Here is a 57,671-nt window from a genome sequence, read left to right on the forward strand (position 1 = left end):
TTTATTGTTATTATCTACAACTTTTTTGATAAATTTACAAGTTGGACGGCTTATGTGGACACATTTACAACCGGTTTGTTTTTTGTTGGAATGTGGCTTATGGCCAAACGGAAAATTGAGAATTGGATTTTTTGGATTATGGGTGATATTATTTCGATTCCTTTATATTTTTTCAAAGGCTATACTTTCACCGGAATTCAGTATTTTGTATTTACTATTATTGCCTTTTTTGGGTATTTAGAATGGAAGAAAATCTTAAACAACAGCCATCAAGCATCATAAAAATTGCTTTATACGGCCCGGAATGTACCGGAAAAACTACCTTGGCAAGACAATTGGCAGAACATTTTAATACGGTATGGATTCCTGAATTTGCACGTGATTATCTACAACAAAAATGGGACAATGATAAACAAATTTGTCAAAAAGAGGATTTGTTACCTATCGCCATTGGTCAAACCAAATTAGAAAATGAAGGATTGTCAAAAGCAAATACTTTCTTATTTACAGACACTAATTTGATGGTAACAAAAGTTTTTTCGGATATATATTATGGTGAATGTGATGAAGTTTTAGAAAAAGCGGCAAAAAAACATAAATATGATTTGTTTTTCTTAACGGATGTTGATGTGCCATGGGAAAAAGATGATTTACGAGACAGACCAAATGATAGAGAATTGACGTTAAAACAATTTGAAGAAAATTTAATTCACTACAAAAAGCCCTACATAAAATTATCCGGTTCAAAAGAGAAACGATTACAAAAGGCAATAAATAGTATATATAAATTTGAAAAAGCTAAAAAGCTTGGATTAAATTCTTTTGATTTTTTAGAAATAGAAGAAAGAGAAATCCACATAGAAAAAATTGAACAGCAAATACATTTTTTAACTAATGGAATACAATCTGTTCAATTAGAAAGACCGGCAAAACTAAACGACGGAATTCAGTCATTACCACAAGATGAAGCAAATTATTATGCTGCTTTTTTTGAAGCAAAAAAAAACCAGCTTAAATTGAAAAAATTTGTTCCGGCTTCTGGTGCAGCCAGTAGAATGTTTAAGTTTTTGAGTGAATTTTTACAAGATTACAAGTTAGGCGAAGAGTCCATAAATGCATACATAAACCGAAAAAAAGCCAAAAATTTATCACTTTTTTTAATTGGTTTAGACAAATTTCCCTTTTATGAAGATGTTATCTTTCAATTAAAAAAAACATTTCCTGAATATGATTCTTGGGGTTATGACACTAAAAACTACGCCTTTATTAAATTATTATTATCAAAAAGCGGATTTAATTTTACTAACAAACCTAAAGGAATCCTACCGTTTCATAAGTATAAAACACATGTTGCAACACCAATAGAAGAGCATTTAAATGAAGCAGTTGCTTATGCTTCTTCTAACAAAAAAACAAATTTACATTTTACAGTATCAGAAGAACATCAATTGGGTTTTGAAGAGGTAATTAATGAAATAAAACCAAAAATTGAAGCAACGTCCGAAGTAGAAATTCGGGTTAACTTTTCATATCAAGATAAATCAACGGATAGTATCGCACTTGATGTTAATAACCAATTTTTTAGAGAAGAAAATGAAAATTTAGTTTTCAGACCAGGTGGTCATGGAGCTTTGATTCAAAATCTAAATCAGTTAGATGCAGATATTATATTTATTAAAAATATTGATAATGTTATTCAAAATCATATTGATGAAATTGCATTGTATAAAAAAGCTTTGGCCGGGATTTTATTAGAAAAGCAACAACAAATTTTTAGTTACTTAAGACAACTTGATGAGGATAATGTTGTTAAAGAATTATTAGATGAAATAGTTTTGTTTATTCAATCAAAATTACATTTTGAAGTAACTGATGATTTTTCAAAATATACTAAAGAGAGCAAAATTGAATATTTAAGAAATTATCTAAATCGACCAATTCGCGTATGTGGAATGGTAAAAAATGAAGGTGAACCCGGTGGTGGGCCATTTTGGGTAAGAGATAGAAAAGGATTAGTTTTTTTGCAAATTGTAGAATCTTCACAAATAGATGAGAACGATGTTAATCAAATGAAAATACTTAATAGTTCAACTCATTTTAACCCAGTAGATTTAGTGTGTGGCATTAGAAATTATAGGGGTGCCAATTTTGATTTGAATGAGTTTGTAGATCATTCAAGTGGTTTTATTGTTCATAAAAACAAAGGGGGAAAAGATTTAAAAGCCTATGAATTACCCGGGCTTTGGAACGGTGCAATGGCTAAATGGTTGACTGTTTTTGTTGAAGTTCCGTTAATCACTTTTAATCCGGTAAAAACCGTTAATGACTTATTAAAAGTAGCTCATCAACCTCAATAATGGATACCGAAAAAATCATATCAGAACTATCCTTTAAAGCCGTAAGAAGCAGTGGAGCAGGAGGGCAAAACGTGAATAAAGTTTCGTCTAAAGTAGTTTTGTCTTTTGATTTATTCAATTCGCAAAGCTTAGCAGAAAATGAAAAAAATCTAATTACAGAAAAATTAAAAACAAAATTAACTTCTGAAGGAATCCTGAATTTAAATTGCGACGAAGACCGAAGTCAACTCAAAAACAAAGAAATAATCACCAAACGATTTTTAAAACTCATTCAAAACGCATTAGTCATTCCCAAAAAAAGAAAACCAACTCAAGTTCCACGTGCTGTGATCGAAAAACGAATTAACGAAAAACGAAATACTTCAGAAATTAAACAGAATCGAAAGAAACCGGATGTTTGAAAAATGGTGATTGGTTAACGGTAAAGGGTAAAGGGTAAAGGGTAATTGGTAAATGATATAGCTATCACCCATCACCTATCACCCATCACCTATTGCCCATCTCCTATTACCCATTAACTATTACCTATTACCCATCACCCAATAAATTTCCTTTCCCATTAAAAATCTTTTTCTATCTTTGCCCTGTCTCAAAGGGGTGCTCAAAATAACGAGCTGAGATCATACCCAACGAACCTAGAACAGGTAATGCTGTTTAGGGATTAGACAAAGAAATGAAAGTGCACGTTTATTTCTGCGTCAAGAGTATCAATTTTAATTTTTAACCAAGAATAATTGCCCCTTTTATTCGTAATATTTTACGAATGAAAACTTTATTCAACAATCGCCAGTTTGGCACAAAAACGTTCAGCAGGTATTGCTTTGCGAGTTTTTTTCTATTTTCTTTAAACGGTTTTTCGCAGGAGCAACAAGCCGTTGCAGACTCAACCAAAACCAAAGACATTCCGTTAGACGAAGTCTTGGTTTCTGCTGTTCGCGTAACAGCTCAATCACCGGTTACTTTTTCTAATCTTCGCAAAGAAGAATTTCAAACTCGAAATTTAGGACAAGATATTCCGATTATGATGAATTATCTTCCGTCGGTAGTTACCACAACCGATGCAGGAGCAGGCGTGGGCTACACCGGAATTCGTGTGCGTGGTTCCGATGCAACGCGAGTAAACGTTACCATCAACGGAATCCCGTATAATGATTCCGAAAGCCAAGGAACATTTTGGGTAAACATGCCCGATTTTGCCAGTTCAACCGAAAGTTTGCAATTGCAACGTGGTGTGGGAACGTCCACCAATGGAGCCGGTGCATTTGGAGCGAGTTTGAACATCTTAACTGATTCATATTCTAAAGAAGCTAGTGGCGAAATTTCTAATTCATTTGGAAGTTTTAATACGAGAAAGCACACAGTAAAATTCAGTACGGGCTTAATGAATGATAAATTTGAAATTGCCGGGCGACTATCGAATATTGTTTCCGATGGTTATATTGATAGAGCTTTTTCGGACTTAAAATCGTATTTTTTACAAGGAACGTATGTTGGCGAAAACACCTTGATCAAAGCTCTTGCTTTTGGAGGAACTCAAAAAACATATCAAGCTTGGTATGGTTTAGAAGATCTTGAATTGTTAGAAAATGACAGAACTTTTAATGTGGCCGGAATGTATTTTGATGATGAAGGAAATATGAAATTTTACGACAATGAAACAGATAATTATCAGCAAGATCATTATCAATTGCATTGGAATGAAAGTTGGAGCGACAATTGGAGTACGAACTTGGCCTTTCATTATACAAAAGGGAAAGGGTATTTTGAACAATATAAAGAAGATGAGGATTTTGCCGATTATGGTTTAAATCCAATTACGTTGGGCGGAGGAACGATCGATGTAACCGATTTAATTCGTCGTCGTTGGTTGGATAATGATTTTTATGGAACAACATTTTCATTAAACTTCAAAAAAGATAAAGTCGATTTTATTTTTGGTGGAGGAGCCAATAAATACGAAGGAGCTCATTTTGGCGAAATTATTTGGGCAAGATATGCTTCGCAAAGCGAAATAAGAGATCGCTATTACGATGATTTTTCAACCAAAACCGATGTGAATGTTTTTGCAAAATTGAATTATGATTTAACTAATAATTGGCGACTTTTTGGAGATATTCAATATCGTAATGTGGGTTTTAAAGCCAATGGTGAAGATACCGGAATAGTAAACGACACGTTTAATTTCATCAATCCGAAAGCCGGTATTACTTTTACATTGAATCAAAGAAATCACTTTTATTTTTCGTATGCCAAAGCTCAACGTGAGCCCAACCGAAATGACTACGAAAACGGAAGTCCCAAACCCGAAAAACTGGATGATTTTGAGTTAGGCTGGCGATTGGCAACAGCGAATACAAAACTAAATGTAAATGGGTATTTTATGAAATACAAAGACCAATTGGTGTTAACCGGAGAATTAAATGATGTTGGAGCCCCAATTCGAGCCAATAGTGGAGATAGTTATCGAATTGGTTTAGAGGTTGATGCTACTTTTAAACTTTCAGAAAAATTCTATTTACAACCTAATTTCACCATAAGTCAAAATAAAAACCAAGATTTCGTTTTTCAAAGAGATGGCGTTTTGCAAAATTTAGGTTCAACAAACATTGCTTTTTCACCCAATTTTATTGCAGCAAATCGTTTGACTTACATTCCTATAAAAAATTTACAATTGTCGTTTTTATCTAAATATGTTGGTGAACAATATATGGGAAATATTAATGCAGAAAGTTCAAAATTAGAAGCATATTTTGTGAATGATTTGAATATTTCCTATGAAATTAAGACGAATAAAATTTTCAAATCCATTCAACTTAATGCTTTAATTAATAATATTTTTGATTTGAAATACGAAAGCAATGGTTATTTTTATACGTTTGATGATGATTCTTCCGGCAGCATTACAACTATTGAAGGTGCTGGTTTTTATCCTCAAGCGGGCATTAATTTTTTAACCGGAATAACCCTTTTGTTTTAAATATGAAATCCTGACCAAAAGTCAGGATTTCATTTTAATTATAAACTCTTAAAATGGGTAAACTTACTTCAACTCGGTATCGTTTCAAAGGATACTTCAATGTGCTTAAACCGGTAAATAAACTGTAGCTTTCATCGTCACATGGACAAACAACATTTATACCTCCGTTAGTAATTAAAGTAGAACACGAAGTCACAGGTTGATTAGGACAAGTAGCATCATAGGCAAAATAACCACTTCCTGAGTTAAAAACAATTAAACCAGGCGAACCACCCAATTGCGGCGGTACATAAATTGAATTTCCAACAAAATTTAAAGCACTAAAACTAGGTAGATCAATGTTAATATTGGTAGAAAAACGGTAATTAGGGATATACGGATTGTTGTTGTTGAATCCATCATCACTACATCCATTAAGTGAAAAAGCAAAAAGTAGAAATAGGCAAATCTTTTTCATAAAATTATTTTTTACAAATGTAAAAGTATTGATTTAACTTCATCTGATATAGATTTATTTTTAAAGTAAACTTTATTTTAGTATCTTTGTTGAAAGAAATCCTCTCAAAGGGGATTTTTTCTATTTTTATAAACGTGAGAAAACCAATTTTTGTATAGGTCATTAAGATAGAATACAAAAAATATATTGATTAAAAATGAAGTTATGAGTACAGTATCGTATTACACCGCAGAAGGATTAAAAAAATTAAAAGAAGAGTTAGAGCAATTAAAACATATTGAAAGACCAAAAGCATCACAAGCCATTGCAGAAGCGAGAGATAAAGGAGATTTGTCAGAAAATGCAGAATATGATGCCGCAAAAGAAGCTCAAGGTTTGCTTGAAATGAGAATTTCGAAATTGGAAGAAGTATATGCTAACGCAAGATTAATTGATGAATCACAATTAGATTTGTCAAAAGCATTGGTGCTTTCTAAAGTAAAAATAAAAAACCAAGCCAACGGTATGGAAATGAAATATACCTTGGTTGCAGAAAGTGAAGCCGACTTAAAAGCTGGAAAAATATCAGTAACTTCTCCAATAGGAAAGGGTTTACTCGGAAAATCGGTTGGGGATATTGCTGAAATTACAGTGCCAAACGGTGTTTTGAAGTTTGAAATATTAGAAATCACAAGAGATTAATTCAAAGCTATGGCCAGTGTTTTTTCAAAAATTATTTCTGGAGAAATTCCATGTTATAAAATTGTCGAAGATGATCAATTTATCGCTTTTTTAGATGTGAATCCAAATGCTGTTGGTCATACACTTTGTGTGCCCAAACAAGAAATCAATAAGATTTTTGACATGCAAGAAGACCATTATTTGTCTTTGATGCAGTTTTCCAGAAAAGTTGCTGTTGCTTTGGAAAAAGCAATACCGTGTAAACGAATTGGAATGGCAGTTATCGGGTTAGAGGTTCCTCATGTTCATGTGCATTTGATTCCCTTGCAAGAAATGGAGGACATGCGTTTTCAAAGGAAAGTAGCAATGACAAAAGAAGAGTTTGAAAGCACTGCTCAAAAAATTAAAAATGAACTATAAAATACAATCCTGATGCTTCAGGATTTTTTTATGCCTTTTTGAAGTTAATCATCATCGTGGTTCCTTTATTAATTTCGGATTGAAAAACTTTAATTTTTCCTTTGTGGTATTCTTCAACAATCCGTTTTGTTAGGGAAAGGCCTAATCCCCAACCACGTTTTTTGGTGGTGAATCCGGGTTCAAAAACTTTTCTAAATTGATTTTTCGGAATTCCTTTACCTGAGTCAGAAATAAAAATTTTCACTTCTTTTTCTTCTTCAATAATATTCAAAGCAAGTGTACCTTTTCCTTTCATTGCATCGATAGCATTTTTAACTAAATTTTCAATTGTCCAGCTGTGTAATGTTGGGTTTAAGTTGACATATATAATTTTTTCGGGGGCTAAAAAGCTAAACTCAATTTGTTTTGAAAAACGTGACTTTAAATATTCATATGATTGAAGCGTTTCGCTTACTAAATCAATTTTTTCCATGATGGGTTCTGAACCAATCTTTGAAAATCGATCGGTGATGGTTTGTAAACGAGTAATGTCTTTTTCAATTTCTTTAATAGTGGAATCTGTAACATTTTCCATTTTTAAAATTTCTAACCACCCGATTAATGAAGATAATGGTGTGCCAATTTGATGAGCCGTTTCCTTAGCCATTCCGGCCCAAAGTTTATTTTGAGTGGCAATTTTTGAAGTTTGATAAAAATTGAACACCAGCAAGCCAAATAAAAAGATAATCAATAACAAGGCAAGTGGATAAAATTTCAATTTATTCAACAATGAAGAATTTCCATAATACAAATATTGAAACTTCCCTTTTGCATATTGCATTACAATAGGTTCATTTTCATTTTTGAGTTTTTCTAAGTAGTTTTTTAATTTTATTGTATCGTTGATGTCGATATCATCAATGTTGGTATAATTGATAATACTATCTTTTTCATTGGTTACAATAATTGGGATAGTATTCGTGTTGCTGATGATTTTTAGTGGGAGAGTTACATCTTCATCCAAAGAATTATTCACGGTTATTTGAGCTTGTGCCCACAATTCCATCTTCAATCGTTCGTCTTCTTTGAACCGTTGAAAAAAGGAATAGGTGTTCCAAAGAATGAGCGAAACAATAACAAAAGAAGCGATAATGATTATCCATCGGGTTACATTTCGGCTTTCAGAAAATTGCATAGATTGGTATTTACGATAAAAGTAATAAAAATCTAATTGGAATGGAAAATTTCACTTCAAAATAGTCGCCTATTTTATACATTTGTAAAAATTCAAATATGATGGTAAGCATTTCACCAAAGGAAATTTCTCCGCTAAAATTACAAGGGTTTTTGCAAAGTTCGGTTGGACCGAGACCAATTGCTTTTGCGAGTACAATGGACAAAAATGGCAATCCGAATTTGTCTCCTTTTAGTTTTTTTAATGTGTTTAGTGCGAATCCGCCAATTTTGGTTTTTTCTCCGGCAAGACGAGTTCGTGATAATTCAATTAAACATACGTTGATTAATTGTGAAGCTACAAAAGAAGTGGTGATTAATGTAGTAAATTATGATATAGTACAACAAATGTCACTTTCCAGTACAGAATATCCTGATGGAGTTAATGAATTTTTGAAGTCAGGTTTGACAATGTTGCCTTCTGAAGTTGTCAAACCATTTAGAGTGGCCGAAAGTCCGGTTCAATTTGAATGTAAAATCAATCAAATTATAAGTTTAGGAACAGAAGGCGGAGCTGGTAATTTGATTATATGTGAAGTGGTTAAAATGCACATCAATGAATCAGTTTTAGATGAAAACGGAAACATTGACCAACATAAAATTGATTTGGTTTCTCGAATGGGGGCCAATTGGTATTCGCGAGCCAACCAAGGACTTTTTGAAATACCAAAACCTTTAACCACATTAGGAATTGGGGTTGATAACATTCCTGATTTTATTAAAGAAAGTCCCATTTTTAGCGGAAATGATTTAGGAATGTTAGGAAATGTAGAAAGTTTGCCAACCACCGAAGAAATTAATATATTTGTAAAGGAAAATATCCAAGTAAAAGGTGTGTTGAGTTCTGCCGATGAAGAGAAGGTGCAGTTGAAAGCGAAAGAATTTCTCAACAATCAAGACGCTTTATCCGCTTGGAAAGTATTATTAGCCAAACGAGTGTAGTATAAGCCAATTATTAATATTAAAATTCAAGATTATGGAAGTTACAGGAAAAATCAAAGTGATTAATGCAGAACAACAAGTTAGTGCATCCTTTAGAAAAAGAGAATTAGTGGTAGCCACTGAAGAGCAATATCCTCAGTTTATCAGCATCAATTTTGTGCAAGATAAGTGCGATTTATTAAGTGCCTATAAAGTGGGTGAAGCCGTAAAAGTATCCATCAATTTAAGAGGGAGAGAATGGGTAAGTCCTCAAGGGGAAACTAAATACTTCAACGATATTCAAGGATGGAAAATAGAGAGATTACAAGCAGAAGCTCCTGCAGCTCAAATGCCACCAATGCCGGCTGCTGAAGCATTTGAACCCGCTACTAACTTCAATGAAGAAGAGCACGACGATTTACCATTTTAAGCAATAAAATGTTGAATGAACAAATTCCAAATTCCAAATCGTACTATTTTTGGAGTTTGGAATTTTTTTTAGTTTTTTTTAAATATGTATTTTTTAACAAAAGAATTATATTTTCCACCAGTATCGGAAGCTTCTCCGGAAGGAATTTTAGCTGTTGGGGGTGATTTGAGTGCAGAAAGATTATTACTTGCCTATAAAAACGGTATTTTCCCTTGGTTTGATGATGATGAACCCATTCTTTGGTGGAGTCCGCCGGAGAGGATGGTGGTGAATCCAAGAGAATATAAAGTAGCAAAAAGTCTAAGGAATATTATCAATCGAAATATTTTTAAGGTGACTTTTGATACTGCGTTTGAAGAAGTCATCACCAATTGTCAATCCATCAAACGTCGCGGACAAAAAGGGACTTGGATTACCAATTCAATGTTGGAAGCCTATTTACAGTTGCATCAATTAGGAATTGCTAAATCGGTTGAAGTTTGGCAAAATGATGAATTAGTTGGTGGCTTATATGGAGTTGATTTAGGTAAAATTTTTTGTGGCGAAAGTATGTTTTCGTTGGTCTCAAATGCAAGCAAAGTGGCTTTTGTTACGTTGATTCAAAAGCTGAATGTTGAAAATTATCACCTATTGGATTGTCAAGTGCATAACAGCCATTTAGAAAAACTAGGAGCTTTTGAAATTTCAAGACAAAACTATATCAAAATTTTAAAGTCTTCCCTTTAATTCCTTTTCCAACAATCTAAAAAGTGGTCATTTACCATTCCGGTGGCTTGCATGTGAGCATACATTGTTGTTGGTCCGATGAATTTAAAACCTCTTTTTTTCAAATCTTTACTGATTTTTTCTGCTAAAGGAGTATAAGCCGGCACTTCACTAAAAGAAGTAAAATGATTCACGATTGGTTTTCCATCTACATAATTCCAAATAAATGTAGAAAACGATCCAAATTCTTCTTGTACTTTCATAAACGCTATTGCATTTGCAATGGCAGATTTAATTTTTAAAGTATTTCGAATGATTCCGGCATCTTTCATCAATTCTTGTACTTCATAATCGCCAAATAAAGCAATTTGTTTATAATCAAAACTGAGAAATGCTTTTCTGAAGTTTTCTCTCTTTTTTAGAATTAAATGCCAACTCACTCCGGCTTGAAAGGTTTCTAAAATTAAAAATTCAAACAACTTTTGGTCGTCATAAACCGGATTTCCCCATTCTTCATCATGATAATTGCGGTATAAATCATCTTTTTCGCACCAAGCACATCTTGTTTTAGCTTCCATATTGAGTTTGATTTTAACAAATATAGAAAATCAATTGCTTAAAAATTAAAAAATTTAAAATTAGGGGTGTTTAATTAATAATTACATAAAAATGAATTTAAGGTATTTATTTTTAAGGGGTAAGTTATAAATTTGAATAATAAATAATTAAATTTAATCATGAAAATAGGGGTTCCGAAGGAAATTAAAAATAATGAGAGTCGCGTTGGAATGACTCCGGCAGGTGTTTTTGAGTTAATAAAAAACAACCATACGGTTTACGTACAACAAGATGCTGGATTTGGAAGTGGTTTTTTTGACACGGATTATGCAGTGGTGGGAGCGATTTTAGTTCCCACTGCCGCAGAAGTCTATGCTAATTCAGATATGATTGTGAAAGTAAAGGAACCTATTTCCGAAGAATACGCTTTGATTAAAGAAAACCAAATCATATTTACCTATTTTCATTTTGCTTCAAGCGAAGAATTAACAAAAGCAATGATTGATTCCAAATCAGTTTGCATTGCTTATGAAACAGTTGAAGAAACAGATGGTTCATTGCCATTGCTTACACCAATGTCTGAAGTAGCCGGTAGAATGGCCATTCAACAAGGAGCAAAATATTTAGAAAAACCAATCAAAGGAAGAGGTGTTTTGTTGGGAGGCGTACCTGGAGTTCCACCGGGAAAAGTGTTGGTTTTAGGAGCTGGAATTGTTGGTATTCAAGCCGCAAAAATGGCAGCCGGTTTAGGAGCACATGTTACGATTTTAGATATCAATATGAAACGTCTTCGGTATGTAAATGATGTAATGCCAAGTCATGTTGTGACTGAGTTTTCTAGTGAATATAATATCAGAAAACACATTAAGAATCACGATTTGATAATTGGTGCGGTATTAATTCCCGGTACAAAAGCTCCAAAATTAATAACCAGAGATATGTTAAAAGAAATGCATCCCGGAACAGTAATGGTGGATGTAGCAGTAGACCAAGGCGGTTGTTTTGAAACGACTGTCGCAACCACGCACGAGAATCCAACGTATATTATTGATGATGTTGTGCATTATTGTGTGGCCAATATGCCGGGAGCAGTTCCGTACACGTCAACATTAGCCTTAACTAATGTTACGTTGCCGTATGTTTTGAAATTAGCCAAACTTGGATGGAAAGCGGCGACTGAACGCTATCCGGATTTAGGAAAAGGGCTCAATATTGTTCAGGGAGAAATTGTGTATAAAGAATTAGCCGAAACGTTCAATTTTAGTTAATAGGTTTTATTTGTTTGTTTAAAAATCCCATCGCTGCCATGGTGATGGGATTTTGTATTTATTTCTTTTTCGAAATCGTTTCACAATATAATTCTTCCACTTTTTTTCTTGCCCAATCGGTTTTTCTTAGAAAAGTTAGACTTGATTTGATGGAAGGATTTTCGGTGAAACATCTAATTTTTATTTTTTGACTTAAGGTTTCAAAACCATAAAATTCAACTAAATAGTCTAAAATAGATTGTAATGTTTTTCCGTGAAGTGGATCGTTGTGTTGCATTTTTTGAAAGTAGATTATATGGGTTTATAAAAGAAATATTTAGAAGTTTTACATTTGACAGGTTTCTAAAAACCTGACAGGTGTTAGAATCTAAAAGTAAGTTTTAAAAGTAGCAACTTTTCGTCATTATTAAAAACAAAAAACCTCAATCATTACAATTGAGGTTTTAGCATAATATATTCTATAGAAATTATCCTAAAGTAACTCTTTTGAAACCTGTAATTTCAACGTTGAAACCTTTAACATAATCCCCCACTTTTTTACTATCATCTTTGATAAAGTTTTGATCTAACAAAGCTTTTTCCTGATCTAAAGTAGTGTTGTCAGAGATAAAACGTTGGATTTTTCCAGGAATAATTTTGTCCCAAATTTGCTCTGGTTTACCTTCTGCTTTCAATTCTGCTTTAGCATCTTCTTCTGCTTGTTTTAAAACTTCTTCTGTTAATTGAGAATAAGAAATATATTTAGGAACATTTTTCAATGTTTTTCCTAAACGAGCTGCTTCTTCATTTTCTTTTTCGATAATTGCAATACGAGCAGAAAGTTCAGAAGCAACGAAAGCAGGATCAAAATCTTTGTATGATAAAGTATCTGCTCCCATTGAAGCTACTTGCATAGAAATGTCTTTAGTTAACGTTTCAGCATCAGCAATTGCAGATGAAATAGCAGTTAAAGCAGCGATTTTGTTTACGTGTACATACGACCCAACAAAAGCACCTTCTAAAATTTCAAAACCACCAATTTCAATTTTCTCTCCGATAACTCCGGTTTGCTCAATTAATTTTTCAGCAACGGTCATGTTTCCGTCAAATGAAGAAGCTAAAAATTCGTCTTTTGAAGAAAAATTGATTGCTTTTTCTACCAATGCTTTAGCTAGAGCTACGAACGATTCGTTTTTACCAACGAAATCTGTTTCACAGTTCAAAGTAATTACAGCACCTTTGGTTTTGTCTGCATTTATAAAAGCAACAGCAGCACCTTCAGATGACTCTCGGTCAGAACGGTTAGCGGCTACTTTTTGCCCTTTTTCTCTAAGGATTTGTATAGCTTTATCGAAATCTCCATCAGCTTCAACTAAAGCTTTTTTACAGTCCATCATTCCGGCACCTGTAGTTTGTCTTAATTTATTTACGTCTGCAGCAGTAATTGTTGCCATTTTGTATCTATTTTTAAGTTTAAATTTTTTTTGTAAAAAAACAAATTCCGATAATCAAATTCCAAATTCCAATTTTATTAAATCATCAATTTTAAAAAAGACAATTTTTGGAACTTGGAATTTTCCTATCGGAATTTATACTATTTATTCTTCTGTAGTTGTTTCAGCTTCTGCAACTGGAGCGGCAGCTACTGTTTCTTCTACTGTATCTTCTACAACGTCTGCCTCTTTTTCAGATCCTCTTTCAGAAAGACCTTCAATAATTGCACCGGTTACTAAAGATAAAATTTTATCGATTGATTTAGAAGCATCATCATTTGCTGGAATTACATAATCCACTTCACGAGGATCTGAATTAGTATCAACCATTGCAAAAACTGGAATGTTTAATTTTTGAGCTTCTTTTACTGCGATGTGTTCAGCTTTGATATCTACTACAAATAATGCAGCAGGTAATCTTGACATATCAGCGATAGAACCTAAGTTCTTCTCTAGTTTAGCACGAAGACGATCTACTTGAAGTCTTTCTTTTTTAGAAAGAGTATTAAAAGTGCCATCTTTCTTCATTCTATCGATAGAAGCCATTTTTTTCACAGCTTTACGGATAGTAACGAAGTTAGTCAACATTCCACCAGGCCATCTTTCTGTGATATACGGCATGTTAGCGGCTGTTGCTTTTTCGGCTACGATATCTTTTGCTTGTTTTTTGGTAGCTACAAAAAGTACTTTTCTACCAGAAGCTGCAATTTTTTTCAAAGCTTCATTTGCTTCTTCAATTTTAGCAGCTGTTTTATATAGGTTAATGATATGAATACCATTACGTTCCATATAAATGTAAGGAGCCATGTTTGGGTCCCATTTGCGAGTCATGTGTCCAAAATGAACACCAGCCTCTAGCAAGTCTTTAACTTCAACTTTGTTTGCCATTTTTGTACTAGTTTACGTTCTGTTGATTAGCAATGTGTTTTAAGTTTAAAAGTTTAAGGTTTAAAAGTTTAAGAAGATTTTCCAATTACCTTTTACCAATTACCCTTTACTTTTTTTCAACCCATTTAGATGCTAAACTAATTTTCCGATTATTTCGGAATAATAACAACAATAACTTTTTTAATAATAATTTTGTAAATCGATTAACGTTTAGAGAATTGGAATCTCTTACGAGCTTTCTTCTGTCCAAATTTCTTACGTTCTACCATTCTAGGATCTCTTGTTAGCAATCCTTCTGGTTTCAAGATAGCTCTGTTTTCAGCCTCTACCTCGCACATTGCTCTAGCAATAGCCATTCTCACAGCTTCTGCTTGACCAGTTGTTCCACCTCCATAAACATTTACTTTCACGTCAAAGTTGCTTGCGTTTTCTGTCATCGACATTGGTTGCATCACTTTGTACTGTAAAGTAGCTGTTGGGAAGTAGTTTTCAAATTCTCTTTTGTTTACGGTGATTTTTCCTGTTCCTTCTGAAACATAAACACGTGCCACAGCACATTTTCTTCTACCGATTTTGTGAATAACTCCCATTACTTTAGATCGTTTAAGTTAACGGTTTTTGGTTGTTGAGCAGCGTGTTTGTGCTCAGTACCAACATTTACATTTAAATTGCGGAATAGTTGAGCTCCTAATTTGTTTTTAGGTAACATTCCTTTTACAGCTTTTTCCACTAATAATGCAGGGTTTTTTTGTTGCATTACTTTAGCAGTCAAGCTTCTTTGTCCACCTGGGTAACCTGTGTGACGGATGTACGTTTTGTCATCCAACTTGTTACCAGTCAGGTTGATTTTTTCTGCGTTGATAACGATTACGTTATCCCCACAATCAACGTGCGGAGTATAACTAGGCTTGTATTTACCTCTCAATAGCATCGCTACTTTTGAAGCTAAACGACCTAAGTTATGACCCTCAGCATCTACAACAATCCACTGCTTATCTGCGGTAGCTTTGTTGGCTGAAACTGTCTTGTAGCTTAATGTGTTCACAATAATTTATTTTAATTAAACATTCCATCCCCAATAAAGGGGTTGCAAAAGTACAATTAATTATGATAAAAGCAAATAGCTGTTTGAGTTTATTTTTTTTGATTCGTTTTTTGCTCAAGTTTGTGTTTAATTCTATTGAATTTAGCTACTTAACATAGGCTTTCATCCAATTTGATTTTCATTTATTTTTACTTTCAAATTTATCTTTTCATCAATTTTGGAGCAAGTAAGCAACTTTTGAACGTCAATCTATGCATAATTTTATTATTTTTACATCTTAAATTTAAGATATATGAAGCCAAAAGCCACGTTAAAGCAGATTTCAAAAGATTTAGGAATTTCCGTTTCAACGGTTTCCAAAGCATTGAGCGATAGTCATGAAATTAGTGAGCCCACCAAAATCAGGGTACAAGAGTATGCTAAGCTTCAGAATTACAAGCCAAATACAATGGCTAAGAATTTGAAAAATCAACGTACAAATACAATTGGTGTTATTATTCCGAATATCTTAAATCCTTTTTTTGCTAAAGTGTTTAGTGGAATCGAAAAGAAAGCCAACGAAAAAGGATATAATGTCATCACCTATATTTCCAATGAATCCCATAACAAAGAAAAACAAGCAATGGATTTGTTGAGCAACGGTACCGTTGATGGTTTTATTCTTTCGGTTGCGGAAGAATCACAAACTAAAAATGTTTCCTCACACTTTAAAGAAATCCTTCGTGAAGGTCTGCCAATTGTGATGTTTGACCGTATTATGGAAGATGTAAATTGTGATAAAGTAATTGTAGATGATTTTGAATCATCGGTTGAAGCCGTTAATCATTTGATAAAATTGGGATGCAAAAAAATAGCATTGCTTTCTTGTATTGATAATTTAAGTGTCGGAAAACACAGAGCGTTGGGCTATGAAAGAGCTTTGCAGGATAATAAAATGGAAGTTGACACTCGATACATTATAAAAACCGACAGTCAAACGGATTTTGATGCCCGTTTGGAAAAATTAATTTCCGAAAAAGAAATTGACGGAATTTTAGCCGTTGACGAACACGCTTCCACCATGGCGATGAAAATTGCTATTCAAAAAGGAATTAAAATACCGGATGAATTGTGTGTTATTGGTTTTGCAGACGGCGTTTGGTCACGTAGATTAACCCCAAGTTTATCTACCATCAGCCAACACGGACCTGAAATTGGTGAAGAAGCCGCTAAATTATTAATCGAAAAACTCGAACGAAAACAAGAAACACCAACGTATAAAACTACGGTTGTGAAAACGGAATTAAGACAACGGGATTCGACTAGGAGAGTTTAGGTTTTTATTTGACTGGAATTCGGAAATTTATGCTAAAGCCTTGTTTTACAAGGTTTTTTTATTTGACTGGAATTCGGAAAAGATAATTTACGAACTTAAAAATCCACTTTTAAAAATAAAAAACACAAATGCACAGTATAAAAAAGTAGCCGTTACATATGTATTAGCCACTATACTTTTTTGTTCTGAATGTGATATTTTAATTTTGTACAGATTAAATAATATGGGAGGTAAAACGAGTACTAGATTTCCTATTTTCCCAGATGTAATTGCAATTTGACTTTCTGCACCTGCACCAGATCCAAAATACATAAAAAAAGAGAAAAGCAAAATTATAAACAATAAAGACAAGTAAAGAATTTCTAAACTTAAAATGATTACCAAAAGTTTAAGATTGACTTTCATACATTATTGTTTATTGAAATACTTTGTTCAAAAATTTAACTGCATACTAAAAACTGCTTACTGAACACTAAAATCAATGAGCCTCCAACCAATTTCTTCCCATCCCCAACTCCACATCCAACGGAACATTCAATTTAAAAGCGTTTTCCATTTCGTACTTAATCATCGGTTGAATTTTTTCTAATTCGCTATTATGAACATCAAACACCAACTCATCGTGCACTTGCAATAACATTTTTGATTGCCAGTTTTCTGAAGTCAATTTTTGATGAATATTAATCATCGCAATTTTAATAATATCGGCAGCAGAACCTTGAATGGGTGCGTTCACGGCATTTCGTTCAGCACCGCTTCGCACCATAGCATTCGCAGAATTAATGTCTTTTAAATAACGTCTTCTTCCTAAAACGGTTTGTACATAACCATGTTCTCGGGCAAAATCAACTTGGTTTGCCATATAGGCTTTCAGTTTTGGATACGTGGCATAATAGGCATCAATCAACTCGGCACTTTCTTTTCGGGACAAATTGGTTTGGTTGGAAAGTCCGAACGCCGAAACACCATAAATGATTCCGAAGTTCACCGTTTTAGCATTACTTCGTTGTTCTTTAGTGACTTCTTCCAGCGGAACATTGAACACTTTTGCAGCCGTACTTTTGTGAATGTCTTCGTTGTTTTGAAAGGCTTTAATCATATTTTCTTCGCCTGATAAAGCGGCAATGATTCGAAGCTCTATTTGCGAATAATCGGCAGAAACTAAGGTGTAATTTTCATCTCTGGCAATAAATGCTTTTCGGATTAATCGCCCTCTTTCGGTACGAATCGGAATGTTTTGCAAATTCGGATTATTCGAACTTAATCGTCCGGTTGCCGCAACCGTTTGCATATAATCGGTGTGAACACGCTGCGTTTTTGGATCTACTTGGTTAGGCAACGCATCAATATACGTGCTTTGCAACTTTACCATTTGTCGCCATTCCAAAATGTCTTTCACAATTTGGTGTTCATTTACCAAATAACTCAAGACTTCTTCGCCGGTGGCATATTGACCGGTTTTGGTTTTCTTTTGTTTGGCTCCTCCGATTTTTAATTTGTCAAATAAAATATCGCCCAATTGTTTGGGTGAAGCTAAATTGAACTTTTCGCCAGCCGTTTCATAGATTTTTTGTTCAAATTCAGTAATGTCTTTTTGCATATCCACCGACATTTTTTTCAAAAAATCAACATCCAATCGAATTCCTTCAGATTCCATTGCGGCTAAAACCGGAATTAAGGGAATTTCGATTTCATCAAACAATTTCTTCGTTTCGGCTTTGTCTAAAATCGGGCTGAAAATTTCTTTTAGTTGAAACGTAATATCAGCATCTTCGGCAGCATATTCTTTAATTTCTTCCAAATTGACATCACGCATTGATTTTTGATTTTTACCTTTTTTTCCAATTAAGGTTTCGATGGATTTTGGCGAATATTTCAAATACGTTTCCGATAAAACATCCATGTTGTGACGCATATCGGGATTGATCAAATAATGTGCAATCATCGTGTCAAACAATTTTCCTTTGACAGAAATGCCATAATTCGCTAAAATTTTCAAATCATATTTAAGGTTCTGACCAATTTTTTCAATCGTTTCACTTTCAAAAAACAGACGGAATTTTTCCATTAATTGTTGAGCTTCTTCTTGATTTTCAGGAAAAGGAACGTAAAAAGCTTTTCCTTTTTCCCAAGAAAGTGCTAAACCAACTAACTCCGCATTCAACGCATCAATTCCCGTTGTTTCAGTATCAAAACAAACTGAAGATTGATTCATTAAATTTTGCATCAATAACTTCACAGGTAAATCACCTTGCACGATTTGGTAAAAATGTTCAGTCGTTTCTAACGTGGCATAAAACGAATTTGTTCTCACTTCATCCGAATCATCATCACTAAAACCAAATAAATCAAATTGATCTTCGTTGGATTTTTTTGCGACTGGTTTCTTTAGTCCCGATGCTTCGGGATGATTTTTGTCATTGTTATTGTCATTGCCATTTGTATCGATTTCATCGTATTCTTTTCCGCTTCCAAATAATTTATCGAATTGAGTTTTCATTTGACGAAACTCTAATTCCATAAAAATTTCATCTGTTTTTTGAACATCGGGTTTAGAAAGTTCAAAATCTTCGGCATTAAAAGTAACGGGACAATCGAGTAGAATTCGAGCCAGTTTTTTGGATAAAATTCCGAGTTCTTTGTTTTTTTCAATTTTATCTTTTAAAGCACCTTTTAATTTATCGGTGTTTTCCAATAGATTTTCCATCGAACCAAATTCTTTTAATAATTTTTTGGCGGTGACTTCACCAACACCCGGAAAACCTGGAATGTTATCGGCAGAATCGCCCATCATTCCTAAATAATCAATCACTTGCTCCGGACGTTCAATTTCAAACTTGGCTAATACTTCAGGAATTCCCCAAATTTCAATATCGTTCCCCATTCGAGCGGGTTTGTACATAAAAATATTTTCGGAAACCAACTGAGCAAAATCTTTATCGGGCGTAACCATAAAAACTTGAAAACCTTCTTTTTCGGCTTGTTTGGCTAGAGTTCCAATTAAATCATCGGCTTCAAAACCTGCTTTTTCCATAATCGGAATATGCATGGCTTTTAATAATTCCTGAATATACGGAACCGCAATTTTGATGGCTTCAGGAGTTTCGTCACGATTGGCTTTGTATTCCTGAAACATTTCTAAACGGTAATCGCTTCCTCCTTTGTCAAAAGCAACCGCCAAATGATCAGGCTTTTCGCGACGAATAACATCCATTAAGGAATTCATAAAGCCCATGATGGCTGAGGTATCCATTCCTTTGGAGTTAATTCGCGGATTTTTGATAAAAGCATAATACCCACGAAAAATTAAAGCGTAAGCATCGAGAAGAAAAAGGCGTTTTTGCGTTGACATATTGAAATATTAAAAAGGTAAAAATAGCAAAACTATTCCAAAGAATGAGTGGATTTCAATCCATTAAATTTTAATTATTTATTAACTATTAACCAATTGAAACTTCGTTACTTTGCTTAAAAATTTCTTGTGATATTCCGATTATTAATTTTCTTAGCATTTATATTTCTAATAGAAATTTATGCCTTTCAGGCTTTCAAAACCTTGAGTCGCATCAAATGGGTTCAGTATACCTATATTATATTGAGTGTTGTTATTCTAGCTTACATTATTTACTCCTTTACCCAATTTGATCGAAGTGTTGGACAAACACCTAAAACACTTTTTACACTTGGATTAGTCTTGATTGTATACATTCCAAAAATGATTCTGACCACCATTATGTTTGGAGAAGATTTTTATCGAATCATTTCCGGTACGATTTCACATTTTTTAGGAAATACAAACCAAAATTCTTTCTTGCCCGAAAGAAGAAAATTCGTAAGTCAAATTGCACTTGGTGTGGCAGCTGTTCCGTTTTTATCTCTGTTGTATGGAATGACTAAAGGAAAGTATAATTTCAAGGTCATTAAACAAACTTTGTTTTTTCCGGATTTACCGGATAGTTTTGACGGAACGACCATTACGCACATTTCAGACATTCATTCCGGAAGTTTTGATGATCCTGAAAAAATTCAATATGCTGTTGATTTGATTAATGAACAAAACTCAGATATGATTTTGTTTACTGGTGATATTGTGAATACACATGCTAGTGAAATGCATCCTTGGATTGATACTTTCAAGAAAATCCATGATCCAAAGTTTGGAAAATATTCTGTTTTAGGAAATCATGATTACGGTGAATATATTGATTGGCCAAATCAAAAGGAAAAAGAAGATAATTTTTTAGCGATTAAGGATTTACATCGTCAAATTGACTTTAAGTTGTTGATGAATGAACATATAAAATTAAAAAATGGAACGGATGAAATTGCAGTAGTTGGTGTTGAAAACTGGGGAAAGAGTTTCAAAAAAGCAGGTGATTTGGTGAAAGCATCAAACGGTTTAAGCCAAACTGATTTTAAGATTTTAATGAGCCACGATCCAAGTCATTGGGAATATGAAGTAAAAAACAATGATCAAAACTTTCAATTAACGTTATCCGGTCACACGCATGGTTTGCAATTTGGAATCGAAATACCTGGTTTCTTCAAATGGAGCCCGGTGCAATATGTTTATAAACAATGGGCCGGATTATATGAAAATGTGGGGCGTTACATTTATGTAAATCGAGGTTTTGGCTTTCATGCCTACCCCGGAAGAGTAGGAATTTGGCCTGAAATTACGGTTATTGAACTAAAAAAAGCAGAAAAAGTAGTGTAATTCGTTAAAAATGCTACATTTGTATATTATTTATTAAATAATAGGTTTAATTTCGAATAAAAATTTGTCAATTTATGTCAAAATTTGGTGAACTTATTAATGCTCATGTTCCGGTTTTAATTGATTTTTATACCGAGTGGAACGAATCTTCAGTTGCGATGCATCCTGTAATTAGAGATGTGGCTGCTGCTTTGGGAGATAAAGCAAAAGTGATAAAAATTGATGTTGATAAAAATCAGGAATTAGCTGATGCTTTACGTATTAAAGGATTGCCTACGTTAATGATTTATAAAGACGGTCAAATGGTTTGGAGACAATCCGGTGAGTTGGATGCCAACACCATCATTGGATTAGTGCAAGAGCAAGTCTAGTTTAGCGGATTATATCACATTGATATCCGTTTTCGGATAGATACTGTAAAGTTTTTGGAAGTACATATTCCAAATTCTGAAATGCTTTTATACTATCGTGAAAGACAATTATGCTGCCTGGTTCAAGATTGTCAATTACATTTTCTAAACATTTTTCTTTAGAAATTTCCTTTTTGTAATCGGCACTTAAAACATCCCACATAATTATTTTATATCTTAATCTTCGCAATCTTCTGGATTGTGAGGGTTTTATTTTTCCATAAGGTGGTCTGAATAATCTAGATTTAAGATTGACCATTGGCGATTTTTGAATTTCCACTTCACACATTTCTACTTCTTTGAAATAAGTTTTGTTTGAGGTATTCCATCCCTTTACATGGTTAAAAGTGTGATTGCCTATAGCATGACCGTCTTCAATAATTCTTAAAAAAACTTCAGGATTTTTTTCTACATTATTACCAATACAAAAGAAAGTAGCCTTTGCATCATATGTTTTTAATTGATTCAAAACCCAATCGGTAATTTCCGGTATTGGTCCGTCATCAAAAGTCAGAAATACTTTTTTTTCAGAAGTGGGTATGCTCCAAACATAATTGGAGAATATTTTTTTAATAATCGGATGTGTTTTAATCCAAAGTAAATCCATTTTAAAAAAAGAAGAGCCAAATGAATGGCTCTTAACTATTATTCGTTTTTACGTTTAAATCGTTCAAAGCGTTTGTTGTAGCTATTAAAAATAGCTTTTTGTTTTTCATAAAATTCTATATCATCATTCAGATTCATAGTTATTAAAAGTGAGCGATATCTTTCAATATTAGTAACGATTTCTATCATTCTATCGTTTTGATCGGATGATTTTAAATGAGTAAAATAATTCAATTGATCTTGGTATTTAAGTATCAATTTTTGCAAAAGTTCGCGAGCTTTTTCGGTTTTTCCTATGCTGTAGTAACCTCCGGCAAAAGGTTCTACCATGGTATAATATCCATAATAATCAATAGGCATTTTAGTTAAAGCCAATTCGATTACTTTCTCAGCTTTTTCATTTTTTTCTTCCAAAATAAGTTGTTGCATTAATCTGGACAGATTGGTACGGTAAGTTATACTGTTTCTTCTAGTTTCCACATCATGATAAATGTCGGTTCGTTCACCATTTCCCCAGTCCCATTTCATAACAATATCATACATTTTATCGCTATCAATTTGACCCATATCCATAGGCGACTCTTTATCTATTGGCGTTTTGATTGGAACAAGTTTATAGGTTAAACCATCCAATTGTAAATATTCTTTCATCCAAAGATAATCTTCATCGCTAAAACTTCCACCGGTGAAATAAATTGGTCTCTTCCAATTGTTGTTTTGAATAATATCAAACATCATGATACGAGCTTTGTAAATCGCTCTATCTTTTATTTCAATATCCATAAAAGGAACAATGGAATCATAATATTTTTCATTTACTACTTTGTTTTTGATTACGGCATTTTTATCAACTGGAATTCTAATTTTTGTAGTAGGGAAAAAATGAATACTTTGTCCGCTTTGCGTTTCTAATAATGTATTTGGGTCATCACTTTTAATAAAATCTAAAAAGTTCTTTAATTCCCAACGGTTTTGAGTGATTTCGTTTGAAATAACATAATCTAACTTATCACCTACATACAAGTTTCTGTCAAATGAAATCGGTAAAGGTTCGGAGTCATACGCTTTTGCTTTCATTTGATCAATATGCCAATCCGTCATAAAAAGCTGAGTGTTTACCACTCTAACATCTCTCCTGATTCCTTCAATTTCCTGAGCATACCACAGTGGGAAAGTATCATTATCGCCAATAGTAAATAAGATGGCATTGGGTTCGCATGATTCTAAGTATCCTTTCGCATTAGCCAAAGCAGTATATTTATTTGAACGGTCGTGGTCATCCCAATTTTGATTAGCCAATAAAACAGGGTTTGCCAATAACGTTAATCCCAATACAACAGGAAGTGCTATTTTTGGATTCAACCATTTTCTAATAAAGTCAAAAAAGGCATATACGCCAAGACCAATCCAAATGGCAAAAACATAAAATGAACCCACTAAAGCATAATCTCTTTCTCTTGGCTCAAATGGTCGTTCATTAAGATATACTTTTAAGGCAATACCTGTGAATAAGAATAAGACAAATAGAACATAGAATCCCTTAATATCTTTTTTATAATGAAAAAGCATTCCAATAATTCCAAGAATAAAAGGTAAAAAATAATAGGTGTTTCGCCCTTTGTTATTTAAAACATCTTGTGGCAAGTTTTTTTGTGAACCAAGGAAAATTTCATCAATAAAATTGATACCGCTTAGCCAATTCCCTTCATTATCATATTTTCCTTGAACGTCACTTTGTCTTCCTACAAAATTCCATAATAGGTAGCGAACATACATGTAACCAAATTGGTACTCAAACATGAATTTCAAATTATCGATTGAAGATGGTTTTTCAACAATCAAATAATTACCATATGATTTTAAAAAAGTGATATAATCTTCATCGTCTAATCTACCGGAAGCGTAAGCTTGTTTGAATTGTGCTACAATGTCAACTAATTCTTCTTCATGAGCATACTCAGGATCGATTTTAAAATTTACAAGATTTGTAAACTTCATGTAGTTTTCAGCATTGTCACTGCTCCACATTCTTGGTAAAATAGTTTTATGATCACCATGACTGTTTTGAGTGGCATTGATGTAATTGTTTGTGATGATATATTTCCCGGTTTTATAATCTCTTTCATAGTTTGGTGCTTTGTCAAGATAAGGTTCGTCTGGGTCTAAACCTGCAAACATATCTGTGAATTGTGGACCATAAAACAGAGGATTTTGAGGATATTGCTCTCTGTTGTAATAGGCTAAAACCTCTCTCGCATCAGAAGGTTTATTTTCATTAATCACAACATTTGCATTGGCACGAATCGGAAGCATCATCCAAGTTGAAAATCCGATAAAAATAAAAAGCACACACAATAATAAGGTATTGTACTGCGGTAAGTTTTTAGCTTTAGTGTATTTCAATCCAAAATAAAAGAAAGCAATCAAAATGAGTGTCATAAAGATTGTACCTGAATCAAAAGGAAGACCAATGGAGTTAACCATAAAAACTTCTGTTTTTCCAAAAAGTGACATGGTTAATGGTAAAAGCATTTTGAAAATGAACAATAATATGGCAACAACAACAATATTAGCAATAATAAAACTTTTAATAGTAACGGTTTTGTAATTTTTAAAGAAATAGAGTAATCCTATGGATGGTATGGTCAAAAGAGCCATAAAGTGGACGCCAAAAGAAAGTCCAGTCATTAAAGAAATCAACAGCAACCATTTATTCCCTCTAGGAGTATGCATTTCCTCTTCCCATCGTAATGCTAACCAAAATAATATAGCGATAAACAAAGAAGCCATCGCATACACTTCAGCTTCTACGGCATTAAACCAAAAACTATCCGTAAAAGTAAAGCCAACTGCACCCACAAAAGCGGCACCTAAAATGGCAATACCTTCGTAATTTCCAATATTTTGAAAAGAAGAAACTACTTTTTTCAAAAGAATAGTTAATGACCAAAAAAGAAATAAAACCGTAAATGCACTAGAAAAAACAGACATCATATTGACCATTAATGCAACTTTTGATGCTTCAGGAGCAAACATTGCAAAAAAGGCTCCCATCATCTGAAATAAGGGTGCTCCTGGCGGATGTCCAACTTGTAATTTTGCGGAAGTTGCAATGTATTCGCCACAATCCCAAAAACTTAAGGTGGGTTCAACGGTTAATGTAAACGTGATTAAGGCAATTAAAAAGGTAGTCCATCCAAGGATGTTGTTCCATTTTTTAAAATTAAATGTCATCATGTATGCTAATTATAAATTGGCTGTAAAGTCATACAAAGAAACTATTTTTTTATGGAAACCACTATTGCTTAACAAAATTTTCTCAAACAAGTTTTTTTAACTTGCTAAAAATCAATTGAAGATTTTTTGAAATTGCTTTTCAAACAAAAAATCACATAAAAAAGGAGCTAATAATTTGCAGAGAATAAAAATTGTACTAAATTTGCACCCGCAATCAAGCAATTGATGGTCCATGGTGTAATGGTAACACTACGGTTTTTGGTGCCGTCTTTCTAGGTTCGAGTCCTAGTGGACCAACAAAAAAGCCCGCTCAAATTGAGTGGGCTTTTTTATTTTTCAGGTATTTCAACTCTTATATTTTGAAAGTAAGTACCGGTTTTACGGAGTGATTTACTAAATCTTCACTTATACTTCCGTTAAAAAAATGAGCTAAACCTTTTCTGCCGTGTGTACACATTCCAATCAAGTCTGCGTTTGTGCTGTTTGCAAAGTTTAAAATTCCTTTTTCAACATTTGCATCGTTAAAAATATGAGATGTATAATTGTTGATATTAAATTGAGCAATGAATTTATCCATTATTTCTTGTGCAACTAATGTTGATTTGAAATTATTTGGAGTATTAATCATTACTAAATTCATATTTGCACCAAATTTATTAGCTATTTCAACCGCTTTAGCAAAAGGTTTTTTTACTTCATCAGAAAAATCCGAAGCAAAAACAAAATTATCTACATTAAAATTAGGATTTTCTTGTTTGATGATTAAAACAGGAACTTCAGAATGACGAACTACTTTCTCTGCATTAGAACCGATAAACATATCTTTGAATCCACTCGCTCCATGAGAGCCCATTACAATTAAATCAATATCATTTTTTTGAATGATTTTAAGGATTCCATCAAATGCTAATTCAAACTGAATAACTTCTGAAACTTTTAAACCTTCAAGATAGTCAGCTTCCATCAGGTTCTCTAATTTTGCAATGGCAGCATTTTTAAAAAACATAATCTCAGGTAAAGCATGACCTGCCGAAACAGCATCTCCAGATTGATGTGGTAATTCAAGCATGTGAAGTAAAATGATTTCACCATTGTGTTTTTTTGCAATTTGAGCAGCCACTTTTAAAGCGTATTCGGCATGTTGAGAAAAATCGGTTGGAATTAAAATTTTTTTCATAAAAAAAGTTATAAGAAATTGGTTGGTTTTGTCTTAATTTTAGATTATAAAGGTACAATTTATTTTTGAATTTAAATTGAATTTTCAAATATAAAAAAAAACACTATATTTGCACCATTATTTAAGAAAATGGATAATGAGGGGAGCAAAGCTCCCCTCTTTTTATAAAATCATGACATTTAAACAACAAGTTGAGGCGTTATTAGAGCAGGCTATAGAAGAGAGACCATCGTTGTTTCTTATTGACCTCACAATAACGGATGCAATGAAAATTATTGTAACTTTGGATGGCGATGATGGTGTTCAATTACAAGACTGCATTGATATAAGTCGAGCAATTGAAAACAATTTAGACAGAGAAGTGAATGATTTTTCATTAGAAGTAGCATCTGCAGGATTGTCTTCTCCGCTTAAATTGGTAAGACAATATAAAAAAAATATTGGTAGGACTTTAAAAGTTAAAACCGGAAATGATCAGATAGAAGCTCTTTTAATAGACGCAAATGAAGATTTTATCACTTTATCATGGTCTGCAAGAGAACCCAAAAAAATTGGAAAAGGGAAAGAAACCGTTGAAAAAAAATTGGAATTACCCTATTCAGAAATTAAAGAAGCAATAGTGACAATAACATTTTAAATATAAGTAAGTAGAGTAGCATGGAAAATATAGCATTAATTGAATCATTTTCAGAGTTTAAAGACGATAAATTAATTGATCGTGTGACCCTTATGGCCATTTTGGAAGATGTGTTTAGAAATGCCTTAAAAAAGAAATATGGTTCTGATGATAATTTCGATATCATTATCAATCCTGATAAAGGAGATATGGAAATTTGGAGAAATAGAGTGGTGGTGGCAGATGGTGAAGTAGAAGATGAGAATTCTGAAATTTCTTTATCAGAGGCTAGAAAAATTGAGCCTGATTTTGAAGTAGGAGAAGATGTATCGGAAGAGGTGAAATTAATTGATTTAGGAAGAAGAGCTATTTTAGCTTTGCGTCAAAATTTGATTTCAAAAATTCATGAGCATGACAGTACAAACCTTTATAAACAATTCAAAGATTTAATTGGTGAAATTTATTCTGCAGAAGTGCATCATGTTCGACCAAAAGTTATTATCTTAGTTGATGATGACGGAAATGAAATTGTTTTACCAAAAGAAAAACAAATTCCATCCGATTTTTTCAGAAAAGGAGATAATGTTCGTGGAATTATTGAAAGTGTTGAATTGAAAGGTAATAAACCCCAAATCATTATGTCTAGAACATCTGAAAAGTTCTTGGAAAAACTTTTTGAACAAGAAATTCCTGAGATTTTTGACGGATTGATTATGATCAAAAAAGTGGTTAGAATTCCTGGTGAAAAAGCGAAAGTAGCTGTTGATTCATATGATGATAGAATTGATCCTGTTGGAGCTTGTGTCGGAATGAAAGGGTCAAGAATTCATGGAATTGTTAGAGAATTAGGGAATGAAAATATTGATGTAATTAATTATACGAATAACAATCAATTATTCATTACCAGAGCCTTGAGTCCGGCAAAAGTTTCATCCATCAAAATAGATGAAGATAAAAAAAGAGCCGAAGTATATTTGAAGTTAGAAGAAGTTTCTAAAGCCATCGGTAGAGGAGGTCATAACATCAAATTAGCTGGTTTTTTAACAGGATATGAGTTAGATGTAATTCGTGAAGGAAATGTTGCAGAAGAAGAAGATGACGTTGAATTAACGGAATTCTCTGATGAAATTGATGGATGGGTAATTGATGAATTCGCAAAAATTGGATTAGATACCGCTAGAAGCGTATTGAAACATTCTGTTGAAGATTTAGTTAGAAGAACAGATTTAGAAGAAGAAACTGTTTTGGAAGTGATTAAAATATTAAAATCTGAATTTGAAGCTTAATCTTCAAAGTGAATTGAACACACACTAATAAAAATATATGTCTGAAGAAAAGAACATAAGAATTAATAAAGTTTTAAGGGAATTAAATATTTCTTTGGAGAGGGCTGTCGATTATTTAAAAGACAAAGGTGTTTCAATTGAAGCCAGTCCAAATACAAAAATCTCTGAAAGTGAATATACAATTCTTTGTAATGAGTTTGCTGGCGATAAAGGGAACAAAGCAGCTTCTAAAGAGGTTGGAGAAGAAAAGCGTAAAGAGAAAGAAGCTCTTCGAATAGAAAGAGAAAAAGAAGAGTTTCTTAAAAAGCAACAAGAAGAAGAGTTGTTAAAACAACAACAAGAAGTGATCAAGGCCAAAGCTACAGTAACTGGGCCAAAACAAGTTGGGAAAATTGAATTGGATCCTAAAAAGCAAATTCCACAAGAAGAAGTTAAAAAAGAAGTAGTAACAGTAAAAGAAATAGTTGTTGAAAAAGAAACTCCAGTTGTTGAAGTTGTAAAAGAGGTTAAAGTTGAAAAAGAAGTAAAACAAGAAGTTTCAAAAAAACCTGAAGTTTCGAAAGAAGAAATTACCAAGCAATCCAAAGAAGAAGCTGATGAAGCACCTTTGGTTGAAGAGAAGTTTGAAACACAATATCAAAAGCTATCTGGAGCTACTATTACAGGTCAACGCATTGACTTATCTCAATTTGATAAGCCTAAAAAGAAAAAGGAAGAACCAAAAATTCAACCCAACAAGCCTTCAAATCAAGGTGGAAATGCTAATGATGCGAAAAATAAGAGAAAAAGAATTCCACCAAAACCAGGAACGAATCCAGGACAAGGACAAGGAAATGGTCAAGGGAATAATCGTCCGCAGCAAGGTAAGCCAGGCTTCAATAAGGGTGTTAGACCCGCAATTGTTGCAAAGGTAGAGCCAACCGAAGAAGAAGTTCAAAAACAAATTCGTGAAACGCTTGAAAAACTTCAGGGTAAAGGAAATAAGAGTAAAGCTGCCAAGTATAGAAGAGATAAAAGAGAAACACATCGTCAACGAAATGATGATGAGTTGAAAGCGATTGAAGAAGGAAGTAAAATTTTGAAAGTAACGGAATTCGTTACTGTTGGAGAAATTGCTACAATGATGGATGTGCCTATTACTAAAGTAATTGGAACATGTATGTCATTGGGTATCATGGTAACTATGAACCAACGTTTAGATGCAGAAACACTTTCTATTGTTGCGGATGAATTTGGTTATGAAGTTGAATTTATTACAACCGATCTTGAAGAAGCTATTGAAGTTGTTGAGGACAGAGAAGAAGATCTTGTATTTCGTGCACCTATAGTTACGGTTATGGGTCACGTTGATCACGGTAAAACATCTCTTTTGGATTATATTCGTAAAACGAATGTAATTGCTGGAGAATCCGGAGGAATCACGCAGCACATCGGTGCTTATGGTGTAACCTTAGAAAATGGTCAAAAAATTGCTTTTTTAGATACGCCCGGTCACGAAGCGTTTACGGCTATGCGTGCACGTGGTGCTCAGTTAACCGATATTGCAATTATTGTAATTGCTGCTGACGATGACATCATGCCTCAAACCAAAGAAGCCATTAGTCATGCTCAAGCAGCTGGTGTACCTATGATCTTTGCTATTAATAAAGTTGATAAACCAAATGCTAATCCGGAAAAAATTAAAGAAAGATTAGCCGGAATGAACTTATTGGTAGAGGATTGGGGTGGAAAAATTCAATCACATGATATTTCTGCTAAAATGGGTATGGGTGTAAAAGAATTACTTGAAAAAGTTTTACTTGAAGCAGAATTATTAGATTTAAAAGCAAATCCAGATAAACCAGCGGTCGGTACAGTAATTGAAGCTTTCTTAGATAAAGGAAAAGGATATATATCAACTGTTTTAGTACAAGCGGGTACATTGCGAGTTGGAGATTATGTATTGGCGGGTAAAAATCATGGTAAAGTGAAAGCGATGCATGATGAACGTGGAAAAGTAATCAAAGAAGCTGGACCTTCAACGCCAATATCCATTTTAGGTCTTGATGGAGCTCCTACAGCGGGAGATAAATTCAATGTTTTTGAAGACGAACGCGAAGCAAAACAAATTGCGGCGAAACGTTCTCAATTAATGCGTGAGCAATCGGTTAGAACGCAAAAACACATTACCCTTGCAGAGATTGGAAGACGTATTGCATTAGGTCAGTTTAAAGAGTTGAATATTATCTTAAAAGGTGACGTGGATGGTTCTGTAGAAGCTCTTTCTGATTCCTTCTCTAAATTGTCAACGGAAGAAATTCAAATTAAAATTATTCATAAAGGTGTTGGTGCCATTACAGAATCGGATGTATTGTTAGCTTCTGCTTCTGATGCGATTATTATTGGATTTAATGTTCGCCCTGCCGGAAATGCAAAACAATTGGCTGATAAAGAAGAAATTGATATCAAAACCTACTCAATTATCTATGATGCAATTGATGATTTAAAAGATGCAATGGAAGGAATGTTGTCTCCGGAAATGAAAGAAGAAATTTCAGGAACTGCCGAAATACGTGAAACCTTTAAAATTTCTAAAATTGGAACAATTGCCGGTTGTATGGTAATTGATGGAAAAATCATTAGAAGTTCTAAAATTAGATTAATTCGTGAAGGAGTAGTCATTTATACTGGTGAATTAGTTGCTCTTAAACGTTTTAAAGACGATGTAAAAGAAGTTTCTAAAGGATATGACTGTGGTATGCAAATCAAAGGATATAACGATATTCAGATAAACGATTTGATTGAAAGTTTCAGCCAAGTAGAAGTCAAGAAAAAACTAAAATAATAAGCATAAAAAATCCCGATTTATCGGGATTTTTTTATTTATTGGGTTTTATTAAAAATGCATTTGGATACTTCGTTTTTAGTTCTTTCAAGTTTTTCTCAGCTTCAATCCTTGTTTTAAAATTCCCTACCCAAACTTTGTAAACAGGTGTGTGAAAAACAATTGTTGCATCAAAATTTTTGTTCTCTTTTTTAAATTGTAATAATTCTTTTTTTGCATTTTCACTATTACCGGTAAATAATTGAATTTTCCACCTGTCATTCATTGTTAAAGATGCGTTAACCTTGCGTTTTTCGTTTAACAATTGTTCAAATTTCGCATCTTGTTCAACGGTGGTTGTTTGACTAATTACAGTTTGAAAACCAAATAAAAAGACTAATAAAAATAAGGAACGCAACAGATTTTTTCTTTCTTTGAAAAGCATAATGAATTGATTTTTATGCAAATGTACAGCTTATGAAATAAAACAAAACAATAAATATTATTTAGAATAAATATAAATTACTATTTAAGGTTATTTTAAGGTTTTGAGAATAGTTCATAAGTCGTATTTTTGTCGGAGTTTTTAATAAAAAGCATGTTTTATTAAATACATAGAAAAAATTATACCAAAATTAGTCGACAAATTATAACTACTTATATGAAAAAGGTGGGTAACCATAATTCGATTTCCAGAATACTAAAATTCAGTTTAGCTTTGATGCTAACTTTTTCAATTCAACTTTTTGCTCAAGATGCTGTGACTCCTGCACCTGATGCTGCCGCAACTGCCACACCTGCACCTTCTGCTACTGGTGATGCTGCTGCCGGAAAAGCATTATTCAATGCTCAGTGTGCGGCTTGTCATAAGTTGGACGCTAAAATGACTGGGCCTGCATTACGTGGGGTGGGTGATAAATATGAAAAAGAATGGTTGTATAAATGGATTCGCAATAGTGCTGATTTAATCAAATCAGGAGACGAAAGAGCAAACAAAGTATTCAATGAGTTCAACAAGTCCCCAATGACGGCTTTCCCTCAGTTGTCTAATGCGGATATTGATAATATCATTGCTTATACAATGGAGCCAGTTCCTGCACCGGCGGCAGTAGCTGCTGTTCCTGGAGGAGATCAAGGTTCAGTTCAATCTGGTGGAATTTCAAACGAAGTAATTCTTGGTGCTCTTGCTTTAGTATTAGCGATGTTGGTTGTGATGTTGTTTTTGGTGAACAATGTATTAACCAGAATAGCTAAAGCAAACGGGTTAGAAGTCGCAAAAAGCGAAAAATCATTACCGATTTGGAAGGCTTTCGCTAAAAATCAATTTTTAGTCTTAGTTACAGTTATTTTCTTCTTGTTGTCTAGTGCTTACTTTGTGTATGGATGGTTCATGCAAGTCGGAGTTGATCAGGGTTACGAACCTATTCAACCGATTCATTATTCACATAGAATCCATGCCGGAGAAAACGGTATTGATTGTAAATATTGTCACTCTGCAGCCAGAGAAAGTAAACATTCAAATATTCCTTCATTAAATGTGTGTATGAACTGTCATAAAAATATTTCTGAAGTGGCTGAATCAACTGCCACTCCTGAATATAGCAAAGCTTTTTATGATGGTGAAATCCAAAAATTATATGATGCAGTGGGTTGGGATAAAGCAAACCAAAAATATACCGGAAAAACGCAACCAGTGAAATGGGTTCGTATTCATAATCTTCCTGATTTAGTTTACTTCAACCACGCACAACACGTAACGGTTGGAGGAATTGAATGTCAAACGTGTCACGGTCCTGTTGAAGAGATGGAAATTATGAAACAACATTCTCCTTTAACAATGGGATGGTGTATCAATTGTCACAGAGAAACAGAAGTGAAGTTGAAAGACAACGAATATTACAAAAAAATACATGAAGAACTTTCTAAAAAATATGGTGTAGAGAAATTAACTGCTGCACAAATGGGAGGTTTAGAATGTGGAAAATGTCACTATTAATTAATTAAGAAGCTAATATATATACAGTATGTCATCAAACAAAAAATACTGGAAAAGTGTTGAAGAGCTAAACGATAACAGTTCTATTGTTGAGACGCTAAGAAATAATGAGTTCGTGGAACCAATTCCAACGGATGAGTTTCTGGGAGATAAAGACAGTTTGTCTAATTCTTCAACGTCAAGACGTGATTTCTTAAAATATGTAGGTTTTAGTACAGCTGCTGCTTCATTAGTGGCTTGTGAAGGACCGGTTATTAAATCTATTCCTTATGTTGTTCAACCGGAACAAATTATTCCGGGTATTGCAGATTATTATGCAACTACAATGTTTGACGGATTTGATTTTGCTAACATTTTAGTGAAAACTAGAGAAGGCCGTCCGATTAAAATCGAAAACAATACAATTGAAGGTGCCAATTTTAGTGCCAATGCAAGAGTTCATGCTTCCGTTTTATCGATGTATGACAACATGCGTTTAAAGCAACCAAAAGTGAGTCAAAAAGAGGCGACTTGGTCTGATGTTGATGCTAAAGTAAAGGCTAGTTTGGCTGATGCAAAAGCAACTGGAGCTCAAGTTGTGCTTTTAACAGGAACTTTAGCTAGCCCTTCCACCAATAAATTAGTTGCTGAATTTATGGCTAACAATCCAACTGCAAAGCATGTAATTTATGATGCAGTTTCTTCTTCAGAAGCATTAGATGCTTTTCAAGCAGCTTATGGAGAAAGAGCGTTAGCTGAATATGATTTTTCAAAAGCAAATACTATCGTTTCTGTTGGAGCTGATTTCTTAGGCGATTGGCAAGGTGGTGGTTATGATAAAGGATATGCTCAAGGTAGAGTTCCTAAACAAGGAAAAATGTCAAAGCACGTTCAGTTAGAAGCGAATATGACTTTGTCTGGAGCTGCAGCTGATAGAAGAATTCCGATGTCAACTGCTGAACAAAAATTAGCATTAGTTAAAATTTTCAGTATCGTTACCGGAACTCCTGTAAATGTTGGAAAATTAGCTAATGAAGCTGAAATTGTTAATATTGCTGGACAATTAAATCAATCGGGTACTAAAGGTGTTTTAGTTTCCGGTATTGATGATAAAAATGCACAATTATTAGTATTGGCAATCAATGCTAAATTAAATAGTGAGGCTTTTAATCCAAATCAAACCCGTCAAATCAGAAAAGGTTCTAATCAAGCAGTTGCTGAATTAGTTGCTGATTTGAATGCTGGAAAAGTACACACACTTATTATGAGTGGTGTAAATCCGGTTTATACCTTAGCAGATGGTAAAGCTTTTGCTGACGGATTGAAAAAAGCAAAACTTTCTGTTGCTATTGCATTAAAAGAAGATGAAACGGCTTCTTTAACTTCAATTGCTGCACCAGCTCCTCATTATTTAGAGAGTTGGGGAGATGTTGAAATTATCAAAGGTATTTACGGAGTTACACAACCAACTATTCGTCCGTTGTTTAATTCTCGTCAATTACAAGATAATTTGTTAGTATGGAATGGAAGTGATAAAACCTACTACGATTACTTAAAAGATACTTGGACTAACGGAATTTTATCCGGTAAGTCATGGAGTCAAGCTGTTCACGATGGAATATTTGTTTCCGCTACAGCGTCTCCTAATAGTGCAGCAGGTGTTGATTTCTCAGCCGCCGCTTCAGCTTTAGCTCAAGCAAAACCAAGTGAATTTGAATTAAATTTATATACTAAAACCGGAATGGGTGATGGGCAACAAGCCAACAACCCATGGTTACAAGAGTTTCCAGATCCAATTACAAGAGTTTCATGGGATAACTATTTAACTGTTTCAAAAGCTGATGCAGATAAAATGGGAATCAAAAATGAAATTGTTGCCAATGGAGGTCTTAACGGAAGTTATGTAACTATTTCGGTTGGAAATGCTAAAATTGAAAAAGTTCCTGTTATTGTTCAACCCGGACAAGCAAAAGGAACAGTAGGTTTAGCTTTTGGTTATGGTAAAAAAGCTTCATTAAAAGAAGCAATGCAAGTGGGTGTAAATGCGTATGCTTTGTATAAAGGATTCAATTCTACACAATCAGTAACTATTACTCCGGAAACTGGAGAGCACGAATTTGCATGTGTTCAAGCACAAAAAACATTAATGGGTCGTGGTGATATTATCAAGGAAACTACGTTAACCATTTTTAATACTGAAAAAGATGCTAAGAAGTGGAATCCACCACCAATGGTTTCTATCGATCACAAACCAATCGAAGCTACAAAAGTAGATTTATGGGATAGTTTTGATAGATCTGTTGGGCATCATTTTAACTTGTCAATCGATTTGAACTCTTGTACCGGATGTGGTGCTTGTGTAATCGCTTGTCATGCAGAAAATAACGTTCCTGTAGTTGGAAAATCAGAAGTAAGAAGAAGTAGAGATATGCACTGGTTGCGAATTGATAGATATTATTCTTCTGAAGAAACGTTTGCAGGTGATGTAAAAAGAAAAGAGGAATTTGATGGATTATTCGGAGAAAAAGGTTCGTTAGGAGGATTTGGTCAAATGGAAAATCCTGCTGAAAATCCTCAAGTAGCTTTCCAACCCGTAATGTGTCAGCATTGTAATCATGCACCATGTGAAACAGTTTGTCCGGTTGCTGCAACTTCGCACAGCCGTCAAGGTCAAAACCACATGGCATACAATAGATGTGTTGGTACTCGTTACTGTGCAAACAACTGTCCATATAAAGTACGTCGTTTCAACTGGTTCTTATACAACAAAAACAATGAATTCGATTTCCACATGAATGACGATTTAGGTCGTATGGTATTGAATCCGGATGTAAATGTTCGTTCAAGAGGGGTAATGGAAAAATGTTCTATGTGTATCCAAATGACACAAGCTACTATCTTAAAAGCGAAAAAAGAAGGTCGTCCGGTTAATAAAGACGAATTCCAAACTGCTTGTTCAAGTGCTTGTTCTACCGGATCAATGGTTTTTGGGGATGTAAATGATAAAGAAAGTGAAGTAGCCAAATTGGTTGAAGATGATAGAATGTATCATTTGTTAGAACATGTTGGAACAAAACCAAATGTATTCTATCACGTTAAAGTTAGAAATACGTAATTAAAATTTAATTAATAAGAAATACTATAAAGGATTATGTCGTCTCACTACGAAGCACCCATTAGAAAACCTTTAGTTATAGGTGATAAAACTTATCACGATGTAACAGTAGATGTCGCTGCTCCTGTTGAAGGAAGAGCAAATAAACAATGGTGGATTGTATTTTCAATCGCATTAACCGCTTTCCTTTGGGGATTAGGTTGTATGATTTACACCATTTCTACCGGTATCGGAACATGGGGATTAAATAAAACTGTTGGATGGGCTTGGGATATCACTAACTTCGTTTGGTGGGTTGGTATCGGTCACGCCGGAACATTGATTTCTGCCGTACTTTTATTATTCCGTCAAAAATGGAGAATGGCGATTAACCGTTCTGCGGAAGCAATGACCATCTTCTCTGTAATGCAAGCAGGTTTGTTCCCAATTATTCACATGGGTCGTCCATGGTTAGGATACTGGGTACTTCCAATTCCAAATCAATTTGGTTCGTTATGGGTGAATTTCAACTCACCATTACTTTGGGACGTATTTGCAATTTCTACCTATCTATCTGTATCGTTAGTTTTCTGGTGGACAGGTTTACTTCCTGACTTTGCGATGTTGAGAGACAGAGCGATTACTCCTTTTACAAAAAGAATTTATTCCGTTTTATCTTTCGGATGGAGTGGAAGAGCAAAAGATTGGCAACGTTTTGAAGAAGTTTCTTTAGTTCTTGCCGGATTAGCAACTCCTCTTGTACTTTCTGTACACACAATTGTATCCTTTGACTTTGCTACATCGGTAATTCCGGGTTGGCATACAACTATCTTTCCTCCGTATTTCGTTGCTGGAGCAGTTTTCTCAGGATTCGCAATGGTAAACACGTTGTTAATTATCATGCGTAAAGTGTCTAAATTAGAAGCATACATCACGATTCAACATATCGAATTAATGAACATAGTAATCATGATTACAGGTTCTATCGTAGGTGTTGCGTATATCACAGAGTTGTTTGTTGCATGGTATTCCGGAGTGGAATATGAACAATATGCTTTCTTAAATAGAGCAACAGGTCCTTATGCTTGGGCGTATTGGGCGATGATGACGTGTAACGTGTTTTCTCCTCAGTTTATGTGGTTCAAAAAATTAAGAACAAGTATCATGTTCTCGTTCGTAATTTCGATTGTTGTAAATATTGGTATGTGGTTTGAACGTTTCGTTATTATCGTAACTTCATTGCACAGAGATTACCTTCCATCATCTTGGACGATGTTCTCACCAACATTTGTAGATATTGGAATCTTTATTGGAACAATAGGATTCTTCTTTGTATTGTTCTTATTATATGCACGTTCATTCCCTGTAATTGCTCAAGCAGAGGTGAAAACCATCTTGAAATCTTCAGGTGAAAATTATAAAAGAAAAAGAGAACAAGAAGGCGATCACCACAATCATTAAGATAATTAGTAGTAAGAAATTATGAGTACTAAAGTTATACAAGCACTATATAATGATGATGACATCCTAATGGATGCGGTTAAAGAAACGCGAAAAGCTCATCACCATATTGAAGAGGTTTATACTCCTTTTCCGGTTCACGGTCTAGACAAAGCTATGGGACTTGCACCAACAAGAATTGCAATTGCATCTTTCTTGTATGGATGTGTTGGACTTTCTGTTGCTACTTGGATGATGAATTATATCATGATTCAAGATTGGCCCCAAGATATCGGAGGAAAACCAAGTTTTAGTTATATTGAAAACATGCCGGCGTTTGTGCCTATTATGTTTGAGTTAACCGTTTTCTTTGCTGCTCACTTAATGGTGATTACTTTTTATATGAGAAGTAAATTATGGCCTTTTAAATCAGCAGAAAATCCAGATGTAAGAACTACTGACGACCATTTTTTAATGGAAGTTGCAGTTCATAATAATGAGGAAGAACTGACTGATTTTTTAAAGAAAACAGGAGCAGTAGAAATTAAAGTTGTAGAAAAGCATTAAGATAGAAATATGAAAAGCTTATTTAAAATAGCCATGTTATTTGGACTTGCCGTTTCGGTTACGTCTTGTTTCGACAGTAAAAGTCCAAATTATCAATTTTTCCCTAATATGTATCAATCTGTAGGATACGAAACATATGCAGAATCAGATGCTTTTAATGGTGAAAATCAGCTAAAAGGTCAAACAGCTCAAGTACCACCTCAAGGTAGTATTAAAAGAGGTTTTGAAATTTATGATTATGAAAATTCAACTGCCGGTTATGAATTGGCAAAACTAAACTTAAAATCACCTCTTGATTCGATTTCTGAAAAAGAAGCTGCAAAAGGTAAAGAATTATACGGAATTTATTGTGCTATTTGCCATGGTGAACAAGGAAACGGGAAAGGCAAATTAGTAGAAAGAGAAAAATTCTTGGGAGTTCCAAGTTATGCTGACAGACCGGTTACCGAAGGAAGCGTTTTTCATGTGATTACTTACGGATTAAATTCAATGGGTTCTCATGCGAATCAATTATCGCAACATGAGCGTTGGTTAGTAACTGATTATGTCCTTCAGTTAAAAAGTAAATTATAATTATTGACAACTAGATTGTATAGATATGTATACCTTTTCAAGTAAATTAAAAGTTTTTTCCATTGTTCTGATAATTGTTGGATTGTTGGGAATTGGATATAGTTTTATCTCTGCTCCAAAAACCACAGCCGATGTAGAAAAAATTCTTGAAGCTGAAGCCCATGGTCATCATGGTTCACACGATGCTCACGCTCATGATACGCATGGTCATGGTGCAAATGACGCAGCTGCTCACGCAGAACATGAAGAGCATTTGAACCATGTTTTACATCAATTACAAAATAAGCCTTGGGCAGCTTTTTATGTTGCGGCATTATTTTTTATGTTGATTTCTTTAGGTGTTTTAGCCTTTTATGCTATTCAAAATGTAGCTCAAGCAGGATGGTCACCAGTATTGTTCAGAGTAATGCAAGGTATAACTGCCTATTTGCCTGTAGGTTCAATAATATTTTTCTTATTGTTGGTTTTAGCAGCTTTTCATTTCAATCATTTATTTGTATGGATGGATCCAGAATTAGTAAACCCTGAAAGTCCAAAGTTTGATAAATTGATTAATGGTAAAAAAGGCTACCTTAATGAATGGTTTTGGTTAATCAGAGCTTCAGTATTCATTATCGGATGGAATTTATACCGTCATTTTTCTAGAAAAAATTGTTTGGCACAAGACGAAGCATCAGACAATGCATTCTACAAAAAGAATTTTAATATTTCAGCAGGATTTTTAGTTTTCTTTATTGTAACAGAATCTATCATGTCTTGGGATTGGATTATGTCTGTTGATCCTCACTGGTTCTCTACCTTATTCGGATGGTATGTTTTCGCTTCTTTCTTTGTAAGTGGTATTACAGTAATAGCAATGGTAACATTATACCTAAAATCAAAAGGATATTTAGAGTATGTAAATACTAGTCATATTCATGATCTAGCTAAATTTATGTTTGGTATCAGTGTATTTTGGACATATTTGTGGTTCTCTCAATTCATGTTGATATGGTATTCAAATATTCCAGAAGAAGTAACATATTATGTTACTAGAATAGAACAATATAATTTACCTTTCTTCGGAATGGTAGTCATGAACTTTGTATTCCCATTCTTGATTCTTATCAATACAGATTTCAAACGTATCACTTGGATTTTAGTTATGGCTGGAACAGTTATATTGTTAGGTCATTATGTTGATTTCTTCAACATGATTATGCCTGCAACTGTTGGCGACAGGTGGTTTATTGGAGTTGCAGAAATTAGCTCATTGCTTTTCTTCTTAGGATTGTTTATTTTAGTTGTATTTACAGCTCTAACAAAAGCACCGCTTCTTCCAAAAAGAAATCCATTTATTGAAGAAAGTAAACATTTTCATTATTAATATTTAAAGATTTAGACAGATGACAGGTTTGTTAATACTAGTTGTTTTAGTTTTAGTATCAATTGCAATTTGGCAATTAACCAAAATATTTGATTTAACTCAAGTAGGTGGTGATTCATCAAATGCACAAATTGCAAATGATAATGATAATAATGTAAATGGTTATTTAATGTTTGCTTTTTTAGTATTCATTTATCTTACCACTATTTATTGTGTTGTAGAATATGGTCACTTTCCTTTAATGAGTAATTCTGCATCAGAACATGGTGTAGAAGTTGATAGATTAATGTGGATTTCAATGATTTTGATTTTCTTTGTTCAGACTATCACACAAGCTCTTCTACATTATTTTGCTTATAAGTATAGAGGTAAAAAAGGAAATAAAGCACTTTACTTTGCCGATAACAATAAATTAGAAATGATTTGGAGTATCATTCCGGCAATTACTTTGGCTGGTTTAATTCTTTATGGTTTATATGCTTGGACAAATATTATGTTTGTAGATGAAGAAACTGAAAATCCAATGGTTGTTGAGATTTACGCTAAACAGTTTGGTTGGGAAGTAAGATATGCCGGAGAAGATAATGTTTTAGGTAAAGCGAATGTTCGATACATTGAAGGAACAAATACTTTAGGAGTAGATTTAGCTGATCCAAATACACAAGATGATATCCAAGCCAATGAATTACATTTACCAAAAGGTGTAAAAGTGCTTTTCAAAATTCGTTCACAAGATGTTTTGCACTCTGCATATATGCCTCATTTTAGAGCACAAATGAATTGTGTTCCCGGAATGGTAACTCAGTTTGCGTTTATCCCTACTGTTACCACTGTAGAAATGAGAAATTCAAAAGCAATACAAGAAAAAGTTACTGAAATCAATAGAATTAGAGCTGAGAAAAGTATCCAATTAGTTAAGGAAGGGAAAGCAGCTTTAGATCCCTATACTTTTGACTATTTGTTATTATGTAATAAAATTTGTGGTAGATCTCACTACAATATGCAAATGAAAATTGTGGTAGAATCAAAAGAAGATTTTAAGAAGTGGCTTGGTGAAAAGACAACTTTTGCCCAAAATGCAAAAGCTGAGAAAGAAGCCAATGAACAAAATGAAACAGTTATTGATACAACTGTGAATGTTACAAAAGACTCAACTCTAGTTGCGTCAAATAAATAATTAGTAAAAAATTGTTATAGATATGTCAGCACACGATCACGCACACGAACACGATCACGGACACGAGCACGAACATCACCATAAAGATACTTTCATTACAAAGTATATCTTTAGTATTGATCACAAAATGATTGCAAAACAATACCTAATCACTGGATTGATTATGGGTATTATTGGTGTGGCAATGTCTTTATTGTTTAGAATGCAATTGGCATGGCCGGAAGAATCTTTTAAAATTTTCAACGTTCTCCTAGGAGATAAATTTGCTCCTGAAGGTGTGATGAGAAACGATATTTACCTTGCTTTAGTTACCATTCACGGTACTATCATGGTATTCTTTGTATTAACAGCAGGATTAAGTGGAACATTTAGTAATTTATTAATTCCATTGCAATTAGGAGCCCGTGATATGGCTTCAGGTTTCATGAACATGATTTCTTATTGGTTATTCTTTTTGTCAAGTGTAATCATGGTTATTTCTTTGTTCGTAGAATCAGGACCAGCGTCAGCCGGTTGGACAATTTATCCTCCATTAAGTGCATTACCTCAAGCTATTCCTGGTTCTGGAGCCGGTATGACTTTATGGTTAGTTTCTATGGCAATATTTATTGCTTCTTCTTTGATGGGTTCATTGAACTACGTTGTAACGGTTATCAATTTAAGAACTAAAGGTATGTCAATGACTAGAATGCCATTAACCATTTGGGCATTTTTTATCACTGCGATTATTGGTATTGTGTCTTTCCCAGTTCTTTTATCAGCTGCATTATTGTTGATTTTTGATAGAAGTTTTGGCACTTCATTCTTCTTATCAGATATCTTTATTTCTGGTGAAGTTTTACATTACCAAGGTGGTTCACCCGTATTGTTTGAGCACTTATTTTGGTTCTTAGGCCACCCTGAAGTTTACATCGTATTATTACCAGCATTAGGTATAACTTCTGAAATTATTGCAACGAATGCTCGAAAACCAATCTTTGGATACCGAGCGATGATTGCATCAATCATTGCAATTGCATTCCTTTCTACAATTGTATGGGGTCACCATATGTTCGTTTCGGGTATGAATCCATTTTTAGGCTCTGTATTTACTTTTACAACTTTGTTGATTGCAATTCCATCTGCTGTTAAAGCATTTAATTACATCACAACTCTATGGAAAGGTAACTTACAATTAAATCCTGCAATGTTATTTTCTATTGGATTAGTATCTACATTCATTACCGGAGGTTTAACTGGTATTATTTTAGGAGATAGTACATTAGATATTAATGTTCACGATACTTATTTCGTTGTTGCTCACTTCCACTTAGTAATGGGTATTTCTGCTCTTTATGGAATGTTTGCCGGTATTTATCATTGGTATCCAAGAATGTTTGGAAGAATGTTGAATAAAAATTTAGGATATGTTCACTTCTGGGTAACGGCTGTTTGTGCGTATGGAGTTTTCTTCCCAATGCACTTTATAGGTATGGCAGGTCTTCCAAGACGTTATTATACCAATACAGCATTCCCGTTATTTGATGATTTGCAAAATGTAAATGTTGTTATTACCATGTTTGCTTTAATTGGTGGTGCATTCCAATTGGTATTTATTTGGAACTTCTTCCATAGTATGTTCTATGGTAAAAAAGCGGAAATGAACCCATGGCGTTCAAATACTTTAGAGTGGACAGCACCAGTTGAACACATGCACGGCAACTGGCCGGGAGCTCTTCCAGAAGTACATAGATGGCCTTATGATTACAGTAAACCGGGGCATGATGAAGATTTTGTTCCGCAAACAGTTCCAATGGGTCCTGATGAAGAACAATTACACCATTAAAATTTAATATAATTTTTAATATATAACGAAGTCCTTTTTTAAGGGCTTCGTTTTTTTATTTTGCATATTCATTTCCCTATATTTGTTACATGAACGAACATTTAGACCCAACTAATAATAAATACAATTCTGAGGAGCTTGACTTAGAAAAAAAATTGCGTCCACTTTCTTTTAATGATTTTAGTGGACAAGACCAAATTTTAGATAATCTAAAGGTATTTGTTGAAGCGGCCAATCTTCGCAATGAAGCACTTGATCATGCTCTGTTTCATGGTCCACCGGGATTAGGAAAGACTACTCTTGCAAATATTTTAGCGAACGAATTAGGGGTAGGAATAAAAATTACTTCAGGGCCAGTGTTAGATAAACCAGGAGATTTAGCTGGTCTGCTGACCAATTTAGAAGAGCGTGATGTACTATTTATTGATGAGATTCATCGTCTAAGTCCAATTGTTGAAGAGTATTTATATTCAGCAATGGAAGATTTCAAAATTGACATCATGATTGAATCCGGGCCTAATGCTAGAACTGTTCAAATCAATTTGAACCCGTTTACTTTAGTAGGTGCAACTACACGTTCAGGATTGCTTACTGCACCAATGCGGGCTCGTTTTGGAATTCAAAGCCGGTTACACTATTATAATACGGAACTTCTAACAACAATTGTACAAAGAAGTGCATCAATTTTAAAAGTACCTATTTCAATGGAAGCAGCAATAGAAGTAGCCGGCAGAAGTAGAGGAACTCCCCGAATTGCGAATGCTCTTTTAAGAAGAGTTCGCGATTTTGCTCAAATTAAAGGAAATGGTAAAATTGATATAGAAATTGCTAAATACGCTTTGCAAGCATTAAATGTAGATGCTCATGGTTTAGACGAAATGGATAATAAAATCCTTACTACGATCATTGATAAATTTAAAGGAGGTCCGGTTGGTCTATCAACATTAGCAACAGCTGTTTCCGAAAGTGGTGAAACCATAGAAGAAGTGTATGAACCTTTTTTAATTCAAGAAGGTTTCATCATGCGAACGCCTAGAGGTAGAGAAGTAACAGAGAAAGCCTATAAGCATTTAGGAAAGATTAGAACGAATATTCAAGGGGGACTTTTTTAATTGCAATCTTGTCTTTCTGAGGTACGAGAAATCTCATTTGTTAAGTTTTGATAAATTCTAAAGAAAAATATTCAGAAATGATTAAAGCCGAATCCAAAAGACTCGGCTTTTTGTCTTGCGGCATTTCCAAAGCCGGTTTTCTTGAAGAAGAAGTTCCCAGACTAGAAAATTGGCTTAACAAAAACATGCAGGGTCAAATGTTTTACATGGAAAACCATTTTGACAAGCGTTTAAATCCAACATTGTTAGTAGAAGGTGCCAAAAGTGTCATTTCCTTATTATTGAATTATTATCCATCCGAATTTCAAAACCAAGAAAGTTATAAAATTTCAAAATATGCCTACGGACAAGATTATCATTTTGTCATCAAAGAAAAACTGAAAGAACTTTTACACTTCATACAAACAGAAATAGGCGAAGTGTCCGGACGAGCCTTTGTTGATTCTGCTCCGGTGTTAGACAAAGCTTGGGCGGCCAAAAGTGGTTTGGGTTGGATGGGAAAAAACACCAACCTCATAACCCAAAAAGTGGGTTCTTTCTATTTTATTTCTGAACTAATTGTGGATGTAGAATTAGAATATGATGCTCCAACTACCGACCATTGCGGTTCGTGCACAGCCTGCATTGATGAATGCCCAACCGAAGCCATTGTTGCTCCGTATGTAGTGGATGGCAGCAAATGCATCTCCTATTTCACAATTGAGTTAAAAGAAAATATTCCCACCGAAATGAAAGGTAAATTGGATGACTGGATGTTTGGTTGCGATGTCTGCCAAGATGTTTGTCCTTGGAACCGTTTTTCAAAGCCCCATAACGAACCGCTTTTTCAAGCTAATCCCGAACTACTTTCTTTTACCAAAAAAGATTGGGAGGAAATTACAGAAGATGTTTTTAAAAAAGTATTTAAAGATTCAGCGGTTAAACGAACGAAGTTGGAGGGGTTGAGAAGGAATGTGGAGTTTTTGAAATAAAAAAAAAGAGTATTAGCAAATTTTCACTTAACATTAAAAAATTAAAAAAACTAAAACCATGAAAAATATAGTGATATATGCATTTTTTTTATCTCTTTTTGGATGTAATAGTTCAGGTATAAATAAAAAGACAAATGTAAACATTAATAATATAGTTGAAAACGAGAGGGTTATCATGACTTTTGAGATTTATAAAGATGATTTAAAATTTATGAGTGAAAAGTATGATATTGATTTTTGTAAACCAGAAATTGGAGATGTTACTACTATTAAACTTTTTTATGAAATGTGTGTCTATGATATTCATTTAGAATTAAAAAATAGTTTGATTTTAAGAGAAAGAGAAAAAGTGTTGACTAAATGGAAAAACAATAGAAATTATAATCCTAAGTTACATTTTGTGTTTGAAAACGAAAAACAAAATTTTCCAAGTTTAAGTTTTTTGAAAGCTATGGATTTTTATAAAAGTGATGATTTAGAAGTGTATTTAAATGAATTTAAAAAAGAAATTATTAAAATGTATTTATCAAAACAAAATCCTTCTATTACACCGTGCATAGAAAATGAGGGTTATTCTAATTGGAAAATTTGGGAAAAGGATTCATTAAATGAAATTCAAATTCAAAAATAAATTTTAATAGGATTTAAAATGTGATTGAAAAACTTAAAAAAGAAATGACAAGGTAATTTTGAAATATTTATTTTATCAATTAGTTTATTTATAAACCCAAAAATTTTTTAAAAATTTACCCAAAAAAGAACTTCCTTAAAATTTCAATATTCCCATAACTCTCTTACCTTTGTGAGTCAAACATAGAAGAATCAAATTCATGCACAAAGACACCAAACGCAGAGAAGCCCTTTTATACCACGCAAAACCAAATCCAGGGAAAATTCAAGTTGTTCCTACTAAAAAATATGCAACACAACGTGATTTGTCGTTGGCTTATTCACCTGGTGTGGCCGAACCTTGTTTGGAAATTGCCAAAGATGTCAATAACGTTTATAAATACACCGCCAAAGGAAACTTGGTAGCTGTAATCACTAATGGAACGGCTGTTTTAGGTTTGGGCGATATTGGTCCAGAAGCCTCAAAACCGGTGATGGAAGGAAAGGCTTTACTCTTCAAAATTTTTGCCGATATTGATGTGTTTGATATTGAAGTGGGCACAAAAGACATAGATGCATTTATCGAAACCGTAAAAAATATCGCTCCAACTTTTGGAGGAATCAACTTAGAAGATATTAAAGCTCCCGAATCGTTTGAAATCGAACGCCGTTTGGTGGAAGAATTAAACATTCCGGTGATGCATGATGACCAACACGGGACAGCCATTATTTCCTCTGCAGCTTTATTGAATGCTTTAGAACTAGCCAATAAAAAAGCAGATGAAGTAAAAATTGTGGTTTCAGGAGCCGGTTCGGCTGCCTTGGCTTGCGCTAATTTATACCTTTTATTAGGTGTAAAAGCTGAAAATATCATCATGTTTGATAAAGATGGAGTGCTTCATACAGAAAGAACAGATTTATCGCCATTGCAACAAAAATATACATCCGGAAAAAAAGGAACAACCCTAGGTGAAGCGATGAAAGGAGCCGATGTTTTCCTTGGATTATCTGCCGGAAATATTTTAACACCGCAAATGTTACTCGATATGACTCACGACCCGATTGTTTTTGCTATGGCTAATCCGGTTCCTGAAATTGATTATAATGTTGCTATCAATACTCGAGAAGATATTATCATGGCAACCGGACGTTCTGACCATCCTAATCAAGTGAATAACGTGCTTGGTTTTCCGTATATTTTTAGAGGAGCATTGGATGTTAGAGCAACTAAAATTAATGAAGCGATGAAAATGGCTGCTGTTCATGCGTTAGCCGAATTAGCCAAAATGCCCGTACCAGAACAAGTAAATATTGCTTATGGCGAAACCAAATTGAATTTTGGTCGTGATTATATTATTCCAAAACCATTTGACCCTCGACTAATTACAATTGTAGCTCCGGCGGTTGCTAAAGCAGCGATGGATTCCGGTGTGGCACAAAACCCTATTTTGGATTGGGAAAAATATGAAGAAGAATTAGCCGAAAGATTGGGTTCTGATAATAAAATGGTGCGTTTGTTGGCGAATCGTGCAAAAACTGACCCAAAACGAATTGTTTTTGCAGAAGCGGATCATTTAGATGTATTGAAAGCAGCTCAAATCGTGATGGAAGAAGGGATTGGAAAGCCTATCCTTTTAGGAAATAAAGAAACCATTTTAGAATTAAAAGAGGAAATTGGTTTTGATGCCGATGTGCCTATTTTAGACCCTAAAACCAAAGAATTGGATGAAAAACGAATGCAATATGCCAATTCTTTTTGGGAATCAAGAAAACGCCGTGGAATCACTTTGTTAGACGCTCAAAAATGGATGCGTGAACGCAATTATTTTGCTTCTATGATGGTGAATGAAGGGGAGGCGGATGCATTAGTAACGGGTTATTCCAGAAGTTATCCTTCTACTGTAAAGCCAATAATGCAATTGATTGATAAAGCTCCGGGTGTAACCAGAATCGCTACTACTAATATGATGATGACCAATCGGGGACCAATATTTTTCTCTGACACCGCCATAAATGTAGATCCATCAGCTGATGATTTGGCCAAAATTGCCCTGATGACCGCCAAGACAGTGAAAATGTTTGGAATGCAACCCGTTATAGCTATGACCTCCTATTCCAATTTTGGTTCATCAAGTAATGAAACCGCTGAAAAAGTGAGTAAAGCAGTAGCCTATTTACATAAATATTATCCGGATTTAATAGTAGATGGAGAAATACAAGTTGATTTTGCTCTTAATCCTGAAATGTTGAAAGACAAGTTTCCTTTTTCAAAATTGGCTGGTAAAAAAGTAAATACGCTTATTTTTCCAAACTTAGAGGCGGCAAATATCAATTATAAAATGTTGAAAGAATTGTATAAGGTTGATTCCATTGGGCCTATTATGTTAGGTTTGGATAAACCCGCTCACATTTTTCAATTGGGTGCTAGCGTTGAAGAAATGGTCAATATGGCAGCAGTTGCAGTAGTTGATGCTCAGGAAAAAGAAAAGCGTTATAAGTCAATTAAAGTGAGTTTTTAACTAAAATTTACGTTATTAATCGTTTTGTTGATTGATAATTAAAGTTTTTTGTTACATTTGAAAACTAACTTTTATCAAATATGTTTGCCCATATTCATGGACGCTTAGTAGAAAAAACACCAACCGATGTAGTGATAGACTGCAACGGAGTGGGATATCATTTGCAAATTTCTCTTCATACTTTTTCACGCCTTCCAGACAGTGATTCCATTAAATTGTATACTTATCTTCAAATTAAAGAAGATGCTCATACGCTTTTTGGTTTTGCAGAAAAATCAGAAAGAGAAATATTCAAGCTATTACTTTCTGTTTCCGGTATTGGAGCCGGTATTGCGAGAACTATGCTTTCTTCAATGGAGCCAAAGCAGATTATTCAAGCTCTGGCGTCGGGTGATGTTGCTACTATTCAAGGAATAAAAGGGATTGGTGCAAAAACGGCTCAACGAGCAATTTTAGATTTAAAAGAAAAAGTGTTAAAGGTCTATGCTTTAGATGAAGTTTCTGCTACTTCAAACAATACAAACAAAGAAGAAGCGTTATCTGCTTTGGAGGTTTTGGGCTTTAACAAAAAATTAGCAGAAAAAGTAGTGGAAAAAGTAGTGAAAGAACAACCAGACGCCACCATTGAAACAATAATTAAACAGGCTTTAAAAAATTTATAATACTTGAAAACGAAGTATCAATTTAGCATTTTAGACGAACTTAAAAAATACGGATTTTGGTTGATTTTGCTGTATTCTACCTTAGTTTTTTCTCAAGAAGATGAAACGCCAAAGGATACAGTTGGATATAACAAAGGAAAAATTCAGTTAAATAATCCACCAAGTATTGTGTCTGCCTATACCTATGATCCGGTTACCGATAGGTATATTTTTAATTCATCTATTGGTGAGTTTAACATCAATTACCCAGTTATTTTAACACCTAAAGAATACCAAGAGTTAGTCTTGAGAGAATCCATGCGTGATTATTTTAAACAAAAATTAGACGCAATGGAAGGCAAAAAAGATGGTTCAGAAGAAGCCAAAAAAGACTTATTGCCAAGGTATTATGTGAATTCCGGTTTTTTTGAAACAATTTTTGGAAGCAACACCATTGATGTTCAGCCAAAAGGATCTGTTGAAATGGATTTGGGTGTGCGGTACACTAAACAAGATAATCCTTCTTTTTCACCCAGAAATAGAACTACAACTACATTCGATTTTGATCAACGTATCAATATGAGTTTGACCGGAAAAGTGGGAACTCGATTAAACGTTAATGCCAATTATGATACCCAATCAACATTTGCTTTTCAAAATTTAATCAAATTAGAATATGCTCCAGATGAGGATGCTATTCTTCAAAAATTAGAAGTCGGAAACGTAAGTATGCCTTTAAACAATACCTTAATAAGAGGTGCTCAAAGTTTGTTTGGGGTAAAAGCTCAGTTTCAATTTGGAAAAACAACTATTACAGGTATTTATTCAGAACAAAAATCGCAAACTCGATCTGTAACGGCACAGGGTGGAGGAACCATTCAGGATTTTCAACTTTTCGCATTGGATTATGATGCAGACAGACATTTTTTCTTATCTCAATATTTTAGAGATCGTTATGATACATCCTTGCGAAATTACCCGTTAATCGATAGTCGTGTACAAATTACCCGTATTGAAGTTTGGATTACCAATAGACAAAACAGAGTAAATACTTCTCCTGAAGGAAATAATTTAAGAAATATCATTGCTCTTCAAGATTTGGGAGAATCTGGCATAAATGGAATTTCCGATAGTCAAATAGTGGGAATTGATCCAATTCCTGCTGGATTTTTTAATGTGCCACCTAATACTCCATCGAATAACTCCAATAATGATTTTAATCCTGCTTTGATTCAGTCTGGAGGAGGATTGTTAAATTCGAATGTACGGGAAATTGTAACTTCCGGCTCCGGATTTAATTATTCGGCAATCGAAGGTTTAGATTATTCTAAATTAGAAAATGCCAGAAAATTAACCTCAAATGAATTTACTTTTCATCCCAATTTAGGATATATTTCTTTGCAACAACGATTAGCCAATGATGAAGTAGTAGCTGTTGCTTTTCAATATACTATTGGTGACCAAATTTATCAAGTAGGAGAATTTGGTAATGACGGAGTAGAATCAACTGTTGTAGATCCTTCTACTAATATTCCGGCTACTCAGTGTTTGATTTTGAAAATGTTAAAGAGTAATTTAACCAACGTAGATAAGCCAATTTGGAATTTGATGATGAAAAATATTTATCAAATTCAAGGAGCTTTTCAATTGAGCCAGGAAGATTTTAGATTTAACATTCTTTATACAGACCCTTCGCCTTTAAACTATATCACTCCGGCTGGAAATCCACCTTTGCCATTACCAACAGATGTAACGGAAACGCCATTGTTAGAAGTTTTTAATGTTGATCGTTTAAATTATACTAATGACCCACAAGCTGGAGGTGACGGATTTTTTGATTTTGTACCTGGCTTAACTGTAGATACTCAAAACGGAAGATTGATTTTTACAACTGTTGAGCCTTTTGGTAAACACTTGTTCAATAAGTTAAGAACAAATCAATTAGAAGATTATGATAATCCAACAACGGGTTACAATGTCAATCAAAATAAATATGTTTACAGATCTATGTATAGAAGCACTCAAGCGGCTGCTTTACAAGATAGTGACAAAAATAAATTTTTATTAAGAGGTAGATATAAATCACAAGGGGGCGATGGTATTCCAATTGGTGCGTTTAATGTTCCTCAGGGTTCTGTTGTGGTTACTGCCGGAGGTAGAACATTAACTGAAGGAGTTGATTACACTGTGAATTATCAGCTTGGTAGAGTTAGAATTTTAGATCCTTCATTGCAAGCATCTGGAACTCCTGTTAATATTTCTGTAGAAAATAATTCCGTTTTTGGTCAACAAACCCGACGATTTATGGGGCTTAATGTTGAACATAAATTTTCTGATAAATTTCAAATTGGAGGAACTTTTTTAAGAATGACTGAGAGACCTTTTACACAAAAGTCAAGCTTTGGTCAAGAGTCTGTTAACAATTCTATTTATGGTTTAAATGGAAATTATTCAACTGAACTTCCTTTTCTAACCCGATTAGTAAATAAACTGCCTAATATCGATACAGATGTTCCTTCAAATATTTCTGTTCGTGGTGAAATTGCTTTTTTAAAGCCCGATACACCAAAAGCAGATAACTTTGATGGAGAATCTACCTTATATGTTGATGATTTTGAGGGTTCTCAAACAACCATTGATGTAAAATCTGCTTTATCTTGGAGTTTAGCTAGCGTACCTGAACGTAATACGACTAGTACATATGACTTTTTTGGTAATTCTACTTCGTTACAATATGGTTTTAGAAGAGCAAAATTGTCTTGGTACACCGTTGATCCTATTTTCTATACCAGCCAAAGACCGGGTGGAATTTCCAATCAAGATATGTCTTTAAATAGAACCAGACGATTCTTTATTAATGATATTTTCCCGGTAACGGATATTGCTCAAGGACAACAAACCGTAATTAACACGCTAGATTTAACGTATTATCCGGCAGAAAGAGGACCATATAATTATAATCCAGCGACTACACCGGATAATCTTTTGCCAAATCCGGAGCAAAATTTTGGTGGAATTATGAGAGGAATTAATTCGACTAATTTTGAACAAGGGAATGTTGAATTTATTCAATTGTGGTTATTAGATCCGTATTTTGGAACTACCGAGACGCCTTCTACAAATATTGGTCAGATTTATTTGAATTTGGGTGAAATTTCAGAAGATGTATTGAAAGACGGTAGAAAACAATATGAAAATGGTTTGCCGGAACCAGGTTCGTCACAACCCACAATCCCAACCATTTGGGGTAAAGTGCCAGCATCTCAATCGTTGATTTATGCTTTTGATACAAATGATAATAATCGAGTAAATCAAGATGTTGGTTTAGACGGTGTAAATGACGCCGAAGAAGCACTTTTAGAAAATATACCTCCAATAATTGCCGGTTTTAGTGACCCGGCTGCGGATAATTATCAATTCTATTTGAGTGCATCCGGTAATGTTATTCAACGCTATAAAAATTATAATGGTTTAGAAAGAAATTCACCTGTTGGTGTTTCAGATAATAATCGCGGAAATTCTACTTTGCCGGATGTTGAAGACATCAATCGTGATAATACCATGAATACCATTAATGCCTATTATGAGTATAAATTAGATATTACTCCTGATATGCAAGTAGGTAGCAATTATATTACAGATGTTAAATTAATCAATCCTTCTCAAACTTCAGATGGATTAGATTTACCTGCCGCCAGATGGTTACAATTTAAAATACCTGTAACAGAATTTGATAACAAGATTGGTAGTATTTCAGACTTTAGATCAATTCGATTCATGAGAATGTTTATGACCGGATTTACAGATGAAATAACTGTTCGTTTTGCCACTATTGATTTAGTAAGAGGTGAGTGGAGAAGATTTACAGGAACATTGCAACCTGATGATGTAACAGGAACAGATGAAGATGATAATACAGCTTTTGATGTGCAATCTGTTAATATTCAAGAAAATAGTAATAGAGACCCAATAAATTATGTAATGCCACCAGGTGTTAGACGTGAGCAATTATTTAATAATAACACGGTAATCAATCAAAACGAACAATCTTTGTCGTTAAGAGTAACTCCAAAAAATTCAAACCAGCCTGGAGGTCTAGAACCCGGTGATTCTCGTGCGGTATTTAAAAATTTAGAGGTGGATATGCGTCAGTTTGAAAAACTGAAAATGTTTGTGCATGCCGAGCCGGTTGTTAATGATTCCAATCCTTTGCAAGATGATGAAATGGTTGCTTTTATCCGTTTTGGAAATGACTTTACACAAAACTTTTATCAAGTTGAAATTCCTTTGAAAGTTACTGCTTTTGGATCAACTTTACCTGAGGATGTTTGGCCGGAAGACAATGAAATTGACTTAAAACTTTCATTACTAACAAAATTAAAAGTGTTGAACATTAGTGGTCAAAATCCGAATCCTGATGAAATATTTTTCAAAGATGAAGATGAATTAGACCCTTCCGCAGCCAACAAACCAAATAAATTGCGACTAGGAATTAAAGGAAATCCAAACTTTGGACTTGTTAGAACATTGATGGTTGGTTTAAAAAATGCAAAAACAGGTGACATTACTTCAAGTAGTATTAGAGGTGAAGTTTGGTTGAATGAACTTCGTGTAGCCGGTATGAAAAATAAAGGAGGTATGGCGGCTATTTTGAATGTTGATGCTAATGCTGCCGATTTTATGAATTTATCAGCAACCGGAAGAATGAATACCATTGGTTTCGGAACATTAGAACAAGGAGCAAATGAGAGAAGTAGAGAAGATATGCATCAATATGATATTGTTACCAATATCAATGTAGGTAAGCTTCTTCCAAAAAAATGGGGTTTAAACCTGCCATTTAATTATGCTATTGGCGAACAATTTATCACGCCTCAGTTTGATCCATTCTATCAAGATATTGAACTTCAACAATTGATTGATATTACACCTGATGCTGCTGAAAAAAGAAATATTGAAAACAGAGCCATCGATTATACTAAACGAAAAAGTATCAACTTTATTGGCGTAAGAAAAGAACGTGGTGCGGAGCAAAAACCAAAGATTTATGATGTAGAAAACTTGACGTTATCGCATTCATTCAATCAAGTTGAAAGACATAATTATGAAATTCAAGATTACGTAGATCAACAAGTGCGTTCATCTGTTGATTATGCATATTCTTTTCAACCAAAACCGGTTGAGCCGTTAAAGAACAATAAATTCATGAAAAAATCACAATATTGGAAATTGTTAAGTGATTTTAATTTCAATTATTTGCCTACAAATATCAATTTTAGTACAAACGTAATTCGACAATTTAACAGACAACAATTCAGACAAGTGGAAGTGCAAGGAATTGAATTAGATCCTTTGTATAGAAGAAATTATTTATTTAATTATCAATATGGATTTAATTTCAATTTAACCAAATCTTTAAAAATTAATTACACTTCTGATAGAAGTAACTTAGTTCGTAATTATATTGATGAACAAGGATTGCCTGATGATTCAAATCGCATTTTTGATGATTATTTTGAAGTAGGTATTCCTAATAATTTGAACCAGCAAATTGTTGTAAATTATGATTTACCATTGAATAAAATTCCTTTTTTAAGTTTCTTAAAATCGAATTATACATATACCGGTACATTTAATTTTACTCGTTCATCGTTAGCATTATCCTCTTTTGAAGCGGAAGACGGAACAGTATATGATTTAGGAAATACGATTCAAAATACTGGTTCTCATCGTTTGAATACAACATTGAATATGGATTCTTTTTATAAATACATTGGTTTAACAAAAACACCAAAAAAACCTGCTGCACCAAAACCTGCTGCACCAAAACCAGGTGAAAAAATTACAAACCCAACACAGCCACAACAAAGTGAAGGAAATGTTTTTGTAAAAGGATTGATAGGTGTTTTAACTAGTGTGAAAAATATTCAAGTAAATTATACCCAAAATGAAGGAACATTACTTCCGGGTTATACACAATCACTTGGTTTCTTTGGTTCAACCAGACCTTCTACGGGTTTTGTTTTTGGATTACAAGATGATGTTAGATATGAAGCAGCACGAAGAGGTTGGTTAACAATTTTTCCAGAATATAATCAAAGTTATACGCAAGTATCAACCAAACAAATTAATGCGACTGCAAAAGTTGATTTGTTCCCTGATTTTACAATAGATTTGGTTGCCGATCGAAACTACATGGAAAATTTCTCTGAGCAATATGATGTGTTGAACGGAGAGTATAATTCACGTTCACCTTTTACAACCGGTAATTATTCAATTTCAACTATTTTAATTAAAACTGCTTTCCAAAAAAGTGATGAAACCGGCTCAGCTGCTTTTCAACAATTTAGAGACAACCGTTTAGTTGTAGCAAACCGTTTGGCAGAGCAGTATTATATTGGAGAAATCCCAAGAGTTACCGATACAAATGATCCGAATTTTGGTTTCCCGGTTGGTTTTGGTAGAAATAGTCAAGCTGTTTTGATTCCTTCTTTCTTAGCGGCCTATAGTGGGAAGGATGCTGGAGATGTTTCTACAGGAATTTTTAGAGATATTCCAATTCCAAACTGGACTGTGAAATATAGTGGATTGATGCGTTATAAATATTTTAAAGATAAATTTAAGCGTTTTTCTATTCAACATGCTTATAAATCTACTTATACAATTAATTCATTCCGTTCTAATTTTGAGTATGAACAAAGTCCGAATCAATTGGATCAAAGTGGTAATTTTTTCAATAAAACATTAGTGCAAAACATCAACTTGATTGAACAATTTAACCCGTTGGTTAGAGTTGATTTTGAAATGAAAAACTCCTTTAAGTTTTTGGCTGAGATGAAGAAAGATAGAGCTTTGTCTATGAGTTTTGATAATAATTTATTAACCGAAGTACGAGGAGTAGAATATATTATTGGATTAGGTTATCGTATAAAAGATGTTACCATAAATTCTGCTTTGGCCGATAATCCACAGGGTGTTATTAAAAGTGATATCAACATTAGAACTGATTTTTCATTTAGAGATAACAAAACAATTGTACGCTATTTAGATTATGACAATAATCAGTTGGCTGGAGGGCAAAATATTTGGTCTGCAAAAGTAACGGCGGATTATTCGTTCAGTAAAAATTTAACGGCCATTTTCTTTTATGATCATACTTTTTCTAAAGCAGTGATTTCTACTGCTTTCCCATTAACAAATATTAGAGCCGGATTTACGCTTCGCTATAATTTTGGGAACTAACAAAATTTTGTAGTCAAAAAGGTTTTATAATACTAGTATAAAAATTACATTTGCTGAAAATAACAAACAAAATGAATATACCATCAAATTTAAAATACACTAAAGACCACGAGTGGGTTAGCATAGAAGGTGATGTTGCTGTAGTTGGCATTACTGATTTTGCACAAAAAGAACTTGGCGACATTGTTTATGTTGAAGTGGAAACATTAGACCAAACGTTAGCTAAAGATGAAGTGTTTGGAACAGTAGAAGCTGTTAAAACAGTTTCTGATTTATTTTTACCTCTTGCAGGAGAAATTTTTGAATTTAATGATGAGTTAGAATCAAATCCTGAATATGTGAACAGTGACCCATATGGGAAAGGCTGGATGGTAAAAGTGAAAATTTCAGACACAACTGAAATAGATGAATTATTAGATAGCGAAGCATATAAAGCATTAATAGGTGCCTAGGAAAAAATTACTTTTTTCAATTTTACTTTTTTGGGTTATTTTGATAACCATTCTTAGCTTAGTAAGTTTTAGAAAAATGCCCAAAATAAGTGTTGAAAATAGTGATAAATATGTACATTTCACCTTTTATTTTGTTTTAACCATATTATTGTTTTTGAATATAATTGTAAAAAGCAATTTTTATAAAACAATTTTTATTTCAATTTTAATTGCTGTTTTTTATGGCATAATAATTGAAGGAATGCAAGAAGCTTTTACAAGCACTAGAAGAGCAGAATGGGGTGATGTAGTGTTCAATTCTTTAGGAAGTTTAACCGCCGCACTTTTGTTGTATTTAAATAGAAAAAGGTTAAATTTTTTAAAATAGTTTTTAGATTTTTTATAAATAGTTATATTAGCAACTCAAAATACAAATTATGGAACCAAAAAAGAATCCGAGTGTTGATCCAAAACGAAATAGTGGACTCTATTTTCAACTTGGTTTAGCTGCAATAGTTGTTCTTTCTTACTTAGCGATTGAGTTAAAAACGTATGAGAAAGATTTGTCTGGATTAACGGCTAAAGTAGATAA

The 57,671-nt window shown here is 33.8% G+C and carries 47 protein-coding genes and 1 tRNA gene (2 of these 48 cut by a window edge); 34 read left to right on the forward strand and 14 right to left on the reverse strand.

Annotated features, from left to right (window positions below; genetic code table 11):
• The 4 genes from pnuC to H601_RS0108670 form a co-directional block, all read left to right on the forward strand.
• A protein-coding gene (gene pnuC, locus H601_RS0108655) for a nicotinamide riboside transporter PnuC (protein WP_026711145.1) crosses the window boundary here: on the forward strand, positions 1 to 282 show its final stretch. It extends 342 nt beyond the left edge of the window; 282 of the gene's 624 nt are visible here — the last part of the coding sequence; its start codon lies off the left edge, out of view; it ends in the stop codon at positions 280 to 282.
• Complete coding sequence (locus tag H601_RS0108660; RefSeq protein WP_026711146.1) at positions 243 to 2,357, forward strand: DUF4301 family protein; 2,115 nt, start codon at positions 243 to 245, stop codon at positions 2,355 to 2,357. Before pnuC ends, H601_RS0108660 begins: the two co-directional genes overlap by 40 nt.
• On the forward strand, positions 2,357 to 2,758 hold the full coding sequence (gene arfB / locus H601_RS0108665) for an alternative ribosome rescue aminoacyl-tRNA hydrolase ArfB (protein ID WP_026711147.1): 402 nt from the start codon (positions 2,357 to 2,359) through the stop codon (positions 2,756 to 2,758). Before H601_RS0108660 ends, arfB begins: the two co-directional genes overlap by 1 nt.
• A 362-nt stretch (positions 2,759 to 3,120) precedes the next feature.
• Positions 3,121 to 5,334 (forward strand): TonB-dependent receptor, encoded by a 2,214-nt coding sequence (locus tag H601_RS0108670; protein WP_026711148.1) that lies wholly within the window; start codon positions 3,121 to 3,123, stop codon positions 5,332 to 5,334.
• Positions 5,335 to 5,368: 34 nt separating this feature from the next.
• Here H601_RS0108670 and H601_RS0108675 read toward each other — a convergent pair whose 3' ends face one another.
• Complete coding sequence (locus H601_RS0108675; protein WP_026711149.1) at positions 5,369 to 5,791, reverse strand: Rieske (2Fe-2S) protein; 423 nt, start codon at positions 5,789 to 5,791, stop codon at positions 5,369 to 5,371.
• Between the two features lie 204 nt (positions 5,792 to 5,995).
• Between H601_RS0108675 and greA the strand changes: the two genes are divergently transcribed.
• Both greA and H601_RS0108685 read left to right on the forward strand, forming a co-directional pair.
• Positions 5,996 to 6,472 carry a transcription elongation factor GreA gene (greA, locus tag H601_RS0108680; protein ID WP_026711150.1) on the forward strand — a complete coding sequence of 159 codons (477 nt, stop codon included), beginning with the start codon at positions 5,996 to 5,998 and terminating at the stop codon, positions 6,470 to 6,472.
• Between the two features lie 9 nt (positions 6,473 to 6,481).
• Positions 6,482 to 6,871: an HIT family protein gene (locus tag H601_RS0108685; RefSeq protein WP_026711151.1), complete on the forward strand. Its 390-nt coding sequence runs from the start codon at positions 6,482 to 6,484 to the stop codon at positions 6,869 to 6,871.
• Between the two features lie 28 nt (positions 6,872 to 6,899).
• Here the strand turns inward: H601_RS0108685 and H601_RS0108690 are convergent, their stop codons facing one another.
• Positions 6,900 to 8,045, reverse strand: a complete 1,146-nt coding sequence (locus H601_RS0108690; RefSeq protein WP_026711152.1) for a sensor histidine kinase — start codon at positions 8,043 to 8,045, stop codon at positions 6,900 to 6,902.
• Between the two features lie 101 nt (positions 8,046 to 8,146).
• Here H601_RS0108690 and H601_RS0108695 point away from each other — a divergent pair, with 101 nt between their 5' ends.
• From H601_RS0108695 to aat, 3 genes are all read left to right on the forward strand, one after another.
• A complete protein-coding gene (locus tag H601_RS0108695) occupies positions 8,147 to 9,025 on the forward strand; it encodes a flavin reductase family protein (protein WP_026711153.1) in 879 nt (292 codons plus the stop codon).
• A 34-nt stretch (positions 9,026 to 9,059) separates the two neighbouring features.
• Positions 9,060 to 9,434: a DUF3127 domain-containing protein gene (locus tag H601_RS0108700; protein WP_026711154.1), complete on the forward strand. Its 375-nt coding sequence runs from the start codon at positions 9,060 to 9,062 to the stop codon at positions 9,432 to 9,434.
• Positions 9,435 to 9,518: 84 nt separating this feature from the next.
• Entirely contained in the window at positions 9,519 to 10,160 is a 642-nt protein-coding gene (gene aat, locus H601_RS0108705) for a leucyl/phenylalanyl-tRNA--protein transferase (protein WP_026711155.1), read from the forward strand.
• On the opposite strand, the gene H601_RS0108710 is transcribed toward aat, so the two are convergent.
• A complete protein-coding gene (locus H601_RS0108710) occupies positions 10,157 to 10,717 on the reverse strand; it encodes a DNA-3-methyladenine glycosylase I (protein WP_026711156.1) in 561 nt (186 codons plus the stop codon). The genes aat and H601_RS0108710 overlap by 4 nt on opposite strands.
• A gap of 159 nt (positions 10,718 to 10,876) precedes the next feature.
• Here H601_RS0108710 and ald point away from each other — a divergent pair, with 159 nt between their 5' ends.
• A complete protein-coding gene (gene ald / locus H601_RS0108715) occupies positions 10,877 to 11,965 on the forward strand; it encodes an alanine dehydrogenase (protein ID WP_026711157.1) in 1,089 nt (362 codons plus the stop codon).
• A 58-nt stretch (positions 11,966 to 12,023) separates the two neighbouring features.
• Here the strand turns inward: ald and H601_RS0108720 are convergent, their stop codons facing one another.
• From H601_RS0108720 to rplM, 5 genes are all read right to left on the reverse strand, one after another.
• The gene (locus H601_RS0108720; protein ID WP_035655764.1) at positions 12,024 to 12,242 is read right to left on the reverse strand and encodes a VF530 family protein; all 219 of its coding nucleotides are present in this window, start codon (positions 12,240 to 12,242) and stop codon (positions 12,024 to 12,026) included.
• A 190-nt stretch (positions 12,243 to 12,432) separates the two neighbouring features.
• Positions 12,433 to 13,398: a translation elongation factor Ts gene (gene tsf / locus H601_RS0108725; RefSeq protein WP_026711159.1), complete on the reverse strand. Its 966-nt coding sequence runs from the start codon at positions 13,396 to 13,398 to the stop codon at positions 12,433 to 12,435.
• 144 nt (positions 13,399 to 13,542) lie between these two features.
• Positions 13,543 to 14,325, reverse strand: coding sequence for a 30S ribosomal protein S2 (rpsB, locus tag H601_RS0108730; protein WP_026711160.1), 783 nt, complete (start codon positions 14,323 to 14,325; stop codon positions 13,543 to 13,545).
• Between the two features lie 203 nt (positions 14,326 to 14,528).
• On the reverse strand, positions 14,529 to 14,915 hold the full coding sequence (rpsI, locus tag H601_RS0108735) for a 30S ribosomal protein S9 (protein ID WP_026711161.1): 387 nt from the start codon (positions 14,913 to 14,915) through the stop codon (positions 14,529 to 14,531).
• Positions 14,915 to 15,370 (reverse strand): 50S ribosomal protein L13, encoded by a 456-nt coding sequence (rplM, locus tag H601_RS0108740; protein ID WP_026711162.1) that lies wholly within the window; start codon positions 15,368 to 15,370, stop codon positions 14,915 to 14,917. The genes rpsI and rplM overlap by 1 nt, the downstream gene beginning before the upstream one ends.
• A 292-nt stretch (positions 15,371 to 15,662) precedes the next feature.
• Between rplM and H601_RS0108745 the strand changes: the two genes are divergently transcribed.
• Entirely contained in the window at positions 15,663 to 16,685 is a 1,023-nt protein-coding gene (locus H601_RS0108745; protein WP_026711163.1) for a LacI family DNA-binding transcriptional regulator, read from the forward strand.
• A gap of 87 nt (positions 16,686 to 16,772) precedes the next feature.
• Here the strand turns inward: H601_RS0108745 and H601_RS15495 are convergent, their stop codons facing one another.
• Positions 16,773 to 17,090: a hypothetical protein gene (locus tag H601_RS15495; protein WP_026711164.1), complete on the reverse strand. Its 318-nt coding sequence runs from the start codon at positions 17,088 to 17,090 to the stop codon at positions 16,773 to 16,775.
• Between the two features lie 73 nt (positions 17,091 to 17,163).
• Positions 17,164 to 20,037 (reverse strand): DNA polymerase I, encoded by a 2,874-nt coding sequence (gene polA, locus H601_RS15500; protein WP_035655769.1) that lies wholly within the window; start codon positions 20,035 to 20,037, stop codon positions 17,164 to 17,166.
• Between the two features lie 129 nt (positions 20,038 to 20,166).
• On the opposite strand from polA, the gene H601_RS0108765 reads away from it, so the two are divergent.
• Both H601_RS0108765 and H601_RS0108770 read left to right on the forward strand, forming a co-directional pair.
• Entirely contained in the window at positions 20,167 to 21,402 is a 1,236-nt protein-coding gene (locus tag H601_RS0108765) for a metallophosphoesterase (protein WP_026711165.1), read from the forward strand.
• A 74-nt stretch (positions 21,403 to 21,476) separates the two neighbouring features.
• On the forward strand, positions 21,477 to 21,773 hold the full coding sequence (locus tag H601_RS0108770) for a thioredoxin family protein (RefSeq protein ID WP_026711166.1): 297 nt from the start codon (positions 21,477 to 21,479) through the stop codon (positions 21,771 to 21,773).
• Between the two features lies 1 nt (position 21,774).
• Here the strand turns inward: H601_RS0108770 and H601_RS0108775 are convergent, their stop codons facing one another.
• Positions 21,775 to 22,419 carry a polysaccharide deacetylase family protein gene (locus H601_RS0108775; protein ID WP_026711167.1) on the reverse strand — a complete coding sequence of 215 codons (645 nt, stop codon included), beginning with the start codon at positions 22,417 to 22,419 and terminating at the stop codon, positions 21,775 to 21,777.
• Positions 22,420 to 22,457: 38 nt separating this feature from the next.
• Positions 22,458 to 25,655 carry a DUF2723 domain-containing protein gene (locus H601_RS0108780; RefSeq protein WP_026711168.1) on the reverse strand — a complete coding sequence of 1,066 codons (3,198 nt, stop codon included), beginning with the start codon at positions 25,653 to 25,655 and terminating at the stop codon, positions 22,458 to 22,460.
• A 226-nt stretch (positions 25,656 to 25,881) separates the two neighbouring features.
• On the opposite strand from H601_RS0108780, the gene H601_RS0108785 reads away from it, so the two are divergent.
• Positions 25,882 to 25,952, forward strand: a tRNA-Gln gene (locus H601_RS0108785).
• Between the two features lie 55 nt (positions 25,953 to 26,007).
• Here H601_RS0108785 and H601_RS0108790 read toward each other — a convergent pair.
• Positions 26,008 to 26,832 (reverse strand): universal stress protein, encoded by an 825-nt coding sequence (locus H601_RS0108790; protein WP_026711169.1) that lies wholly within the window; start codon positions 26,830 to 26,832, stop codon positions 26,008 to 26,010.
• A gap of 172 nt (positions 26,833 to 27,004) precedes the next feature.
• Here H601_RS0108790 and rimP point away from each other — a divergent pair, with 172 nt between their 5' ends.
• From rimP to infB, 3 genes are read left to right on the forward strand one after another with little or no spacing between them, the layout of a single operon-like run.
• Positions 27,005 to 27,469 carry a ribosome assembly cofactor RimP gene (gene rimP / locus H601_RS0108795; protein ID WP_026711170.1) on the forward strand — a complete coding sequence of 155 codons (465 nt, stop codon included), beginning with the start codon at positions 27,005 to 27,007 and terminating at the stop codon, positions 27,467 to 27,469.
• Between the two features lie 20 nt (positions 27,470 to 27,489).
• Complete coding sequence (gene nusA / locus H601_RS0108800) at positions 27,490 to 28,734, forward strand: transcription termination factor NusA (RefSeq protein ID WP_026711171.1); 1,245 nt, start codon at positions 27,490 to 27,492, stop codon at positions 28,732 to 28,734.
• 37 nt (positions 28,735 to 28,771) lie between these two features.
• Positions 28,772 to 31,558 carry a translation initiation factor IF-2 gene (gene infB, locus H601_RS0108805; RefSeq protein WP_026711172.1) on the forward strand — a complete coding sequence of 929 codons (2,787 nt, stop codon included), beginning with the start codon at positions 28,772 to 28,774 and terminating at the stop codon, positions 31,556 to 31,558.
• A gap of 34 nt (positions 31,559 to 31,592) precedes the next feature.
• On the opposite strand, the gene H601_RS0108810 is transcribed toward infB, so the two are convergent.
• A complete protein-coding gene (locus H601_RS0108810; RefSeq protein WP_051220706.1) occupies positions 31,593 to 31,982 on the reverse strand; it encodes an SPOR domain-containing protein in 390 nt (129 codons plus the stop codon).
• A gap of 216 nt (positions 31,983 to 32,198) precedes the next feature.
• On the opposite strand from H601_RS0108810, the gene H601_RS0108815 reads away from it, so the two are divergent.
• The 17 genes from H601_RS0108815 to H601_RS0108895 form a co-directional block, all read left to right on the forward strand.
• Positions 32,199 to 33,533, forward strand: coding sequence for a c-type cytochrome (locus tag H601_RS0108815; protein WP_026711174.1), 1,335 nt, complete (start codon positions 32,199 to 32,201; stop codon positions 33,531 to 33,533).
• A gap of 28 nt (positions 33,534 to 33,561) precedes the next feature.
• The gene (locus tag H601_RS0108820; RefSeq protein WP_026711175.1) at positions 33,562 to 36,627 is read left to right on the forward strand and encodes a TAT-variant-translocated molybdopterin oxidoreductase; all 3,066 of its coding nucleotides are present in this window, start codon (positions 33,562 to 33,564) and stop codon (positions 36,625 to 36,627) included.
• A 36-nt stretch (positions 36,628 to 36,663) separates the two neighbouring features.
• A complete protein-coding gene (gene nrfD / locus H601_RS0108825) occupies positions 36,664 to 38,067 on the forward strand; it encodes an NrfD/PsrC family molybdoenzyme membrane anchor subunit (protein WP_026711176.1) in 1,404 nt (467 codons plus the stop codon).
• A 21-nt stretch (positions 38,068 to 38,088) separates the two neighbouring features.
• Complete coding sequence (locus H601_RS0108830; protein WP_026711177.1) at positions 38,089 to 38,613, forward strand: DUF3341 domain-containing protein; 525 nt, start codon at positions 38,089 to 38,091, stop codon at positions 38,611 to 38,613.
• A 9-nt stretch (positions 38,614 to 38,622) separates the two neighbouring features.
• Positions 38,623 to 39,186, forward strand: a complete 564-nt coding sequence (locus tag H601_RS0108835) for a c-type cytochrome (protein ID WP_026711178.1) — start codon at positions 38,623 to 38,625, stop codon at positions 39,184 to 39,186.
• Positions 39,187 to 39,211: 25 nt separating this feature from the next.
• Positions 39,212 to 40,552, forward strand: coding sequence for a hypothetical protein (locus H601_RS0108840; RefSeq protein WP_026711179.1), 1,341 nt, complete (start codon positions 39,212 to 39,214; stop codon positions 40,550 to 40,552).
• A 19-nt stretch (positions 40,553 to 40,571) separates the two neighbouring features.
• The gene (locus tag H601_RS0108845) at positions 40,572 to 41,729 is read left to right on the forward strand and encodes a cytochrome c oxidase subunit II (protein ID WP_026711180.1); all 1,158 of its coding nucleotides are present in this window, start codon (positions 40,572 to 40,574) and stop codon (positions 41,727 to 41,729) included.
• A 22-nt stretch (positions 41,730 to 41,751) separates the two neighbouring features.
• Entirely contained in the window at positions 41,752 to 43,554 is a 1,803-nt protein-coding gene (locus H601_RS0108850; RefSeq protein WP_026711181.1) for a cytochrome c oxidase subunit I, read from the forward strand.
• 89 nt (positions 43,555 to 43,643) lie between these two features.
• A complete protein-coding gene (gene ruvB / locus H601_RS0108855; RefSeq protein WP_026711182.1) occupies positions 43,644 to 44,666 on the forward strand; it encodes a Holliday junction branch migration DNA helicase RuvB in 1,023 nt (340 codons plus the stop codon).
• Positions 44,667 to 44,713: 47 nt separating this feature from the next.
• Positions 44,714 to 45,637 (forward strand): tRNA epoxyqueuosine(34) reductase QueG, encoded by a 924-nt coding sequence (gene queG / locus H601_RS0108860; RefSeq protein WP_026711183.1) that lies wholly within the window; start codon positions 44,714 to 44,716, stop codon positions 45,635 to 45,637.
• 58 nt (positions 45,638 to 45,695) lie between these two features.
• Positions 45,696 to 46,268, forward strand: a complete 573-nt coding sequence (locus H601_RS0108865; protein WP_156900373.1) for a hypothetical protein — start codon at positions 45,696 to 45,698, stop codon at positions 46,266 to 46,268.
• 199 nt (positions 46,269 to 46,467) lie between these two features.
• Entirely contained in the window at positions 46,468 to 48,765 is a 2,298-nt protein-coding gene (locus H601_RS0108870; protein ID WP_026711185.1) for an NADP-dependent malic enzyme, read from the forward strand.
• A gap of 80 nt (positions 48,766 to 48,845) precedes the next feature.
• Complete coding sequence (gene ruvA / locus H601_RS0108875) at positions 48,846 to 49,427, forward strand: Holliday junction branch migration protein RuvA (RefSeq protein ID WP_026711186.1); 582 nt, start codon at positions 48,846 to 48,848, stop codon at positions 49,425 to 49,427.
• 3 nt (positions 49,428 to 49,430) lie between these two features.
• Entirely contained in the window at positions 49,431 to 56,648 is a 7,218-nt protein-coding gene (gene sov, locus H601_RS0108880; protein WP_425402333.1) for a T9SS outer membrane translocon Sov/SprA, read from the forward strand.
• A 71-nt stretch (positions 56,649 to 56,719) separates the two neighbouring features.
• Positions 56,720 to 57,100 carry a glycine cleavage system protein GcvH gene (gcvH, locus tag H601_RS0108885; protein WP_026711188.1) on the forward strand — a complete coding sequence of 127 codons (381 nt, stop codon included), beginning with the start codon at positions 56,720 to 56,722 and terminating at the stop codon, positions 57,098 to 57,100.
• A gap of 76 nt (positions 57,101 to 57,176) precedes the next feature.
• Positions 57,177 to 57,467 (forward strand): VanZ family protein, encoded by a 291-nt coding sequence (locus H601_RS15505; protein ID WP_051220707.1) that lies wholly within the window; start codon positions 57,177 to 57,179, stop codon positions 57,465 to 57,467.
• A 49-nt stretch (positions 57,468 to 57,516) separates the two neighbouring features.
• Positions 57,517 to 57,671, forward strand: partial view of an energy transducer TonB gene (locus tag H601_RS0108895; RefSeq protein WP_026711189.1) — the start only. It continues 568 nt past the right edge of the window; only the first 155 of its 723 coding nucleotides appear in the window; its start codon is at positions 57,517 to 57,519; the stop codon falls past the right edge of the window.

The sequence above is a fragment of the Flavobacterium filum DSM 17961 genome (assembly GCF_000425465.1).
GTDB lineage: Bacteria > Bacteroidota > Bacteroidia > Flavobacteriales > Flavobacteriaceae > Flavobacterium > Flavobacterium filum.

Bases quoted from the DNA above. Each gene is read 5' to 3' on its own strand.
- gcvH (WP_026711188.1), top strand. From the start codon at position 56,720: ATGAATATACCATCAAATTTAAAATACACTAAAGACCACGAGTGGGTT.
- H601_RS0108745 (WP_026711163.1), top strand. From the start codon at position 15,663: ATGAAGCCAAAAGCCACGTTAAAGCAGATTTCAAAAGATTTAGGAATT.
- H601_RS0108820 (WP_026711175.1), top strand. From the start codon at position 33,562: ATGTCATCAAACAAAAAATACTGGAAAAGTGTTGAAGAGCTAAACGAT.
- nrfD (WP_026711176.1), top strand. From the start codon at position 36,664: ATGTCGTCTCACTACGAAGCACCCATTAGAAAACCTTTAGTTATAGGT.
- ruvB (WP_026711182.1), top strand. From the start codon at position 43,644: ATGAACGAACATTTAGACCCAACTAATAATAAATACAATTCTGAGGAG.
- H601_RS0108870 (WP_026711185.1), top strand. From the start codon at position 46,468: ATGCACAAAGACACCAAACGCAGAGAAGCCCTTTTATACCACGCAAAA.
- H601_RS0108770 (WP_026711166.1), top strand. From the start codon at position 21,477: ATGTCAAAATTTGGTGAACTTATTAATGCTCATGTTCCGGTTTTAATT.
- H601_RS0108675 (WP_026711149.1), bottom strand. From the start codon at position 5,791: ATGAAAAAGATTTGCCTATTTCTACTTTTTGCTTTTTCACTTAATGGA.
- H601_RS0108830 (WP_026711177.1), top strand. From the start codon at position 38,089: ATGAGTACTAAAGTTATACAAGCACTATATAATGATGATGACATCCTA.
- rpsB (WP_026711160.1), bottom strand. From the start codon at position 14,325: ATGGCAAACAAAGTTGAAGTTAAAGACTTGCTAGAGGCTGGTGTTCAT.
- H601_RS0108720 (WP_035655764.1), bottom strand. From the start codon at position 12,242: ATGCAACACAACGATCCACTTCACGGAAAAACATTACAATCTATTTTA.
- H601_RS0108850 (WP_026711181.1), top strand. From the start codon at position 41,752: ATGTCAGCACACGATCACGCACACGAACACGATCACGGACACGAGCAC.
- greA (WP_026711150.1), top strand. From the start codon at position 5,996: ATGAGTACAGTATCGTATTACACCGCAGAAGGATTAAAAAAATTAAAA.
- rpsI (WP_026711161.1), bottom strand. From the start codon at position 14,915: ATGGGAGTTATTCACAAAATCGGTAGAAGAAAATGTGCTGTGGCACGT.
- rimP (WP_026711170.1), top strand. From the start codon at position 27,005: ATGACATTTAAACAACAAGTTGAGGCGTTATTAGAGCAGGCTATAGAA.
- H601_RS15505 (WP_051220707.1), top strand. From the start codon at position 57,177: ATGCCCAAAATAAGTGTTGAAAATAGTGATAAATATGTACATTTCACC.
- H601_RS0108695 (WP_026711153.1), top strand. From the start codon at position 8,147: ATGGTAAGCATTTCACCAAAGGAAATTTCTCCGCTAAAATTACAAGGG.
- ald (WP_026711157.1), top strand. From the start codon at position 10,877: ATGAAAATAGGGGTTCCGAAGGAAATTAAAAATAATGAGAGTCGCGTT.
- H601_RS0108780 (WP_026711168.1), bottom strand. From the start codon at position 25,655: ATGATGACATTTAATTTTAAAAAATGGAACAACATCCTTGGATGGACT.
- H601_RS0108845 (WP_026711180.1), top strand. From the start codon at position 40,572: ATGACAGGTTTGTTAATACTAGTTGTTTTAGTTTTAGTATCAATTGCA.
- H601_RS0108775 (WP_026711167.1), bottom strand. From the start codon at position 22,419: ATGGATTTACTTTGGATTAAAACACATCCGATTATTAAAAAAATATTC.
- aat (WP_026711155.1), top strand. From the start codon at position 9,519: ATGTATTTTTTAACAAAAGAATTATATTTTCCACCAGTATCGGAAGCT.
- H601_RS0108840 (WP_026711179.1), top strand. From the start codon at position 39,212: ATGTATACCTTTTCAAGTAAATTAAAAGTTTTTTCCATTGTTCTGATA.
- tsf (WP_026711159.1), bottom strand. From the start codon at position 13,398: ATGGCAACAATTACTGCTGCAGACGTAAATAAATTAAGACAAACTACA.
- H601_RS0108865 (WP_156900373.1), top strand. From the start codon at position 45,696: ATGAAAAATATAGTGATATATGCATTTTTTTTATCTCTTTTTGGATGT.
- H601_RS0108690 (WP_026711152.1), bottom strand. From the start codon at position 8,045: ATGCAATTTTCTGAAAGCCGAAATGTAACCCGATGGATAATCATTATC.
- H601_RS0108815 (WP_026711174.1), top strand. From the start codon at position 32,199: ATGAAAAAGGTGGGTAACCATAATTCGATTTCCAGAATACTAAAATTC.
- ruvA (WP_026711186.1), top strand. From the start codon at position 48,846: ATGTTTGCCCATATTCATGGACGCTTAGTAGAAAAAACACCAACCGAT.
- infB (WP_026711172.1), top strand. From the start codon at position 28,772: ATGTCTGAAGAAAAGAACATAAGAATTAATAAAGTTTTAAGGGAATTA.
- H601_RS0108810 (WP_051220706.1), bottom strand. From the start codon at position 31,982: ATGCTTTTCAAAGAAAGAAAAAATCTGTTGCGTTCCTTATTTTTATTA.
- H601_RS0108670 (WP_026711148.1), top strand. From the start codon at position 3,121: ATGAAAACTTTATTCAACAATCGCCAGTTTGGCACAAAAACGTTCAGC.
- H601_RS0108660 (WP_026711146.1), top strand. From the start codon at position 243: ATGGAAGAAAATCTTAAACAACAGCCATCAAGCATCATAAAAATTGCT.
- H601_RS0108700 (WP_026711154.1), top strand. From the start codon at position 9,060: ATGGAAGTTACAGGAAAAATCAAAGTGATTAATGCAGAACAACAAGTT.
- nusA (WP_026711171.1), top strand. From the start codon at position 27,490: ATGGAAAATATAGCATTAATTGAATCATTTTCAGAGTTTAAAGACGAT.
- polA (WP_035655769.1), bottom strand. From the start codon at position 20,037: ATGTCAACGCAAAAACGCCTTTTTCTTCTCGATGCTTACGCTTTAATT.
- H601_RS15495 (WP_026711164.1), bottom strand. From the start codon at position 17,090: ATGAAAGTCAATCTTAAACTTTTGGTAATCATTTTAAGTTTAGAAATT.
- arfB (WP_026711147.1), top strand. From the start codon at position 2,357: ATGGATACCGAAAAAATCATATCAGAACTATCCTTTAAAGCCGTAAGA.
- H601_RS0108685 (WP_026711151.1), top strand. From the start codon at position 6,482: ATGGCCAGTGTTTTTTCAAAAATTATTTCTGGAGAAATTCCATGTTAT.
- H601_RS0108790 (WP_026711169.1), bottom strand. From the start codon at position 26,832: ATGAAAAAAATTTTAATTCCAACCGATTTTTCTCAACATGCCGAATAC.
- H601_RS0108835 (WP_026711178.1), top strand. From the start codon at position 38,623: ATGAAAAGCTTATTTAAAATAGCCATGTTATTTGGACTTGCCGTTTCG.
- H601_RS0108710 (WP_026711156.1), bottom strand. From the start codon at position 10,717: ATGGAAGCTAAAACAAGATGTGCTTGGTGCGAAAAAGATGATTTATAC.